This is a genomic window from Nocardioides sp. Kera G14 (genome assembly GCF_020715565.1).
Taxonomy (GTDB): Bacteria; Actinomycetota; Actinomycetes; order Propionibacteriales; family Nocardioidaceae; genus Nocardioides.
Genome location: NZ_CP085839.1, coordinates 2492222 through 2548078, shown reverse-complemented (window position 1 = coordinate 2548078; position 55857 = coordinate 2492222). Strand labels below are relative to the sequence as shown.

Annotated in this window: 57 protein-coding genes and 1 pseudogene (2 of these 58 only partly in view); 24 read left to right on the top strand and 34 right to left on the bottom strand. The window is 69.8% G+C overall.

The annotated features are described in order from the left end of the window. Nucleotides 1–432 carry the 5' portion of an exodeoxyribonuclease III gene (locus LH076_RS12520; RefSeq protein ID WP_227781064.1) on the bottom strand. The gene continues 351 nt to the left of window position 1, outside the view, so the window shows 432 of its 783 coding nt (coding positions 1–432); its start codon is at nt 430–432; its stop codon lies beyond the left edge, outside the window. Between the two features lie 43 nt (nt 433–475). Between LH076_RS12520 and LH076_RS12515 the strand changes: the two genes are divergently transcribed. From LH076_RS12515 to ychF, 6 genes are read left to right on the top strand one after another with little or no spacing between them, the layout of a single operon-like run. Further along, a complete protein-coding gene (locus tag LH076_RS12515) occupies nt 476–1294 on the top strand; it encodes an ABC transporter ATP-binding protein (protein ID WP_227781063.1) in 819 nt (272 codons plus the stop codon). Beyond that, nucleotides 1291–2073, top strand: a complete 783-nt coding sequence (locus tag LH076_RS12510; protein WP_227781062.1) for an ABC transporter permease — start codon at nt 1291–1293, stop codon at nt 2071–2073. The genes LH076_RS12515 and LH076_RS12510 overlap by 4 nt, the downstream gene beginning before the upstream one ends. Nucleotides 2074–2087: 14 nt before the next feature. Next, complete coding sequence (locus LH076_RS12505) at nt 2088–3212, top strand: ABC transporter substrate-binding protein (RefSeq protein ID WP_227781061.1); 1125 nt, start codon at nt 2088–2090, stop codon at nt 3210–3212. A gap of 12 nt (nt 3213–3224) precedes the next feature. After that, nucleotides 3225–4277, top strand: coding sequence for an LLM class flavin-dependent oxidoreductase (locus tag LH076_RS12500; protein ID WP_227781059.1), 1053 nt, complete (start codon nt 3225–3227; stop codon nt 4275–4277). Continuing rightward, nucleotides 4270–4668 (top strand): hypothetical protein, encoded by a 399-nt coding sequence (locus tag LH076_RS12495; protein WP_227781058.1) that lies wholly within the window; start codon nt 4270–4272, stop codon nt 4666–4668. Before LH076_RS12500 ends, LH076_RS12495 begins: the two co-directional genes overlap by 8 nt. 11 nt (nt 4669–4679) lie before the next feature. Further along, on the top strand, nt 4680–5753 hold the full coding sequence (ychF, locus tag LH076_RS12490) for a redox-regulated ATPase YchF (protein WP_227781057.1): 1074 nt from the start codon (nt 4680–4682) through the stop codon (nt 5751–5753). A 22-nt stretch (nt 5754–5775) separates the two neighbouring features. On the opposite strand, the gene LH076_RS12485 is transcribed toward ychF, so the two are convergent. Both LH076_RS12485 and LH076_RS12480 read right to left on the bottom strand, forming a co-directional pair. Next, nucleotides 5776–6423: a hypothetical protein gene (locus LH076_RS12485; RefSeq protein ID WP_227781056.1), complete on the bottom strand. Its 648-nt coding sequence runs from the start codon at nt 6421–6423 to the stop codon at nt 5776–5778. A 9-nt stretch (nt 6424–6432) separates the two neighbouring features. Then, on the bottom strand, nt 6433–6963 hold the full coding sequence (locus LH076_RS12480) for a hypothetical protein (protein ID WP_227781055.1): 531 nt from the start codon (nt 6961–6963) through the stop codon (nt 6433–6435). A 167-nt stretch (nt 6964–7130) separates the two neighbouring features. Between LH076_RS12480 and LH076_RS12475 the strand changes: the two genes are divergently transcribed. Beyond that, on the top strand, nt 7131–8510 hold the full coding sequence (locus LH076_RS12475; protein WP_227781054.1) for a hypothetical protein: 1380 nt from the start codon (nt 7131–7133) through the stop codon (nt 8508–8510). Between the two features lie 22 nt (nt 8511–8532). Here LH076_RS12475 and LH076_RS12470 read toward each other — a convergent pair whose 3' ends face one another. Beyond that, nucleotides 8533–9174, bottom strand: a complete 642-nt coding sequence (locus LH076_RS12470) for a dihydrofolate reductase family protein (protein ID WP_227781053.1) — start codon at nt 9172–9174, stop codon at nt 8533–8535. Here LH076_RS12470 and LH076_RS17020 point away from each other — a divergent pair. Then, a pseudogene (locus tag LH076_RS17020) lies at nt 9149–9613 on the top strand (MBL fold metallo-hydrolase); the annotation flags it as partial. The gene LH076_RS12470 and the pseudogene LH076_RS17020 overlap by 26 nt on opposite strands. 133 nt (nt 9614–9746) lie before the next feature. Beyond that, entirely contained in the window at nt 9747–10022 is a 276-nt protein-coding gene (locus tag LH076_RS12460) for a hypothetical protein (RefSeq protein WP_227783661.1), read from the top strand. A gap of 7 nt (nt 10023–10029) precedes the next feature. Here the strand turns inward: LH076_RS12460 and LH076_RS12455 are convergent, their stop codons facing one another. Both LH076_RS12455 and LH076_RS12450 read right to left on the bottom strand, forming a co-directional pair. Next, nucleotides 10030–10254, bottom strand: a complete 225-nt coding sequence (locus LH076_RS12455) for a PLD nuclease N-terminal domain-containing protein (RefSeq protein WP_227781052.1) — start codon at nt 10252–10254, stop codon at nt 10030–10032. A gap of 26 nt (nt 10255–10280) precedes the next feature. Next, entirely contained in the window at nt 10281–11750 is a 1470-nt protein-coding gene (locus LH076_RS12450) for a serine/threonine-protein kinase (protein WP_227781051.1), read from the bottom strand. A gap of 62 nt (nt 11751–11812) precedes the next feature. On the opposite strand from LH076_RS12450, the gene LH076_RS12445 reads away from it, so the two are divergent. Further along, entirely contained in the window at nt 11813–14563 is a 2751-nt protein-coding gene (locus LH076_RS12445) for a CocE/NonD family hydrolase (RefSeq protein WP_227781049.1), read from the top strand. Between the two features lie 6 nt (nt 14564–14569). Here the strand turns inward: LH076_RS12445 and LH076_RS12440 are convergent, their stop codons facing one another. Beyond that, complete coding sequence (locus LH076_RS12440; RefSeq protein WP_227781048.1) at nt 14570–15415, bottom strand: MOSC domain-containing protein; 846 nt, start codon at nt 15413–15415, stop codon at nt 14570–14572. A 23-nt stretch (nt 15416–15438) separates the two neighbouring features. After that, complete coding sequence (locus LH076_RS12435) at nt 15439–17664, bottom strand: methyl-accepting chemotaxis protein (protein WP_227781047.1); 2226 nt, start codon at nt 17662–17664, stop codon at nt 15439–15441. Nucleotides 17665–17761: 97 nt separating this feature from the next. Between LH076_RS12435 and LH076_RS12430 the strand changes: the two genes are divergently transcribed. The 5 genes from LH076_RS12430 to LH076_RS12410 all read left to right on the top strand — a co-directional run bounded on the left by LH076_RS12430 (nt 17762) and on the right by LH076_RS12410 (nt 21643). Then, a complete protein-coding gene (locus LH076_RS12430) occupies nt 17762–18175 on the top strand; it encodes a DUF1801 domain-containing protein (protein ID WP_227781046.1) in 414 nt (137 codons plus the stop codon). Nucleotides 18176–18250: 75 nt separating this feature from the next. Further along, nucleotides 18251–18922, top strand: coding sequence for a sugar transferase (locus LH076_RS12425; RefSeq protein WP_227781045.1), 672 nt, complete (start codon nt 18251–18253; stop codon nt 18920–18922). Between the two features lie 36 nt (nt 18923–18958). After that, the gene (locus LH076_RS12420) at nt 18959–19399 is read left to right on the top strand and encodes an SRPBCC family protein (RefSeq protein ID WP_227781044.1); all 441 of its coding nucleotides are present in this window, start codon (nt 18959–18961) and stop codon (nt 19397–19399) included. A 10-nt stretch (nt 19400–19409) separates the two neighbouring features. Beyond that, complete coding sequence (gene rnhA / locus LH076_RS12415) at nt 19410–19919, top strand: ribonuclease HI (RefSeq protein WP_227781043.1); 510 nt, start codon at nt 19410–19412, stop codon at nt 19917–19919. Between the two features lie 62 nt (nt 19920–19981). After that, nucleotides 19982–21643 carry an FAD-binding dehydrogenase gene (locus tag LH076_RS12410; protein WP_227781042.1) on the top strand — a complete coding sequence of 554 codons (1662 nt, stop codon included), beginning with the start codon at nt 19982–19984 and terminating at the stop codon, nt 21641–21643. On the opposite strand, the gene LH076_RS12405 is transcribed toward LH076_RS12410, so the two are convergent. Continuing rightward, nucleotides 21640–21969 (bottom strand): DMT family transporter, encoded by a 330-nt coding sequence (locus LH076_RS12405; protein ID WP_227781041.1) that lies wholly within the window; start codon nt 21967–21969, stop codon nt 21640–21642. The two genes, LH076_RS12410 and LH076_RS12405, sit on opposite strands and share 4 nt — an antisense overlap. Nucleotides 21970–22035: 66 nt before the next feature. Between LH076_RS12405 and LH076_RS12400 the strand changes: the two genes are divergently transcribed. Both LH076_RS12400 and LH076_RS12395 read left to right on the top strand, forming a co-directional pair. After that, the gene (locus tag LH076_RS12400) at nt 22036–22587 is read left to right on the top strand and encodes a TetR/AcrR family transcriptional regulator (protein WP_227781040.1); all 552 of its coding nucleotides are present in this window, start codon (nt 22036–22038) and stop codon (nt 22585–22587) included. Nucleotides 22588–22625: 38 nt separating this feature from the next. Beyond that, entirely contained in the window at nt 22626–23318 is a 693-nt protein-coding gene (locus LH076_RS12395; protein ID WP_227781038.1) for a DUF1275 family protein, read from the top strand. A gap of 68 nt (nt 23319–23386) precedes the next feature. Here the strand turns inward: LH076_RS12395 and LH076_RS12390 are convergent, their stop codons facing one another. The 14 genes from LH076_RS12390 to LH076_RS16945 are packed head-to-tail and all read right to left on the bottom strand — an operon-like array spanning nt 23387 to nt 39208. After that, on the bottom strand, nt 23387–26029 hold the full coding sequence (locus LH076_RS12390; RefSeq protein ID WP_227781037.1) for a molybdopterin-dependent oxidoreductase: 2643 nt from the start codon (nt 26027–26029) through the stop codon (nt 23387–23389). Further along, nucleotides 26026–26823, bottom strand: a complete 798-nt coding sequence (locus tag LH076_RS12385; protein WP_227781036.1) for an FAD binding domain-containing protein — start codon at nt 26821–26823, stop codon at nt 26026–26028. Before LH076_RS12385 ends, LH076_RS12390 begins: the two co-directional genes overlap by 4 nt. Nucleotides 26824–26831: 8 nt before the next feature. Then, nucleotides 26832–27647, bottom strand: coding sequence for a MurR/RpiR family transcriptional regulator (locus LH076_RS12380; RefSeq protein ID WP_227781035.1), 816 nt, complete (start codon nt 27645–27647; stop codon nt 26832–26834). Beyond that, nucleotides 27644–28879, bottom strand: coding sequence for an allantoate amidohydrolase (locus LH076_RS12375; protein ID WP_227781034.1), 1236 nt, complete (start codon nt 28877–28879; stop codon nt 27644–27646). Before LH076_RS12375 ends, LH076_RS12380 begins: the two co-directional genes overlap by 4 nt. Next, nucleotides 28876–30114, bottom strand: a complete 1239-nt coding sequence (locus LH076_RS12370) for a pyridoxal-phosphate-dependent aminotransferase family protein (RefSeq protein ID WP_227781033.1) — start codon at nt 30112–30114, stop codon at nt 28876–28878. The genes LH076_RS12375 and LH076_RS12370 overlap by 4 nt, the downstream gene beginning before the upstream one ends. After that, on the bottom strand, nt 30111–31466 hold the full coding sequence (gene allB / locus LH076_RS12365) for an allantoinase AllB (protein ID WP_227781032.1): 1356 nt from the start codon (nt 31464–31466) through the stop codon (nt 30111–30113). Before allB ends, LH076_RS12370 begins: the two co-directional genes overlap by 4 nt. An 11-nt stretch (nt 31467–31477) precedes the next feature. Next, nucleotides 31478–32410, bottom strand: coding sequence for a factor-independent urate hydroxylase (pucL, locus tag LH076_RS12360; RefSeq protein ID WP_227781031.1), 933 nt, complete (start codon nt 32408–32410; stop codon nt 31478–31480). Then, nucleotides 32407–32904: a 2-oxo-4-hydroxy-4-carboxy-5-ureidoimidazoline decarboxylase gene (gene uraD / locus LH076_RS12355; RefSeq protein WP_227781030.1), complete on the bottom strand. Its 498-nt coding sequence runs from the start codon at nt 32902–32904 to the stop codon at nt 32407–32409. The genes pucL and uraD overlap by 4 nt, the downstream gene beginning before the upstream one ends. A 45-nt stretch (nt 32905–32949) precedes the next feature. Further along, a complete protein-coding gene (locus LH076_RS12350; protein ID WP_227781029.1) occupies nt 32950–34488 on the bottom strand; it encodes an AtzH-like domain-containing protein in 1539 nt (512 codons plus the stop codon). Further along, on the bottom strand, nt 34485–35564 hold the full coding sequence (locus LH076_RS12345; protein WP_227781028.1) for an acetamidase/formamidase family protein: 1080 nt from the start codon (nt 35562–35564) through the stop codon (nt 34485–34487). The genes LH076_RS12350 and LH076_RS12345 overlap by 4 nt, the downstream gene beginning before the upstream one ends. Nucleotides 35565–35584: 20 nt before the next feature. After that, nucleotides 35585–36028 carry a response regulator gene (locus tag LH076_RS12340; RefSeq protein WP_227781027.1) on the bottom strand — a complete coding sequence of 148 codons (444 nt, stop codon included), beginning with the start codon at nt 36026–36028 and terminating at the stop codon, nt 35585–35587. Then, nucleotides 36025–37665: a sensor histidine kinase gene (locus LH076_RS12335; RefSeq protein WP_227781026.1), complete on the bottom strand. Its 1641-nt coding sequence runs from the start codon at nt 37663–37665 to the stop codon at nt 36025–36027. Before LH076_RS12335 ends, LH076_RS12340 begins: the two co-directional genes overlap by 4 nt. Next, on the bottom strand, nt 37662–38831 hold the full coding sequence (locus LH076_RS12330) for a PP2C family protein-serine/threonine phosphatase (RefSeq protein ID WP_227781025.1): 1170 nt from the start codon (nt 38829–38831) through the stop codon (nt 37662–37664). Before LH076_RS12330 ends, LH076_RS12335 begins: the two co-directional genes overlap by 4 nt. A gap of 8 nt (nt 38832–38839) precedes the next feature. After that, complete coding sequence (locus LH076_RS16945) at nt 38840–39208, bottom strand: YidH family protein (RefSeq protein WP_265333818.1); 369 nt, start codon at nt 39206–39208, stop codon at nt 38840–38842. A gap of 60 nt (nt 39209–39268) precedes the next feature. Here LH076_RS16945 and LH076_RS12320 point away from each other — a divergent pair, with 60 nt between their 5' ends. Next, entirely contained in the window at nt 39269–40078 is an 810-nt protein-coding gene (locus tag LH076_RS12320) for a thioesterase family protein (protein WP_227781024.1), read from the top strand. Nucleotides 40079–40082: 4 nt separating this feature from the next. Here LH076_RS12320 and LH076_RS12315 read toward each other — a convergent pair whose 3' ends face one another. Continuing rightward, the gene (locus tag LH076_RS12315) at nt 40083–41072 is read right to left on the bottom strand and encodes a hypothetical protein (RefSeq protein ID WP_227781023.1); all 990 of its coding nucleotides are present in this window, start codon (nt 41070–41072) and stop codon (nt 40083–40085) included. A gap of 19 nt (nt 41073–41091) precedes the next feature. On the opposite strand from LH076_RS12315, the gene LH076_RS12310 reads away from it, so the two are divergent. From LH076_RS12310 to LH076_RS12300, 3 genes are read left to right on the top strand one after another with little or no spacing between them, the layout of a single operon-like run. Then, the gene (locus LH076_RS12310) at nt 41092–41400 is read left to right on the top strand and encodes a hypothetical protein (RefSeq protein ID WP_227781022.1); all 309 of its coding nucleotides are present in this window, start codon (nt 41092–41094) and stop codon (nt 41398–41400) included. Then, a complete protein-coding gene (gene mshB / locus LH076_RS12305; RefSeq protein WP_227781021.1) occupies nt 41397–42308 on the top strand; it encodes an N-acetyl-1-D-myo-inositol-2-amino-2-deoxy-alpha-D-glucopyranoside deacetylase in 912 nt (303 codons plus the stop codon). The genes LH076_RS12310 and mshB overlap by 4 nt, the downstream gene beginning before the upstream one ends. Nucleotides 42309–42319: 11 nt before the next feature. Continuing rightward, the gene (locus LH076_RS12300; RefSeq protein ID WP_227781020.1) at nt 42320–44116 is read left to right on the top strand and encodes a VanW family protein; all 1797 of its coding nucleotides are present in this window, start codon (nt 42320–42322) and stop codon (nt 44114–44116) included. Here LH076_RS12300 and LH076_RS12295 read toward each other — a convergent pair whose 3' ends face one another. Further along, entirely contained in the window at nt 44117–44983 is an 867-nt protein-coding gene (locus LH076_RS12295; RefSeq protein WP_227781019.1) for a GNAT family N-acetyltransferase, read from the bottom strand. 68 nt (nt 44984–45051) lie between these two features. On the opposite strand from LH076_RS12295, the gene fdxA reads away from it, so the two are divergent. Next, nucleotides 45052–45378 carry a ferredoxin gene (gene fdxA / locus LH076_RS12290; protein ID WP_227781017.1) on the top strand — a complete coding sequence of 109 codons (327 nt, stop codon included), beginning with the start codon at nt 45052–45054 and terminating at the stop codon, nt 45376–45378. Between the two features lie 4 nt (nt 45379–45382). Then, nucleotides 45383–46501, top strand: a complete 1119-nt coding sequence (gene dapC, locus LH076_RS12285) for a succinyldiaminopimelate transaminase (protein WP_227781016.1) — start codon at nt 45383–45385, stop codon at nt 46499–46501. On the opposite strand, the gene LH076_RS12280 is transcribed toward dapC, so the two are convergent. From LH076_RS12280 to LH076_RS12270, 3 genes are read right to left on the bottom strand one after another with little or no spacing between them, the layout of a single operon-like run. Further along, nucleotides 46482–47321 (bottom strand): hypothetical protein, encoded by an 840-nt coding sequence (locus tag LH076_RS12280; RefSeq protein ID WP_227781015.1) that lies wholly within the window; start codon nt 47319–47321, stop codon nt 46482–46484. The two genes, dapC and LH076_RS12280, sit on opposite strands and share 20 nt — an antisense overlap. Beyond that, on the bottom strand, nt 47322–48278 hold the full coding sequence (gene dapD, locus LH076_RS12275; protein ID WP_227781014.1) for a 2,3,4,5-tetrahydropyridine-2,6-dicarboxylate N-succinyltransferase: 957 nt from the start codon (nt 48276–48278) through the stop codon (nt 47322–47324). It abuts the gene before it with no gap. Between the two features lie 22 nt (nt 48279–48300). Beyond that, nucleotides 48301–48783 carry a DinB family protein gene (locus LH076_RS12270; RefSeq protein ID WP_227781013.1) on the bottom strand — a complete coding sequence of 161 codons (483 nt, stop codon included), beginning with the start codon at nt 48781–48783 and terminating at the stop codon, nt 48301–48303. A 206-nt stretch (nt 48784–48989) separates the two neighbouring features. On the opposite strand from LH076_RS12270, the gene ileS reads away from it, so the two are divergent. Further along, nucleotides 48990–52247, top strand: a complete 3258-nt coding sequence (gene ileS / locus LH076_RS12265) for an isoleucine--tRNA ligase (protein WP_227781012.1) — start codon at nt 48990–48992, stop codon at nt 52245–52247. Between the two features lie 119 nt (nt 52248–52366). On the opposite strand, the gene LH076_RS12260 is transcribed toward ileS, so the two are convergent. From LH076_RS12260 to LH076_RS12235, 6 genes are all read right to left on the bottom strand, one after another. Beyond that, a complete protein-coding gene (locus LH076_RS12260) occupies nt 52367–53887 on the bottom strand; it encodes a leucyl aminopeptidase family protein (protein WP_227781010.1) in 1521 nt (506 codons plus the stop codon). Next, a complete protein-coding gene (locus LH076_RS12255; protein WP_227781008.1) occupies nt 53880–54047 on the bottom strand; it encodes a DUF3117 domain-containing protein in 168 nt (55 codons plus the stop codon). The genes LH076_RS12260 and LH076_RS12255 overlap by 8 nt, the downstream gene beginning before the upstream one ends. A gap of 69 nt (nt 54048–54116) precedes the next feature. After that, entirely contained in the window at nt 54117–54836 is a 720-nt protein-coding gene (locus tag LH076_RS12250; RefSeq protein ID WP_227781007.1) for a M14 family zinc carboxypeptidase, read from the bottom strand. A gap of 31 nt (nt 54837–54867) precedes the next feature. Continuing rightward, nucleotides 54868–55290, bottom strand: coding sequence for a hypothetical protein (locus tag LH076_RS12245; protein ID WP_227781006.1), 423 nt, complete (start codon nt 55288–55290; stop codon nt 54868–54870). Nucleotides 55291–55304: 14 nt separating this feature from the next. Then, entirely contained in the window at nt 55305–55616 is a 312-nt protein-coding gene (locus LH076_RS12240; protein WP_227781005.1) for a DivIVA domain-containing protein, read from the bottom strand. A 5-nt stretch (nt 55617–55621) separates the two neighbouring features. After that, a protein-coding gene (locus LH076_RS12235; RefSeq protein WP_227781004.1) for a TIGR00730 family Rossman fold protein crosses the window boundary here: on the bottom strand, nt 55622–55857 show its final stretch. Its footprint extends 487 nt past the window's final position; only the last 236 of its 723 coding nucleotides appear in the window; its start codon lies beyond the right edge, outside the window; the stop codon is at nt 55622–55624.

Here is a 55857-nt window from a genome sequence, read left to right as displayed (position 1 = left end):
CAGGGCGGTGGGCTGCTCCTTCCACGCCTCGGCCGCATCCCGCAGCCGTGCCAGCCAGTCGAGCTTGTAGGCGTAGTGCGGGTCGTCCGGCTTGCGGCCGTTCGGCACGTAGAGCGAGCCGATGCGTACGCCGCCACAGGTCGCGAAGATCGCGCGGGCCTCGTCGGCCTCCTTGAAGAGCGGCATCCCTTCGAAGCCCACCTGCACATCGGAGAGGCCGACGCGGCTGAGGATCGCAACGCCGTTCCACTGGTCGTAGCCCACCGCGGCCATCTCATAGCCGCGCGCCTCGAGCCCCATGGTCGGGATCTGGTCCACCCTGGCCTTGGTCTCCTGGAGGGCCAGCACGTCGATGTCATGCGTGTCGAGGAAGGCCTCGACCCGGTCGATACGGGTGCGGAGGGAGTTCACGTTCCAGGTAGCGATGCGCACGGCCACCAAGGTATCGGCCCTGCAGTATCGGTACTCTCGCACGGTGGACCGAGAGCAGGCAGCGATCGTGATCGACGGCGCCTGTCGCGCCTACGAGCTGCCCGATCTCTCCCGCCTCGTCGCGCTCCACGAGGTGGACCTCACCATCCCGACCGGCAGTTTCGTCAGCATCATCGGACCCAGTGGGTGCGGTAAGTCCACGCTCCTTCGACTGATCGGCGGCCTCGAGCAGCCCGACCGCGGCACCGTCACCGTCGACGGCATGACGCCCAAGCAGGCCGCTGCTGACAAGCGGCTCGGCCTCGTCCCCCAGGGCGCCGCGCTGCTGCCCTGGCTCAGCGTGCTCAAGAACGTCAGCCTCCCGGCCAAGGTCAACAGGCGCCACAACCGCACGCCGCTGCCCGACATGGAGGCTCTGCTCCGCCGTGCCGGCCTCGGCGACGCGATGTACAAGCTGCCGAGCGAGCTCAGCGGCGGCATGCAGCAGCGCGCAGCGATCGTCCGTGCCTTCGGTCTGCGGCCCGACGTGATGCTGATGGACGAGCCCTTCTCGGCACTCGATGAGTTCACCCGCGAGAGCCTGCAGGAGCAGCTCCTCGACCTGTGGGAGGAGACCCGCTCGACGGTCGTCTTCGTGACCCACTCGATCAGCGAGGCCGTCCGGCTCTCCGATCAGGTGATCGTGATGGCGCCCCGGCCCGGCCGCATCGTCGAGACGATCGACATCGACCTGCCGCGCCCGAGAACCCCTGAGCTCGTCGCCAGCCAGGAGTTCCACGCCTACGAGCTGCAGATCCGCGACCACCTCCGTTTCGCCTTCGACCATTCCGAGGTGGCCGCGTCCGAGGTGGGCGAGGCATGAGTACGTCGACCCGACTCTGGCGTCGCCGCCTCCACTTCCTCAGCCCGGTCTGGTGGGGTCCCGCCGCGGTCATGGTGGTCGTCCTCGGTGTGCTGTGGCAGTGGGCGGCCGGGAAGTGGCCCTACCTGCTGTCGCCTCTGGGCCAGATCGTCACGGTGCTCAAGGAGCAGCCGCACTACTTCCTCACCAGTGCGTGGATCACCCTGCGCGAGGCACTGATCGGGCTCGGCATCGGCTTCGTGGTGGCCTTCGTGCTGGCCATCATCATCAGCGAGCTGCCGGTCGCGCGGCGGGCGATCATGCCGGTGGCCGTCGTACTGAATGTGACACCGCTGGTGGCGATCGCACCGGCCCTCGTCATCGCGTTCGGTTTCGGGCCCGCACCCAAGCTGATCCTGACCAGCCTGATCTGCTTCTTCCCGATCCTGATCAACACCGCGGCCGGCCTGCGCACGGTGCCGAAACCGGTGCTGCAGGTCTACCAGTCGGTGGACGCATCGCGCTGGGAGCTGTTGCGGCACCTCAGGATCCCGAGCTCGCTGCCGTACGTCTTCGCCGCGCTGCAGATCGTCTTCCCGCTCTCCATCGTCGGCGCCTTCGTCGCCGAGCTCACGGCGGCGGGCTCCAGCGCCGGTCTGGGCACCACGATCCAGCAGGCGCAGTCGATGAATCACCTGTCCACGGTGTGGGCTGCGATCTTCGTCCTGGCCCTGATGGGGTCACTCTTGCTGTTGCTCGTCACCATCGTCGAGCGCAGGGTCCTCCGCTGGACCCACTGACAAGGAGAGAACGAATGAACATCCGCACCCGACTGCGCCACCCCGTGGCTGCCCTGGGAGCCGCTGTACTCGTTGCCTCGCTCGCTGCCTGTGGAGGTAGTGACGAGAAGAGTGCCGTGGCCACAGGAGATCCGTCTGCGATCTCGTCCTCACGCTGCGCCGCCAACAAGGCCGCCGGACAGATCACCTACATGTCCGGCTACTACTGGCAGGCCTCCGCCTCCATCCTCGAGATGATCGCGGCCGACCAGCTGGGCTACTACAAGGACCTCTGCCTCGACGTGAAGATGGAGCCCGGCCAGGGCGACACCTCGGTCAACGCCAAGCTCGTCCAGGCCGGACAGGTGCAGATCGGCCCGCTCTCCGAGCAGGACATCATCACCTCCAACCAGTCCACCCTGGAGAACGGCGGCGAGCCCAAGATCCTCGGGGTGTCGTCGTACTCCGACGCCGGCCTCGACATCCTGATGACCAACCCGGACATCACGGACCTCAAGCAGCTCGAGGGCAAGACGTTGGGCCAGAAGGGTTACGTCCCGCTGTCCGTCAGCGCGATGCTCGGCAAGGCGGGGGTCGACATGAAGAAGGTCAAGACCGTCAAGGTCGGCTACGACCCGACGATCCTGCCGCGCGGCCAGGTCGACGCCCTGACCGGCTTCATCTCCAACGAGCCCAACCTGCTCAAGGACGCGGGCGACAAGGTCACCGTCTGGGAGCCGACGAAGTACGGCGTCCCCGGCTCGGTCGGCTCGATCGCGGTCAACGCCGACTGGGCGAAGAAGAACCCCGGGACGGTGGAGGACTTCCTCCGCGCCACCTTCAAGGCCTTCCAGTACTGCGCCGAGGACGCCCACGTCGACGAGTGCATCGGCTACCAGCAGAAGCAGAACGCCGACCCGAGCGACGACAAGGACCACGAGAAGGACGTCTGGACGACCGAGGCCAAGCTCGTCGCCGACAACCCGCTGCCTACCGGCTGGGGCACGGTGGACCCGGACAACGTCACGGTGATGGTCGCCAACGTCAACAGCTACATGGGCGGCAACGTCGATCAGGCCACGGCGTCGACGTGGTTCACCAACGACTACGTCAAGGCCGTGGTCAGCAGTGACGGCAAGGTCGTCTGGCCCGCCAAGTGATCCACTGATCACATGACGGAGTACGGCGTCTTCCTGCCCATCGGCAACGGTGGCTGGATCGTCTCGTCCACCGCCCCGCATCCCGAGGCCACCTACGCCTACAACAGGAAGGTGGCCCTGGATGCGGAGGCGGTGGGCCTCGACTTCGTCATGTCGATGGCGAAGTGGAAGGGCTTCGGCGGCGTCACCGACCACTGGGGCGAGACCCTGGAGTCGATGACGATGATGGCCGGCCTCGCCGAGTGCACGTCGCGCGTGAAGATCTGGGCGACGATGCACGCCAACGTCCACCACCCCGTCGTCGCGGCGAAGATGTTCGCCACCCTCCAGCAGGTCTCCGGCGGCCGTGCGGGCATGAACATCGTCAACGGTGCCTATGCCGACGAGTTCGAGCAGATGGGCCTATGGCAGGACATGACCAAGGAGGACCGCTACCGCATGACGGCGGAGTGGACCGAGGCGGTCACCCGGCTCTGGACCGAGGACTCGGTGACGATGTCGTCGGAGTTCTTCACGCTGGACCGGGCGTCGTCGCGGCCCCATCCGTCACCTCTCCCGACGATCATCAACGCGGGCGCATCCCAACTGGGGATGGACTTCCAGGCTCGATGGGCTGATGGGGCGTTCCTCGGAGCGGACTCCTTCGAGCAGATGACCGAGAAGTCGGCGTACGTCCATCGGCGGGCCGCCGAGCTGGGGCGGGAGTGCCGGACGTACGCCATGCTGACGGTCGTCCTCGCGGCTTCCGATGCTGAGGCTGCCGGGCTCGTTGAGCGTTATGGCGAGGGTCTCGACCGCGAGGCGCTGCGCAACATCAGCATGGCCTGGGGCATCTCCGAGGACCGCGCCTATGCCTGGGCGGAGGCGGCCGCGGGGGAGAAGGCCTTCCAGGTGCCGTACGTCGCCGGATCCCCGGCCACCGTCACCGACTCCATTCTGAGGTTGGTCCGTGAGGCCGATCTCGACGGGCTGATGCTGGTCTTCCCCGACTTCCACGCGGATCTGCCCTACTTCGGGGCCGCAGTGCTGCCGGCGCTGCGCGCCGCGGAGCCTGCCGATGTCTGAGTGGGGACGCTACGGCGCGGACGCTCCCGAGCGGTTGGCACTCGTCGCGCTGTCCGCTCATCTGGGTGTCGAGCTTCGGCCACGTTCCTTGGAGATCGAGCGCGGAACCAACGTCGAGATCGAGGGCGTCGACCCTGCCGGGCGCTATCTGGTGCAGTGCGTGCTCAACCAGGGCGCCTACACGTCGCAGCAGCGGAACAAGACGCTCGCCGACCTCTTCAAGCTGCAGTGGCTGCGGGATCGAGCGTTCCCCGGGGCGGTGATCGGGCTGGTCCTCTCGCCGACGACGGTCGAGGCGTTCAAGCCGCGGTCGTGGACGTCGATCGCCGCGCGTGAGCTCGGCGTACGGCTCTTCCTCCTCGAATCGGGATCGATCACCCCGCTCAACTAGTCTTGCCCGACGTGGCACTCACCATCGGGATCGTCGGTCTCCCCAACGCTGGCAAGTCGACGCTCTTCAACGCGCTGACCAAGAACAACGTGCTCGCTGCGAACTACCCGTTCGCGACGATCGAGCCGAACGTCGGCGTGGTCGGTGTGCCGGACCCGCGGCTGGCGCAGCTCGCGACGATCTACGGCTCGGAGAAGCTGTTGCCCGCCACCGTGCAGTTCGTCGACATCGCCGGCATCGTCCGCGGTGCCTCGCAGGGTGAGGGCCTGGGCAACAAGTTCCTCGCGCACATCCGTGAGTCCGACGCGATCTGCCAGGTCACGCGGGTCTTCCGCGACGAGGACGTCACCCACGTCGACGGCGAGGTCAACCCCGCGTCGGACATCTCGACGATCCAGACCGAGCTGATCCTCGCCGACCTCGAGACTGTCGAGAAGGCGATCCCGCGGCTGGAGAAGGAGGCGCGGATCAAGAAGGAGACGGCGCCTCGCCTGGCTGCGGTGGTCGAGGCCAAGGCGGCTCTTGAGGCTGGCACGCCGATCTCCGCCACGAAGATTGACCGTGACCTGATCCGTGAGCTCACGCTGCTCACGGCCAAGCCGTTCATCTACGTCTTCAACTGCGACACCGATGAGCTCGCCGACGAGTCGCTCACGTCGAAGATGCGCGAGATCGTGGCTCCTGCGGAGGCGATCTTCCTCGACGCCAAGATCGAGTCCGAGCTGGTCGAGATGACCGACGAGGAGGCACTGGAGATGCTCAACGACCTCGGCATCGAGGAGTCCGGCATGAGCCAGCTCGCCCGCGTCGGCTTCGCCACCCTCGGCCTGCAGACGTACCTGACCGCTGGGCCGAAGGAGGTCCGTGCCTGGGAGATCCCTGTCGGTGCCACAGCGCCGGAGGCTGCCGGCGTGATCCACACGGACTTCCAGAAGGGCTTCATCAAGGCCGAGATCGTCTCGTACGACGACCTGATGGCTGCCGGCTCGGTCAACAAGGCCCGCGAGGTCGGCAAGGTCCGCATGGAGGGCAAGGACTACGTCATGCAGGACGGCGACGTCGTGGAGTTCCGCTTCAACGTCTGATTCTCACGCTGCGTTGCGTGGGCTAGGACTGCTTGCGCTCGGCCTTCATGGCGTCGGTGAGCTCCTCGAGGCGCTCGGCGTCCTGGCGGGCGTCGGCGGCGGCCTTCTGGTTGTCGCGAGCCTCGTCGAGCTCCCCCTTGGCCTCGCGCTCGGCTGCCTTCTCCTTGGCGGACGCGGCCTGGTCGGCGCGCGCCCGGCGCTGGTCGGCGACGGACCTCTTGGCGGTGGCCTCGCGGTCGGCTGCGGCCTTTTTCTCCGCGGAGGCCTTCCGCGCCGCAGTGCGGGCGTCACGCTTGGCCTGGGCTTCGACGGCCTCGGCCTCGCCAAGGCCGTCGGCCAGCTTCTCCTGGGCCGCCTCGCGCTGGCTGTCGGCCTTCTGCTTTCCGGCTGTCTGGGCCGTGCGGGCCTTATCGCGCTTCTCTGCGGCCTCACGCTCGAGGGTCGCAGCCTCGGCCAGACCCGCGGACCGCTCGAGGCGCTCGGCGCCGCGCTGCGCAATCCCTCTGTTGTGCAGCACGCTTCCGGCCAGTCGGTCGGCCGAGCCGATCGCCTTGTCGAGGTAGACGCGCGGGACTGCGTCCTCCCGTAGCCGTCCGGTGAATCCCTCACTGACGGCCACCAGCGGCCGGCGAACCAGCTCATAGGGCAGGGAGATGAGTGTGCTGATCATGGGCGCTCCTCAGTTCTCGTTCTCGGCGCGCAGCACCGCTGCGCGGGTGGCCGCTTCGGCAGCTTCGCGCTCGAGCCGGGCGCGCTCGGCATCGGCCTGCTGGTCGGTGACGTCGGCTGTTCGGTCCAGCCGGTCGGCCTCGTCGGCACGGCGAGCGGCGACGTCGTCACCCCGCTCTTCGGCGGCCTCAAGTCCATGGGCCTCGCGCTCCTGAGCCTCGCGCTCTGCGGAGACATGCTCGGCGGCGCGCCGGCGCTCGGCATCGGCTTCCTCGCGTTGCGCGATCGCGCCAGCTTCCTGCCGCTGCGCCGCAGTCTCCTTGCGGGTCTCCTTCAGCTCCTCGACGGCCTCTTCGCGCTTGGCGTCTGCGACGGCTGACTCGGCCACCGCGTCCCGGCGGTTACGGGCCTCGGCCTGCTGGAGTTGTCCCTCGGCGACGAGGTCATCCTTGCCTGCGACGGCTCCGGCGACCTCCTTGGCCTTGCCGGCCACTGTGTCGAGGAGCCCTTCGCGCGCTTCTGATGCGTGGTCGTTGGTCATTTGCTACGGGTGCCCCAGCCATGAGCGACCACACCCGGCGGCGATGTGATCTCCATCGCACAACCGATCGCAGTGCCCGTGGAACCGGCCTCGCACTGCTCTGAAAACGCGTTTCGGACCTGCGGAAACTCCTTGTTCTTCGAACTCCTGTTCGATAGAATGGAGGCATGTCGCTCGCCCTCTCGGAACTCACCGCAGCCGACGTGCTGTCGCGTGCCGAATGGGCCGTCCAGGACCGACGCTCCGTGGCCGTGGAGGAGTTCGACCTCGCCCTGCGGTGGGCCGACCTCCACTCCATCGAGCCGGAGGTCTCGGTGCCGGGCGGGGACCGCATGATCACACTCGGTGGTGCGGGGACGCCCCCGGTGCGGGACCTCTGCCTGGAGGAGCTCGCCGTCGCGCGGGGTGAGCACGTCTACGCCACCCGGTCGCTTCTGGCGGATGTGTTGGACCTGCGGCACCGGCTCCCCGGACTCTGGCTGGCGACGAAACTCCTCCAGGTCGAGCCGTGGGTCGCCCGGAAGATCGCCTCGATGTCCCGCAAGGTTGGGGTCATCTCGGTGGCGTACCTCGACGTCGTGCTCGCCCAAGCCGTCGACCTGCCGAACGGGAAGCTCCTGCAGCTCGCCGAAGCGGAGATCATCAAGGCCGACGAGGCTCTGCGCGCCCGGGAGCTGGAGGAGGCGAAGCAGACGAAGGGCGTCTGGCTCGCCCGTCGTGACGACGAGGCAGGTGCCGGGCTGCGGGAGATCTTCGCCCGCACTGAGGCCGCCGACGCGATCTGGTTCGACGCCACCTGCCAACGCGTCGCCGACCTCCTCAAAGCCGACCCCGACCTCCGGAAGCAGCATCACCCCGAACTCGGTGACGACCCGTCCATGGACGAACTCCGCGCCGCAGCCTTCGGCTGGCTCGCACGACCCTACGACCTCGCCGAGCTCCTCGGCCTCCTCGACGAGCAGGAGCAGGACACCGACGACCCAGACGAGGCTGAGGCCACGAAGCGTGCCGCCCGCCGCCACCGCGCGGTCCTCTTCCTCCACCTGCACCAGGCAGCGCTGGAAGGCGCCGGCGGTGTCGCCCGATCGGCCGGCCTCGGACCACTGCTCCTCCAGCAGGTCACCCAGCTCCTCGGCCACAGCGACGTGACCGTGAAGCCGGTCATCGACCTCAACACCGGCACCCACATCAGCGCCTACGAACACCCCGCGAAGGTCAAGGAGCGGACCATGCTCCGCACCACCGGCCCCGTCTTCCCCCACAACAGCGGATCCGAGGCGAGCGGGGTGGATCACGACCACGCCACCCCCTACGTCCCACCTGATGCGGGCGGTCCGCCCGGGCAGACCGGGGACCACAACGACGCACCCTTGAGTCGACATTCACACCGAGCCAAAACCCACCTGCCCTACACGGTGGAGCAGCTCGGGCCTGATGCCTACCTCTGGATCACCCCGAATGGCCTGATCCGCCTGGTCAACAACCGAGGCACCCACAAGATCACCGAAGAACACCTCGACCTCATCCGCCGCATCTACGGCGGCTGAGCGCGCCCGGCTGCCATAGCCGCTATCGCCGGAAGGTGAGGTGGACCGTCCCGCTCTCGGCGGTCTCGCTGGTGACCTCGTAGCCCGACTCGAGACCGCGCAGGTCGTCCCAGAGGCGGATGCCGCGGCCCAGGAGAATGGGCGCGATGGCGACGTGCAGGTGGTCCACGAGCCCCAGAGACAGGAAGTCGCGAACCACGCTGGGGCCACCGCCGACGCGGATGTCCTTGCCGCCCGCCACGTCCACAGCACGAGCCAGCACCTCGTGAGGGGTGGCGGTGAGGAAGTGGAAGACGGTGCCGTTCTCGAACTCCAGTGCCTGGCGGGCGGTGTGGGTGAGGACGAAGACCGGGATCCGGAACGGTGGTTCGTCGCCCCACCAGCCACGCCAGTCGGGGTCGTCGGGGAAGTCGTGCAGGCCGAACATCCCGGCGCCCATGATCTCCGCGCCGAGCTCGTCGAAGTACGCCTGCGCATACGAGTCATCGACGCCGGTCGTGCCTGCACCGGACGTGTCGCCCAGCACGCGCGAGCGGAAGGTCCGGGTCGCGGTGTAGGCGCCGACGAGCCGTGGCCAGTCATCGCCGAAGGGGTTCTCCGGCGTCTGGTCCGTCGTGGTCGCGAAGCCGTCGAGGGAGATGTTGAGGTCCACGCGTACTGCCATGCCCTCATCGTGCCGCACCGGCGACCCGCTTAGCCTGCCCAATTGCGGGTACCGGGCCCGCATGGAGACGTCGCTCGAGTTCATCGGCACAGCCACGACGCTGCTGCGGCTCGGCGATCACACCATCCTCACCGACCCCGACTTCCGGCGGGAGGGACGACGGGCCTACCTCGGCAACGGGCTCTTCTCTCGACGGCGCACTGAGCCCGCCCTGCAGCCGGCCGACCTTCCGTCCGTCGACGCGGTCCTCCTCTCGCACCTGCACGCGGACCACTTCGACGCCACCGCACGCCACGAGCTCGATCACGCGCTGCCGGTCCTGACGACTCCGGCGGCCAGCCGCAAGCTCCACCGTTGTGGCTTCGGCGATGCCTACGGCATGGGGACCTGGGAGGAGGTGCGTCTGGCGGACGACCTCACGGTCACCTCGGTCCCCGGTCAGCATGCGCCGGGCCTCGCCCGCGGACTACTGCCGCCGGTGATGGGCTCCGTGCTCGAGCTGGAGGGGGGGCACGGACGGCGCTCCTCCATTCAGGGTCTACGTCACGGGCGACACGCTGTACCGCCCATGGTTGCGCGAGGTCACCGACCGGCTGGGTCCGCTCGACGCGATGGTCATCCATCTCGGCGGCACCAGGGCGCTGGGCCTCCTCGTCACGATGGACGCCGACCAGGGCGCCGACCTGGTCGAGCTCATGGAGCCGGCGCTCACCGTTCCGGTTCACTACGACGACTACACGGTCTTCCGCTCTCCACTTGCAGACTTCGTGCGCGTGGCGGGCGACCGTCGGCTGCCGACGGTGGTGCGCACGGTGGGGCGCGGTGAGACGGTCCCGCTCCGGCCCTGAGTGCGACTCAGGCCTGGCCGGACCGGCGTCCCGCGGCGAGGTAGGCCAGCGGGCCGACCGGCTGCACCATCAGCGCCAGTGCCCAGAGCGCCTTCGGCCCACGCACGGAGGAGGGCGGGCGGCGGACGAGGTCGCGCCCGACGTACGTCGTGAGCACCAGCTCGGCGGCACCCGCGATCGCGATGGCGGCTCGCTGGGCAGGACTCAGGTCGGACCACGACTTCTTGGGCATGCGCCCATTGTGGCCGGTCGGCGCACTCAGTGCCCCTGGACCTCCGAGTTCGCACCAGCGATGAGGTAGCGACCGTTCTCGTGAACCAGGTCGAGCGTCACCGATTCGGTGACGTTCCCCTTCCCGCGCTGCGTGTAGCTGTAGGTGTACGCCGCCTCGAGCGGGTTCAGCGTGACGTCGATCGGGCTGACGGACTTGATGCCGGTGACGTCGCCCCAGAAGGACTCGTAGCCCGAGAGCCCGCCGCTCTGCTCCTGGTACTCCGGCGTCAGCATCGCGAAACCGTCCTTCGGCGACGTCGGCGCGGTCGCGAGATAGTCCTGCACGAAGGTGCGTACGCCGGCCTCCGTCGGCGCCTCGCCGGACGGGCTGGTCGACGCGGTCGGCGATGGGGTTCCGGACTGTGACGAAGCCGTGTCCGGACTGTCGCTCGAGGGACGCAGGGCCAGGACGAGGGTGACGATCACCAGTACGGCGAGGAGGCCGAGCGCCGCGACCAGCCATCCAGCGAACCGGCGAGGCTGACGAGGCTGGCGGCGGCGTTCTGGAGGCGCAGGTGCGACCGGCCCGCGGGTCGGACCCGGTGGTGTCGGCCTGACGGCGGTGAGCAGTGACGTCTGTTGTACGTCGTCGACCGGCTTGTCGGCGTACGGCGGGCTCGCGGTGGGGGAGGGCAGGGCTCCGGGGTGGTCGAGGAAGTGGGCGACCTGGTCGAGCGTCCAGCGGTGCGCAGGATCGCGGGTCATGGTCCCGGCGAGGAACGGGGCGAGCCATCCCGCGCGGTCGGTGTGCGGGACCGGCTCGTGGACGATGCGATAGAGGATCGCGACGACGTTGTGGTCGGGATCGGTGTAGGGCGGCGACCCCGTGAGCGCATGGAAGACGGTGGCACCCAGCGACCAGACGTCACTCTGTGCCGTGGCCCCCTGGCCGGTCGCGACCTCGGGTGCGAGGTAGGCGGGGGAGCCGTGCACGGTGCCCGTCGCGGTGAGGGTGGTGGTCGCGCTCTGGTCGGACATCAGGGCGATACCGAAGTCGGCGAGCTTCGCCTCGCCGTGCGGACCGAGCAGGATGTTGGACGGCTTCACGTCGCGGTGGACGATGCCCTGACCGTGGGCATGGCGAAGACCGGCCACGATGTCAGTGGCGATGCGGGCTGCCTCCTCGACCGTGAGGGGGCCCTTGTCGGCCACCAGGCTGGCAAGGGTCTGGCCGGCGACGTACTCCATGACGAGCCAGAGGTCGCCGTCATCCTCGGCGAGGTCGTAGAGGCTGACGAGGCTCGGGTGCTGCAGTCGTGCCGCGACCCGCGCCTCCCGCCAGACCCTCGCCTCCTCGCGCGCTGGACCGACCTGTCGCTTCATCGCCACCTCGCGGCCGAGTGTCTCGTCGCGTGCGAGCCAGACGGCGCCGGAGCCGCCGCGCCCGAGCTCACGGAGAAGGGTGTACCTGCCTGCGACGACCGTCGTGGCGTGCGTCGTGGGCTCCGAGGACATGAGACGAGGCTACGCGGCGTGGGCGAATGTAACCTGCGTCACATCGTCTCGTTTCCTTGGATGTGAGTCCTCGCCTCCGCAGGGGAGCCATCCCCGCCACACTCGCCCTTCTGGCCGGCCTGCTGGTCACCTCGATCTCGGTCGAGGCGGCGCACGCCGACTCCTCGTTCTCCGCGCGCGGAAGCGTGGAGCAGGTGTACGTCACCGGCCTGGCGCCGGGCGCCACCGTGACTCTGCTCGACAGCGCCTCACACGTGGTGAAGACACGCGCGGCCAACCAGCTCGGCGGTGCCCTCTTCCGTGACGTGGCGGCCGGATCCGGCTATCGCGTCACGTCAGGCGGTACGACGTCAGCGGCTCTCACGGTCGATTCCGATCCGATCGCCTCCACCTTGGCGCCGTCGCAGATCGACGCCGCGCCGGCCGACACGAGCATCTACGACCAGACGATCAACTCCGACGGATACCAGTACCTCACCACCCGCGACGGCACGCAGCTCGCGCTGACCGTGCACCCGCCGAACCAGCCCGCCGGCATCCTCGACCTTCCCGGCTCGACCGGCCTTCCCGTCCTGCCGGCGGACCTCCCGGTCTCGTGGGTGCCGCCCTACCCCACGTTGATCGAGTACTCCGGCTACGGCACCGCCGCACCGGACGCGCCGGTGAACGGCATCGCCGCAGTGGCCAACGCGATGGGCTTCGCCGTCGTCGACGTGAGCATGCGTGGCACCGGCTGCTCCGGTGGCGCCTACGACTTCTTCGAGCCGCTCCAGAGCCTCGACGGGTACGACGTCATCGAAACGATCGCCCGACAGCCGTGGGTCCGCGGCCACAAGGTCGGCATGCTCGGCATCTCGTACGGCGGCATCAGCCAGCTCTTCACGGCGCAGACCCGGCCCCCGAGCCTGGCAGCGATCAGCCCGCTCTCGACGATCGACTCCGTGCCCACGACGCTCTACCCCGGCGGCATCCGCAACGACGGCTTCGCCGTCTGGTGGGCCAACGAGCGACAGGAGGAGGCACAGCCGGCAGGGCAGGGACTCGAGGGCACACAGCCGTACGCCGAGGAGCAGATCGCCAGCGGCGACCAGACCTGTCTCGCCAACCAGGCGCTGCACCCCGAGGCCAACGACCTCATGGCCAAGATCGACGCCAACAGCACCTACAAGCCCGAGACTGCCGACCCGCTCGACCCCGTCTCGTTCGTCGACAGGATCGATGTGCCCGTCTTCATGGCCTGTCAGTGGCAGGACGAGCAGACCGGCGGGCACTGCCCGTCGCTCGCAGCTCGGATGACCGGCACCGACAAGAAGTGGTTCACCTACACCAACGGCGCCCACATCGACTCGCTCGACCCGGCGACCCTCACCCGGCTCTACGACTTCCTGATGATCTACGTCGCGCGGCAGGCGCCTGTGGTCAACGCGACGGTGCTGCAGGCGCTCGCGCCGATGATCTACCAGACCGCACTGGGTGTGCAGAGCGACGTGATGACGCTGCCGCCGGACCCGATCCAGCTGCAGCCGACGCTGGCAGGCGCTCAGTCCGCCTTCGAGGCGCTGCCGTCGGTGCGGGTGCTCTTCGACAACGGCGCCGGATCACCGCTGGTCCCGTTGGCGGCCAAGGGGACGCCGTACGCCGGCTTCGAGACCAGCTTCGCCAGCTTCCCCGTGCCCGGTACGACCGCGCGCTCCTGGTATCTCGGACCCAACGACGCACTGCTGGACAACCCCACCTCCACCGCAGGGGCGAACCGGTACACCTCCGACCCGAAGGCCGTGCCCGGCGTCGACTTCACGGGCAACACCGGCTCAGGTGGGCTCTGGGGCGACCGGACCCAGTGGTCGTGGAACTGGAAGGCCCACCCGCAGGGCAATGCGGTCTCCTACGTGAGCCAGCCGCTGAGCCAGGACACCGTCGTCGTCGGGGCCGGTGCCGTCGAGGTGTGGGCCAAGTCCTCCACGCCCGATGTCGACTTCCAGGCGACGGTCAGCGAGATCAATGCTGACGGCAACGAGACCTTCGTCCAGAACGGCTGGATGCGGGGCAGCCTCCGTGCGCTCTCGACCGATGCCGACAACGTCTTCAAGACGCCGAGCACCGTGCTCAACCCGATCCCGTCGCTACGCGAGGCCGACGCACGACCGATGCCGAGCGACAGCTACACCAAGGTGACGATCCCGCTCTACTACGAAGGCCACCCCTACCGCGCCGGGACGCGGATCAAGGTGACGATCTCGGCACCCAACGGCAGCCAGCCGACCTGGGAGTTCGACCACACCGAGCCCTCGACCGGCACGTCGGACGTCACCGTCGCCTTCTCGCCCGACATGCCCTCACGGCTGGTCCTCCCGGTCGTCCCCGGCGTCGCCGTGCCGACCGGGCAGCCGGAGTGCGGCATCCTGCGCAACGAGCCGTGCCGGACCTACGCGCACGTCGCCAACGCGGTGGCGACGGTGGGCGACGTGCCGGCAGGGGACGACTCCGGCAGCAGCACCGGCGGCACCGGCACTACAGGTGGCACGGGCAACACCGGCAACGCCGGTGGTGCTGGCCACGTCGGCGCTCAGTCGTCCTCCAAGGCCACCTGTCGCGGCCTGCGCGCCACGATCGTGGGTACGTCGGGCGCTGATGTCCTGGTCGGCACCTCGCGCCGCGACGTGATCGTGGGTGGCGCCGGCAACGACGTCATCCGCGGCCGCGGCGGCAACGACGTGATCTGTGGCGGCCGGGGCAAGGACCGAATCTCGGGCGGCCGTGGCCGGGACCGGCTCTACGGCGGTCCGGGGCGTGACCGGATCCGTCAGGCGTAGGCCGGCTCAGCGGGGCGGGCCGTCGGAGTTCTCGGTCTCGAGGATCTCGACCTCGTCGCCCACGCGGATGGTGGCGCCGGGGTTGTCGGGGATGAGGTTCATCCCGAACCACGTGGCTCCGTCGAAGCGGCGGTGGCGCGCCAGCGTCGTGATCGGCTCCTTGCCGCGCGCGGCGGTGTCGGGGTCGGTGGTGGTCATCACGCAGCGGTCACAACCCTTCGGTGAGCGGAAGAGTGCGTCACCGATCCGCACCTTCCGCCACGAGTCCTCGCTGAACGCCGGCGCGCCGGACACGACGACGTTGGGCCGGAAGCGGGTCATCGTCATCGGCCCCTCCTCAGACCGCGGCCCGTCGGCGATCCAGGCGTTGAGCTGCTCCAGTGACTCCAGGGTCGTCACGAGGATCGGGTAGGCGTCGTTGAACGCCGCCGAGTCGTCGGGCCGGGCGAAGCGTGGGTTGAGGGACCGGCGGGTCGGGTCGTCGGCATAGGCCAGGCGCACCGGCGTGCCGACGTACGCCGACAGCCACTCCTCCGCCGCCGGGCCACCGTCGGAGGCGAGGAACGGCTCTCGACCGTGCACGCTGACGAGCATGTCGGCCTCGGCCGGCACCGGCACGAAGAGCGAGTCGACGCCCGGGCCGTGCAGCCAGAGCCCGCCGTCGGCGAGCGACGGAGTCAGCAGCAGGAGCGCAGGATGCTCCCGCGCCGTGACGCACTCGCCCGCGGTGTCGACGATCATCCAGCGCCGGTCGCCGGTCAGCCCCCACGGCTCGACCACTGCGGAGGAGGCAGGGACGCCGCGCATCGACTTCACCGGGTAGGTGTGGAGCTCGGTGAGCCGGATCGTCATGCGGAGCAGAGTAGTGGCGCCGATCAGTAGGTGTACTGACCGAGCAGGGCGTCGAGCTCGGTCGCCATGCCGGCGAGGGAACCGGCAGCGATCGTGGTGTCCGCTGCGCCCTGGCGCGTGGCCCCGGCGGCCGAGGCGACCTGGGTGACGTCCTTCGCGATGCCTGTGGCGCCGGTGGCGACCTCGGTGACGGAGCGGGCGATCTCGTTGGTCGTCGCGGTCTGCTCCTCGACGGCCGCGGCGATGGTGCCCTGGATCTGGCTGATCTGGTCGATCACTGAGCTGATCTGCGCGATCGCCTCGACCGCGGAGCCGGTGTCGCCCTGGATCGTCGTGATCAAGGCGGCGATCTCGACAGTCGCCCTCGAGGTCTGCTCGGCGAGCTCCTTGACCTCGTTGGCCACGACGGCGAAGCCCTTGCCGGCGTCGCCCGCCCGTGCGGCCTCGATGGTGGCGTTGAGGGCGAGCAGGTTGGTCTGCTGCGCGATCGCGGTGATCACCTTGATGACCGCACCGATCTCGGCGCTCGAGTCACCCAGGGCCGTGACCGTCCGGCGGGCGGTGTCGGCGACCTGCACCGCGTTAGAGGCCACGGAGGTGGCGTTGGTGGCGTTGCGGGCGATCTCGCGGATCGACGCCGTCATCTCCTCCGTCGCCGAGGCGACGGTCGCGATGTTGGCACTGACCTGCTCGGCCGCCGCGGACACGTTGCCGGCGAGGTCGGCGCTGCTGCCCGCCGTACCTGCCATGCCGTTGGCGACGACGTTGAGCTGCTCGGAGGAGGAGGCGACGGCGTTGGCCGTCTGCCCGATCATCGCGAGGCTCGACCGCAACGTCGACGCCAGGCCACGCAGCGCGTCGGCGATCTGGCCGACCTCGTCGTCCGACCGCAGGTCGAGCGTCGCGGTGAAGTCACCGTCGCTGAGCTGCGCGGCGTAGGCGAGGAGCACCTCGACACGACGCTTCAGGTCGGCTGCCTCCTCGGCGGCCTGGCGCTGGCGCTCGGCCTCCGCGGCCAGGGCGGCACGCTCACGCTCCGCCTCCGCCTCCGCGGCGGCGCGCTCGCGGTCCCGCTCGGCCTCGACCCGAGCACGCTCCTCCTCGGCACGGGCTTCGGCGGCCTCACGCTCGAGTCGCTCGCGCTCGGCCTGCGCCTCACGGGCGGCGGCCTCAGCGGCGCGCTCGGCCTCGGCGAGGGTCTCGGCGGCCGCACGCTCACGGCGCTCCTCGGCCGCCTGGCGCTCACGCTCCGCCTCCTCCGCAGCACGCGCAGCCTCGAGACGCTCCATCTCGAGCTGGGCCTCGCGCTCGGCAGTGGCCTTCTCCTGCTCGAGGCGCGCCACGCGGGCGGCCTCGGCGTCGCGGGCCGCGCGCTCGCCGGCGATGAGCTCGTCGACGACGACGTCCACCGCCGAGGCGATCTGGCCGATCTCGTCGCGGTTGTCGTGCTCGACGCGGGCCGACTCGTCGCGCGCACCGCCCGAGATGGCGCGCAGGGCGTCGACGACCTTGCCGAGCGGACGGGTGATCGAGCGGATGATCATGAAGGCGATGGCGATGAAGAGCAGCGAGCCGAGGACGGCGACCGCGGCAAGAGTGGTGCGCAGCGAGCTGAGGTCGCTGCGGATCCCCGCCGAGCGGGTGGCGCTGTTCTTGGCGGCGAGCTTCGTCAGTCCGGTGTAGCCCTGGTCGACCGCGTCGTAGGGGTCGTAGCCGTCCACGATCGCCTTGGCGGCCGCGTCCTGGACCTTGCCCTGCTTGAAGAGCTCGATGGCGGGCAGTTCGATGGTGTCGCGGTAACCGGCGACCTTCGTCTTGAGCTGGGTCAGCGCCGTCCGAGCCGCCGGCGCGCTGGTCAGCGCGATCGCCTTGTCGAGCTCGTCGAGCGCCGTCTTGTTGTAGTCGGTGCACAGGTCGATCAGGTCCTGCATCAGGCCCGGCTGGTCGTGGGAGAGCGCCTTGGCGCTGGCGATCGACTGCACGACGTCGTCACTGCTGATCCAGGCGGCGTACGAGGCGTTGGTGGCGGCGATGGACTTCGCGGAGACCGCGTTCGTGTCGTTCGCGTCGATTGCCGGCCCCACCCGCAGGACCCCGATCGTCGTCATCGCGATGAAGACCACGACGGCGATCGCCGCCATCGCCCAGAGCTTCTGGCGGATGCTCACCCGTCGCCACAGCGGAAGGGTCGGCTGGGCCAGGGAGGCCTCGGTGGCGGGGGAGGGCGAACCGGGTGTCGGAGCAAGCACGGGATACCCAATCCGCACGCAGGGGCCCTGACCTGAGGGGTCGGTAAAGAACCGGGACCGCGGTCCCAAGGCGTCCCGGTCTCGCTAACCTGTGGCCATGCCCGCTCCCAAGGTCGCCAGTGTCGAGGAGTTCTTCGAGCGCCTCGAGCCGCACCAGCTCCCGCACCTCACCCAGCTGCGCGAGCTCAGCCTCGCCGGCTGCGAGGGCACCGAGCTCCACGAGGCACTGAAGTACAACTTCCCGGCGTACGCCGGCGCGACGATGGCCTGGACCCTGCAGTCCTTCAAGAACCACTGTGCGATCCGTTTCCCCGTGCTCTTCTTCGCGCAGTGGAAGGAGAAGGCGGCGGCCACCGGACTCGAGGCGATCGAGGGCTCGCTGAAGTTCCGCTGGGACCAGGAGATCCCTGAGGCGCTCGTCGCGGAGATGATCGCTGCCCGCGTCGCGGACTATCAGGCCGGCAACACGGCCTGGTCCGTTCCGGGCCAGTACGACGGCAAGAAGAAATGACCCTTGTGAGCTGAGTAACATCGAACGCCCTGCGTCGTTGGGTCGGTGAGGACCGACCGGACACCAGGAGAAACGGTGCTACGAAGCGCTCGCGATGACCGCCGCCGCGGCTTCGCCCACATCGTGGGGCCAGCCGCCCGCGCGCGCTGGGCCATCAAGCGGACGATGGACGTCGTCGCCGCCACAGCTGCCCTCGTCGTACTCGCTCCGCTGCTCGTCGTCCTGGCGATCGCCGTCCGGGTCGACAGCCCGGGGCCGATCCTCTTCCGGCAGCATCGGGTGGGTCGTCACGGCAGGCTCTTCTGGTGCCTCAAGTTCCGGACGATGGTCACCGGGGCCGAGGCGCTCCTGCCCGTCGTCGCGGCGCCCGGCGAGGACGACGGCAACGGGGTCCTCTTCAAGCTCAAGGACGACCCGCGGGTGACGCGCGTCGGCCGGGTGCTCCGGCGCTGGTCGCTGGACGAGCTCCCGCAGCTGTTCAACGTGCTCCGCGGTGACATGAGCCTCGTCGGCCCCCGTCCTGCGCTGCCCAGCGAGGTGGCGCTCTACTGCCGCGACATGGTCGGCCGCCACCAGGTGCGCCCCGGCCTCACCGGCCCGTGGCAGGTCTCGGGTCGCAGCGAGCTCGACTACGACCAGAGCAAGCTCCTCGACCTCGGGTACGTGACGGCATGGACTCTCCGACGGGACTTCCTGCTCCTTGCCCGGACCGTCGCGGCCGTCATCTCGGGCCGCGGTGCTTATTGAGCCGACCGCTCACCGCCCCTCTGTGATCCTGTGCAGGTGAGGCGCGCCTTCATCCTGACCCGGAGCTGTGCCGTCCCCGCCCCCGTCGACGAGGTCGCGGCGGTCCTCACCGACCTGGAGCACTATCCCGAGTGGTGGCCGCAGGTCGTCGCGGTCGCGAAGATCGACGACGACAACGCCCGCGTCCTCTGCCGCTCCTCGTTGCCCTACCTGCTCGACCTCGTGCTGACCGCGGTCTCGCGTGTCCCTCCGGTGGTGGAGGTGGCGCTGGCGGGCGACCTGGCCGGTTTCGCGCGCTTCTCACTCGCCTCGACGCCTGACGGGACGCGGCTCGACTTCCACCAGGAGGTCTCCGTCTCCGGGCTGCTCGCGCTGGCGGCGTACGTCGGGAGGCCGGTGCTGCTGTGGAACCACGAGCGGATGATGGCCGGGTGTGAGGCCGGCCTCCGGGCTCGTCTCGCCGAGCGGGTGTCCTAGGCTGCGAGCCATGTCGGATCGGGTGGAGAAGTCGGACCAGGTCGTCGTCGTCCACACCGACGGCGGCTGCACGCCGAACCCCGGGCCGGGTGGCTGGGGCGCGGTGCTCCGTTACGGCGAGCACGTGCGTGAGATGTTCGGTGGCTCACCGGAGCCCACCACCAACAACCGGATGGAGCTGACCGCGCCGATCATGGCGCTCGAGGCGCTCACCCGGCCCTCGCGGGTGCAGATCCACACCGACTCGCAGTACGTGCGCGGCGGGATCACGTCGTGGATGAAGAACTGGAAGAAGAACGGTTGGAAGACCTCGGCCAAGCAGCCGGTCAAGAACGCCGACCTCTGGGAGCGACTCGATGCGGCGTGCGCCCGGCACGAGGTCGAGTGGTTCTGGGTGAAGGGTCACGCGGGGGTCCCCGACAACGAGCTCGCCGACCAGCTCGCCACGCGCGGCATGAGAGAGGCGATGGAGCGAGGTCAAGCCCGCGACGAAGTCGTGGGGCTTGCGCCGAGCGACTGAGCCATGAGGCGCGAAGCGCCGATCGGCGATGGGCCTGCCCGCCGCTGGCTAGAGTCCCACCCATGAGTGACGTTGCGGACATCGTCGTCGTGGGTCATGGCCTTGCCGGCCTCGTCGCAGCGGCCGAGGCCGCTGACGCCGGGCGCTCGGTCGTGCTCGTCGACCAGGAGCCCGAGCAGTCCCTGGGCGGGCAGGCATTCTGGTCGCTGGGCGGCCTCTTCTTCGTCGACTCTCCCGAGCAGCGGCGGATGGGCATCAAGGACTCCGTCGAGCTCGCGATGCAGGACTGGATGGGCTCGGCGCAGTTCGACCGCGACGACGACCTCTGGCCGCGCCGCTGGGCCGAGGCCTACGTCAACTGGGCCGCGGGTGAGAAGCGCGCGTGGCTGCGCGAGATGGGCCACCGTGTCTTCCCGATCGTCGGCTGGGCCGAGCGGGGCGACGGTCGTGCGGACGGCCACGGCAACTCGGTGCCGCGCTTCCACCTGACGTGGGGCACCGGCCCCGGCGTGGTCGATCCGTTCGAGCGACGCGTGCGGCTGCACGTCGAGTCCGGGCGGATCCGCTTCGCCCACAGGCACCGCGTGGACGAGATCATCGTCGAGGGCGGAGTTTCTGTCGGCGTACGGGGGAAGCTGCTGGAGGCCTCTGGCATCAAGCGGGGCGAAGGGTCCTCCCGCGTCGAGATCGGTGACTTCGAGCTGCGCGGCTCCGCCGTCATCGTGACCAGCGGTGGCATCGGGGGCAACCATGATCTCGTACGTCGTGCCTGGCCCTCCCGGCTCGGGGAGCCGCCGAAGACCATGGTCGCCGGCGTGCCCGCACACGTCGACGGCCGGATGCTCACGATCACCAGCGAGACCGGTGCGCGGATCATCAACGAGGACCGGATGTGGCACTACGTCGAGGGCATCCGGAACTGGGACCCGATCTGGGCCAACCACGGCATCCGGATCCTGCCGGGACCGTCGTCGCTCTGGCTCTCGGCCACGGGTGAGCGGCTGCCGGCGCCGAACTTCCCGGGCTTCGACACCCTGGGGACGCTCAAGCATCTGCGGTCGACGGGTTATGACTACTCGTGGTTCGTGCTGACGAAGTCGATCATCAACAAGGAGTTCGCGCTGTCGGGTTCCGAGCAGAACCCGGACATGACCGGCAAGTCGATCCGCGGCGTCATCGACCGCGCGCGCAAGGGGCCGGGGCCGGTGCACGCGTTCATGGAGCACGGCGAGGACTTCGTCGTCGCCTCGTCGTTGTCCGAGCTGGTGGCGGGGATGAACCGGCTGGCCTCGGTCGAGCCGGTCGGGCCGTCGATCGACGAGGCTGCGCTGCGCACGATCATCGAGCGGCGCGACCGGGAGATCGCGAACCCCTTCACCAAGGACGCCCAGCTGACTGCCGTCTACTCCGCGCGCCACTACCGCGGCGACAAGATCTCGCGTGTGGCCAAGCCGCACCGCCTGCTCGACCCCGAGCACGGGCCGCTGATCGCCGTGAAGCTGCACATCCTGTCGCGCAAGTCGCTCGGTGGTCTCGAGACGGATCTCTCGGGCCGCTGCCTGACGTCCGCCGGCGTGCCGCTGCCCGGGCTCTACGCGGCCGGTGAGGTCAGCGGCTTCGGCGGCGGCGGGATGATGGGCTACAACGCGCTCGAGGGCACCTTCCTGGGCGGCTGCCTCTTCTCCGGCCGCGCCGCCGGCAGGGCCGCAGCTGCAGATATCTAGGCGTGGGTCGTGCCGGACAGGTTCAGGCCGATGACTCCCGCGATGATCACGCCGAGCCAGAAGGCCTTGGTCCACGTCATCGTGTCGCCGAGGAAGACCGTCGCGAGGATCGCGGTGGCGGCGGTGCCGACGCCGGACCAGATGGCGTACGTCGTCGACACCTGGATCTCACGGAGCGCGAGCGTCAGCAGCCAGAAGGAGACGCCGTAGCCGACCAGGACCGTGGCGGTCCACGGGAGGTCGTGGAACTCGCGGGTCTTGGGCAGGGACAGGGTCGAGGCGATCTCGAACGCGATCGCACCGAACAGCGCCAGGAACGCGGCCATGGAAACTCCAAGAATCAACAAATGTAGCGACTGCTACGGACTGTAGCACTCGCTACACTTCTGGTCATGTCGCGGCGAGACGAGCTCTTGGACCAGGTCACCGACCATGTCCTCGCCCACGGACTGATCGGCCTGACCCTCCGTCCCCTCGCCGCCGCGATCGGCACGAGCGACCGCATGCTCATCTACCACTTCGGCAGCCGCGACCAGCTCGTGACCGACGTGGTCACGCGCTCGTGCGAGCGGGCCCGGGCGATGATCGACGGGCTGCCGGTCGCTGACGGTGTGGGTGCCGCGGTCAACCGGCTGTGGCTGGCCTACCAACGCGAGCCGCTCTTCGGCTGTCTGCACGTCTACGTCCAGGCAGCGGCCACCGGCCTGATCGGCGAGGAGCCCTACCGCGCCGCCGTGCGCGCCAGCAACGAGATCTGGGTGGAGACCCTGCGTGCCTACCTCGTCCGCAGCGGGGCACAGGAGGACCGTGCGCCGCGGATCGTCAGGATGGTCGACTCGGCCCTCTACGGCTTCCTACTCGACCTGACCACCGACCGTCCCGAGGAGCTTGCCCAAGGTGTCCAGGACCTCGCGACGGCGGCCGAGACGCTCGCGGCCTCCTGATCGTCCGGGCGACCGGCCCAGCCCCTACCATTCGCGATGTGACTGACCGCCTGCGCGCCGTACCCGCTCCGACGATGCACCTGTGGCTGATGCTGGTGCTGACCTTCACCACCGGGATCAACGACGCGGTCGGCTACCTCGGCCTGGACAAGGTCTTCACCGGCAACATGACCGGCAACGTCGTGGTGCTCGGCATGGCCGTCGTGGGCGGCAGCGGCCTGCCGGTGCTCGGTCCCTCTCTGGCACTGCTCGGCTTCCTGCTCGGCGCCGCGATCGGCGGCCGCTCCCTGCGACGCGTCACGGGCGCCTGGACGGCCGTGACCACGGTGCTCTTCGCGGCGGTCGCGGCGGTGATGGTCGCGCTCGCGGTCGTGCTCTTCGTCGCCGGCGACGACCCGGAGCACGGGATCATGGTCACCGTCACGACGATCGGCGCTGTCGCCATGGGCATCCAGGCGGCGGCGGCGCGACACATCGCGATCAAGGACGTCACCACCGTCGTGGTCACGTCGACACTCACGGGGCTGGCTGCCGACTCGGTCTTCGGCTCCGGCAAGGGGGGCGGCTCCGGTCGGCGTTTCGCCGCCGTCCTGCTCATCCTGCTCGGCGCCGCGGCGGGTGCCGCGCTGCTCAAGGTCCACCTGGGCTGGGGGCTCCTGCTGGCGGGCGTGCTGATCGCCGCCGCGACCGGGGTGGGCGAGTGGCACCGCCGTGCCGCGGTCACGGCCTGATCACGTCAAGGTCACGGAACAATAACGGCCGCTCTCGCTGATGCGAGGCGGCCGACGTAGTGCCCTGATCACACACCATCGGACGCGCTCTGCGCAAGCCGCCACACCCGGTCACGAGTCATCGGAAGCTCATGCGGGCGGACGCCAAGCGCATCCCGGATCGCGTTGGCGAGTGCCGGGGCAACGGGGTTGTACGGCGCCTCGCTCATCGACTTCGCGCCGCGGGGTCCCTTGGAGTCGGACGTGTCGGCGAAGAGGACCCGCAACGGCGGGATGTGGCCCATCTGTGGCAGCCGGTAGTTGCGGAACGTCCGCGTGATCACCTCGCCGTCCCGGACGACCACCTCCTCCTGGAGTGCGCTTCCGATCGCCTGCGCGACACCGCCCTCGACCTGGCCGCGGAGCTGCTCGGGGTTGATCACGCGGCCGGCGTCGACGGTCTGCAGGTTGTCGAGGATCTCGACCTCGCCGGTGCTCGGGTCGACGGCCACGCGGACGGCATGGACGTTGAAGGCGAGCGACCGGTTCGAGCCGTCATGCGTGGCGGTGGCGGTGATCGACTCGGTGAGGGCACGCAGGCCGCCGAGCGCGTCGAGCCGCGCGCGTAGCTCGTGGGCCGCCTTCTGCACCGCGAGCCCTGCGACCACGGAGCCTGCCGACCCGAAGGCGCCGGTGTCGTAGCCGCTGGTGCCGGTGTCGCCGGTGACGAGACGCACGGCTGAGGGAGATATGCCGAGCTCCTCGGCCGCGAGCTGGGTGTGGACGGTCGCGGTGCCGTTCCCGAACTCCGCCGTGCCGACAACGACGTCGGCCGTGCCGTCCGGATGGAGCGTCACGCGAGCGGTCGAATGGTGGCCTCGTGGCGGCAGGGTGGCGATCATCGCGACGGCCATGCCCTCGCCTATCCTCCAGCCGGGCCTGGGCTTCTGGCTCGCGTCGGCGCTCGTCGAGGCGAGCCCCTGCTCGGCCAGATCGAGGCACTGGTCGAGCCCGTAGCTGCCGAAGGAGAGGTCGGTGTCCGGCTGCTCGATCACGACCAGGTCGTCACCGGGCCGGACCACGTTCCGCCTCCGGATCTCGTACGCCGACAGGCCGACCTTGCGAGCAAGCTCGTCCATCGCCGACTCGAGGCCGAACATCACCTGGCCCAGCCCGTAGCCGCGGAAGGCTCCACTCGGCGGGTTGTGCGTGTAGACGGCCTCCGCGTTCAGCCGCTTGTTGTCGCAGCGGTAGACGGCGATGGACTCGTGACAGCCGTGGAACAGGACGCCGATGGCGTGGTTGCCGTAGGCACCGGTGTCGGAGAGGACGTCGATCCGCATCGCGGTGAGGCGCCCGTCCTCGTCCGCGCCGAGCTCGACGGAGACCCGCATCGGGTGCCGGACCGGGATGGCGGCGAACTGCTCCTCGCGCGTCATCTCGAGCTGCACCGGCCGGCCGGTCCTCAGGGCAGCGACGGCCACGATGTCCTCGACGAGCTTCTCCTGCTTGCCACCGAAGCCGCCACCGACCCGCGGGGCGATCACCCGGACGGACTCGACGGGTCGGTCGAGGATGTGGGCGAGCTCCGCACGGACCAGGAAGGGCACCTGGGTGCTCGTCCGGACCGTGAGGGTCCCGTCGTCCTCGACCCACGCGCGGGCTCCGTGGGTCTCCAGGCTGGCGTGCGTGACGCGTGCGGTCTGCCAGGTGCCGCTGACCCGGTGGACCGCCTCCTCGAAGCCCTTGGTCACGTCGCCGTGGTCGCCATGCGCCTGGGCGACGACGTTGCGGCCCGGCTCGCTGATCCGTGCCTCCACGGCGTCCTTGTCGCCGTGGACGAGCGGCGCACCGGGCTGCCGCGCGAGCTCGGGGTCGAAGACGGCCGGGAGGACGTCGTACTCCACCTCGACGAGGGCGACGGCGCGCTCCGCGATCGCGACGGACTCGGCGATGACCACCGCGACCCGCTGGCCGCGGAAGCGCACGACGGTGTCGAGGAAGCGGGTGTCGTCGGGGTCGTCGAGCCGGCTGTCGTGACGGCCGGTCGAGTAGGCGTAGGGCAGGTCGTCGTCCGGTGTCAGGACCAGTACGACGCCGGGCAGAGCTTCCGCCGCAGAGGTGTCGATCGAGACGATCCGGGCATGCGCGTGCGGGCTGCGGACCAGCTTCGCGTGCAGCACGCCCTCGTCGGGGAGGTCCAGCGCGTAGGGCTCACGACCGGTGACGATCCTCGGCCCCGCCGGCGCGGCGACGGACGTGCCGAAACCGCCGGCCTCGACGTTGCAGGTGCCTGCGAGGGAGTCCTTGATCGACCGGTAACCGGTGCACCGGCAGAGGTTCCCCTTGAACAACCGGGCCTCATCGCCGAATGGGCCCTCGCCCGCCCCTGAAAGGGCGGTTCGTTCCGCGAGGGCGGTGGCGGTGACGACGTAGCCGGCGGTGCAGAAGCCGCACTGGAAGCCGGCGCCCTCGACGAAGCAGCGCTGCACGTCCGACAGGTCCTCCGGGCTGCCGAGGCCGGACGCCGTGGTCACGTCGGAGTCGAGTGCGCGCATCGCCGGGGTGATGCAGGAGTGCACGGCGTCGCCGTCGAGGAGCACCGTGCAGGCGCCGCAGTCGCCGGCATCGCAGCCCTTCTTGGGGGCGAAGTCGCCCTGTTCCCGGATGAAGGTGCGTAGGCACTGGCCGGGGGCGGGAGTCGCCTGGACGTCGTGACCGTTGAGCCTCATGAGTCCAATTCCGTCAGGGCGTCCAGCGCCAGGCGCAGCGTCTGGGCCGCCCGCCAGTCCTGCGCCCCGTGGACGTCGTCATGCCACGTCTCGATGGTGCCGATCGCGGCCGTCACCTCGGCGGGCGTGGGGGAGTGGGTGAGCTCGAGCACGACCGGGGCGGGGGTGGCTGCGGTGACGACCAGACGGTCGCCGGTCGGCGTACGGCGTGCGATGACGACGGCGGCGGAGCGGCCGTGCTCGGTGAGCGAGATCCGGCGGAACGCATAGCGGTCGCCGAGCGCGTCGGGCCCCGCTTCGATCGCTCGCACGATCTCGCCGGGCTTCAGCGACGTGTCGCCGACGCCGCGCACGAAGTCGACGACTCGCTCGCGGCGCTCACCGCCGTCGGGCGTCCAGATCACCATCTCGCCGTCGAGGGCGGCAAGGAACGAGATCATCGCCCCTGCCGGAAGGGCGAGGCAGAGGTTGCCGCCGACGGTGGCGGCCTGCTGGACCTTCCACGACATCAGGAGCGCATCGGCGCACGACCGCACCACGGCGCCGATCGACGCGGGCCAGTGCGCGGACTGCAGGGTCTGGATGGTGCAGGTCGCCGCGATCGAGACGCCGCCGTCGATCAGGGGTGAGAGCGATGCCCAGGCGAGTTCGGTCAGGTCGACGAGGCCGGTCACCGAGGGCTGCGGCTCGGAGAAGAGCCACGTGCCACCGGCCACCACGCTCTCGCCGGGCGCCAGCACGAGCTCCTCGCGGGAGCGCGGTCGGCGCCAGGTCTCCACCCATGCCAGATCCATGACGGTTGCTACTCGACCTCGCCGATCTCCTGGTACGCCCCGGCGATCCGGGAGACCCGGTCGTGGGCGGCGGAGCCGAGCGTGGAGAGGACGCCGTCGGCGATGACGCTGGTGAGCGTCGACGGGGCGGAGTAGGAGTCGAAGGCCAGCGTCGTCTCGACCTGGCACTCGAGCCACAGGTCGACGAGCGGGACATGTGGCAGCGCGGTGGGGTCGGCGATGAGGATGATCTTGGCGCCCGTCGAGGCGGCCCGCTCCAGCAGCGCGCCGAAGGTGCGCGGCCGGCGTCGGAAGCCGTAGAGGACGAGGACGTCGCCGGGCCGCAGCGAGGCGATCTCCTCGCCGACCGCCTGCCCGGGGAAGGGCCCGAGGGTGACGTGGTTGCGCGCCTGCACCAGCTGATGGCGCATCTGCAGCGCGACCGAGAAGCTTCCGCGCCAGCCGAGGATCAGCACGCGCTCGGCCTTGGCCAGCCACTCGATGGCCTCGCCGATCCGGGGCTGCGAGACGGCGGCGGCGACGTGTGCCGCCTCGTTGGCCGCGATCGCCTCCATGTCGGGGGTGCCGTCGACACGCTGCGGCAGGCCGGCGGACCTCAGCGTGCGGAGGTGGTCCCGGACCTCGTCGAAGCCCGCGAACCCCAGCGAGCGGAAGAGTCGCGACATGGTCGCCTTGGAGACGCCGGCCAGGTCGGCGAGCTCCGCGGCCCGGTACGTCGCCAGGTCGTCCAGATGCGCGAGGAGCGTGTCCGCCGCCCTCCGCTCCTGGGGAGACAGCTCGGACCGATGCCGGGCGATCCGCTCGTCGAGACGCATATCCGTCATTGCGATCGCCCGGGCCAGGTGACCGCCACGCGCCGCACGGCCTCTTCGAACGCGTCGAGCCCACGCTCGACGTCGACCTCGCGCACGGACTCGCCGGGGTGGTGACTGATGCCGTCGAAGCAGCGCAGGAAGAGCATGCCGATGTCGGCGATCTCCGCGATCGCCATCGCGTCGTGACCGGCGCGGCTCCAGATCCCCATCGGTTCCTGGTCTCCGGTCCTCCTGATGCCGTCGATCACGGCCTGCTGCAGCCAGGGAGCACACGGTGCCGAGGCGGCGGAGTGGTTCTCCTGCGACTCGAAGCGCAGCCAGCGCTTCTCGCAGAGCTCGTCGATCGTCTCGACGATCACGTCGAGCATGCCGTCGCGTTCGTCGTCCGTCGCGGCCCGCAGATCGAGGCTGAAGTCGGCCCGCCCAGGGATGACGTTGACCGCCCCCGGTCGCACCTCGATCCGGCCGACCGTCGCGATGCAGTCGCTCGCCTTCGCGAGTCGCTCGATGGCGATGATCGCCTCGCTGGCCCCGACGAGGGCATCCCTGCGCCGTGGGTACGGCGTCCCGCCCGCGTGACGCGCCTCGCCGATCACGCTCAGCTTGAAGCGGCGGGCGCCGGCGATCGTCGTGACATAGCCGAGCGACCGGTCCGCGGCCTCGAGCTCGGGGCCCTGCTCGATGTGCGCCTCGAGGTAGGCGACGACACTCTCCGGGTCCCTCGCTGCGTCACCGACGTGACGCGGGTCGAGGCCGAAGTCGAGGAAGGCCTGGTGCAGCGTGACGCCGTTGCGGTCGCGAAGCTCCCACCAGTCGGGGTCCCACTGCCCGGCGACGGACTGGGAGCCCAGCAGGGCCTTGCCGAACCGGGTGCCCTCCTCGTCGGAGAAGCCCACGACCTCGAGGGCGAAGGGCAGCTCCGTGCCCTTGAGACGTTCGGCGACGGCGATGGCCATGACGACGCCGAGCATCCCGTCGAAGGAGCCGGCGTCGGGCACCGTGTCGAGGTGGCTGCCGAGGATGAGGGCGGGGGCGTCGGGCGTCGGTCCTTCGCGGCGTCCCCACTGGTTGCCGGCGGCATCGACCCACGTCGTGAGCCCTGCCTGCTCCATCCAGATCGCCGCCTGCTTGTTGGCTGCGGCGTGCTCGGGCGTGAGGTAGCTGCGCTCGAGGAAGGTCGAGTGCGCGGAGAAGCGGTCGAGCTCACTGCAGCGGAGCAGGACCTCTGCTGCTGTGGTCACCGGTAGACCTCCTGCGCAGCGCCCACGCCGCCGCCGGCGGTGACACCGACGCCTTCGGCGCGGAGCACCTGCTCGAGGGCGGCGAGCGTGGTCAGCACGGCGTCCTTGCGGGCGTTGTAGCCCATCGTGCCGATCCGCCAGACCTTCCCGTGCAGCGGTCCGAAGGAGGTGCCGATCTCGATGCCGAAGTCGTCGAGCAGCGCTGTCCGGACGCGGTCGCCTCCGACGGCGCCCAGACTCTCGGGAATGTGGACCGCGACGACGTTCGTCATCTTGTTGCTGAGGTCCCCGAAGAGCGAGAGCCCCAGTCCCACCAGGCCTTCCAGCATCGCGGTGCCGTGCAGGCGGTGCCGCGCGACTGCGTTGTCGATGCCCTCGTCGACGAGCAGCTGGGCAGCGGCGCGGGAGGCGTAGAGCATCGACGTCGCCTCGGTGTGGTGGTTGAGGCGGCGCGGGCCCCAGTAGTCCATGATCTGCGCGAGGTCGAGGTAGTTGCTGGCGATCCGCGTTCCGGGGCCCTCGTCGGTCTCCGCACTGCCAGAGGGGTCGAGAAGCCCCGCCTCGACATGCTTGCGCGCGCTGATCACCTCGACCGCGCGCGGACCGATCGTGATCGGCGCACTTCCCGACGGTCCGCCGAGGCACTTCTGCAGTCCGGCGGTCACGACGTCGACGCCCCAGGAGTCGGTGAGGAAGTCGTTGCCGCCGATGCTGGCCGTCGCGTCGACGTACGTCAGGACGCCGTGCTCGGTGGCGATCCGTGCGATGTCGGCAAGCGGCTGGCACATCGTCGTGGACGTGTCGCCCTGCACGATCGCGAGCAGCTTCGGCCGGATGCGCTCGATCGCCGTCTCGACGGCCTCGGGGGTGAAGACCTCGCCCCACGGCACCTCGATCGTGTGGACCTCCGCCCCGCAACGGGACGCGATCTCGACCAGGAGATGCCCGAAGCGGCCGAAGACCGGCACGAGGACGCGGTCCCCGGGCGTGATGAGCGAGACCAGTGCGGCCTCGATGCCCGCACGCGACGTGCCGTCGACCAGGAACGTCTGCTCGTTCTCCGTCACGAAGACCTGGCGGTAGAGCGCCATCGTCTCGTTCATCGTGCTGGTCATGAAGGGGTCGAACTGCCCGACGAGCTGGGCGCTCATCGCCTGCAGCACGCGCGGGTCGACCGTGATCGGGCCGGGGCCCATCAGCAGGCGGGGTGGGACAGTGAGTGACACGTGCGTCATCCCTTCGCTCCGGGCCGGGTGAGCTGCCGGCCCCAGTTCCAGTCCGGGTGCTCGACGTCGATCGCGTTGCCCCGCACGATCGAGCGGGTCACCCGCCCGCCGAAGCGGAGCCCGTCGTACGCCGAGATCGGGTTCTTGTGCGCGAGGCGGGTCGCCTCGATCCGGAACTCCACCCCGGTGTCATAGATCGCGAGATCCGCGTCCGCGCCCACCGAGATCCGGCCTTTCGCCGTGAGCCCGACGAAGTCGGCGGTGTTGCGGCTCATCCACCGGCTCACCTGGGCGAGCGGGATGTTGCGCCGGCGGGCCTCGAACGCGACGGCGCTGAAGCCCACCTGCAGGCCGGAGACTCCGCCCCAGGCCTGCTGCAGGTCGCCGCCGCCCTTGGTCTTCTCCTCCTCGGTGGCTGGGGAGTGGTCGGAGACGATGGTGTCGATGATCCCGTCGCGCAGCGCCTGCCAGAGCGCCTCGCGGGTGCCGCTGTCGCGGATCGGCGGGCAGCACTTGAACTGCGCGCTGGCGTCGGGGATCGTCTCGGCCGCGAAGGTCAGGTAGTGCGGGCACGTCTCGACGGTGAGCCGCAGGCCCTCGTCCTTGGCCGCCTGGATCATGTCGAGGGCGCGGGCCGAGGCCAGGTGGAGGATGTGCAGCTGCGCACCGCTCTCACGGGCCGCGTCGATCACCGTGCGGATCGCCGCGAGCTCCGCGTCATCGGGGCGTGAGGCCAGGAAGTCGGCGTACGCACGTGACGGTGGAGCAGGCGAGGCGTCCAGCACGGACGGATCCTCGGCGTGCACGATCATCCGGCCACCGAACCGCGCAATCTCCTTGCTGGCTTGGTGAAACTCCTCCGTCGACAGCGGCGGGAACTCGTCCACGCCGCTGGGGGAGAGGAAGCACTTGAAGCCGAAGACGCCGGCGTCCCAGAGCGGTTCGAGGTCGGCGAGGTTGCCCGGGATCGCGCCACCCCAGAAGCCGACGTCGACCATCAGCTCGGTGGCGGCGGCCTTCTGCTTGATCCGCAGGTGGTCGACGGTGGTCGTCGGCGGGATCGAGTTCAGCGGCATGTCGATCAGCGTGGTGGCGCCCCCGAGGGCCGCCGCCTCTGTCGCGGAGAGGAAGCCCTCCCAGTGGGTGCGGCCGGGCTCGTTGATGTGCACGTGGGTGTCGACGATCCCCGGCAGGACGTACGCCGTGTCCGGCACGTGCAGCACGAGGCCCTCGTGTGGCGAGCTCTCGCCGGCTCCGACGGGCTCGATGGAGGCGATACGGCCCTGACGGAGGCGCAGCGTTGCGGGCACGAAGGCGCCGTCGACCAGCACCCGCTGGGCGGACACGGCATCGATCCTCATCGGTCAGCTCCTCACGCGAAGCTCGGGATCCCGGCCCACGCCCTCGGCTCGGGCGTGTGCTCGTCGTTGACGACGGTGGTCTGGATCAGGCCGTAGTAGCGGTCGGACGCGTGGAAGACCTCGCCCGGGTTGTCGAGGCCGAAGCCCGAGAGGTCGACCACGAAGTGGTGCTTGTTGGGACAGGAGATCTTGAACTCCGCGACCTCCGGCACCTGTTCGAGCACGGCCCTGCCCATCTCGAAGATGGTCTGCTGCAGCGCGAAGGAGTGCACCCCGGCGAACGTGTCGAGCAGGAGCGCCTTGATCCGGTCGTAGAGGCCGTCCCAGTCCGTCGCCGGATCCTCCACCGCGGCAGGGGTGAAGCGCCACCATGCGGTGACCGAGGTCGCCATGATCCGGTCGTCGGTCTCGCCGAGTGCGGTGTACTGGTCGCGCGGGAAGCCGTGGAATTCGCTGCCGGTGGACTTCATCACGATGAGGTCCTGGAGCCCGCCGACGACGAAGCGCTCGCTGCCGTAGGTCTGGACGACGGCCGTGCGCGTCTCCTGCCCCACGCGGGCGAAGGAATGGCCCTCACCGAGGGTCCCGGCGCCGATCCGCTCCCAAGTGAACTCCTCGGCCTTGAACCAGGTCGAGTCGACGTGCGGCTGCTCGTTCCAGTAGGACGCGAGCTGGAGCAGGAACGACTCGGCCGACGTGACGCCCCATTCCCGCGCCTTGGCGTAGACGGTGTTCTTCTGCGTGTCCGTCGCGTGCACGTGGCTGTTGTCGCCCTCGGTGAAGGCACTGTCGAAGTCACCGCGCAGCTGCGTCGTCACGTTGAGGTCGTGGACGGTGTGGACCTGCCCGGCCTCGTCGGCACTCGGATAGCCGGCCGGTCGGTCGACCTTGACCAGGCGCACCTCGGCCTTGCCGTACTGGTTCTCGCCCACGCGAATGCTCATTGGAACAGTCCCTCCAGTCGGAGCAGGGCGATCTCGCCCAGCTGCTGCTTCGTGACGGCCAGCTCCGTGGCCGGGTCGTTGGTGAGGCGCTCGTCGAGGATCTCGAGGAGCTCCTCGGCGCTGCGTCCCGCCGCGCGCACGAGATAGATCCGGCCGAACCTCTCCTCGTACGCCGCGTTGCCGGCCGCAAGGCGCGCGGCGATGTCGTCGTCGCCGGAGTCGACGCCCGCCTGCTCGGCACTGCTCAACGCCGCGCTCGCGCCGCTGCCCGAGTGCCGCTGCCCGATACGCGGGTGGTCCGCGAGAGCGGTCATCACGTCGTCGTCGCTCCAGGACTCGGTGAGCTCGCGGGCCGCGGCGAGAAGCGCAGGCAGGTCGACGTACGGGCGGCCGTCGGCGAGCGCTTCGGCGAACGACGGGATCGCGACGCACGGCGCGACGAGCGTCACCGCCTCCTCACGCGTGGCGGCGTCGAACGCCTCGATGGTCGTCACACGTGCAGCATAAGAAACGGATGTTTCAGAAACGTGTCGTTCGTTTCAGCGGTGCTTCGCGGCGGCGATACGGAGCGCGAGGGCGAGCAGGTCGCGGTCGCGCCCGGGCGCTGCGACGAGGCAGACGCCGCACGGCAGGCCGTCGGCGGTGGTGAGCGGGATCGAGACCGCAGGCAGGCCTCCGAGGCCCGCGATGGAGGTGAGCCGCATGGTCGCGTCCCGCGTGGCCTGGACGTCGTCCGTCGGGAACGGAGCGACCGAGCTCGTGCTCGGCAGGACGAGGACACGGTCGCCGACGAAGCTCCGGATCGCGTCGCGGGCCTGGTCCGCGGCTTCCGCGGCGTGCTCGGCCTGGTCGTCGGTGATCCTGCTCGCGGCCTCGAAGCGGCCACGTACGTCGTCGCCGAGTGTGTCGAGCCGGGTCTCGAGCCACGCCCGGTGCACGTCCCACGCCTGGTGGGCCTGGAAGGTCACGTAGGTCTGCCGCCACGACTCGACGTCGGCAGTCCAGGACTCCTCGCTCGTCGGGACCGTGACGACGGCGAGCCAGGTGCGGATGGCGTCGGCGACCCGCGGCTCGGCCAGCTCCAGCAGCTCCGGTACGACGACGAGCCGCCGGATCGCCGTGGGCTCCTCCCTCGGGGGACGCGGGGGCAGCAGTGCCTCGCCCACACTCGCCAGGAGCTCGGGTGTGCGTGTCATCCAGCCGACCGTGTCGAAGGTCGGGGCGAGCGGAAGCAGCCCGTCGACCGGCACGGCGCCGTGCGTGGTGCGGATGCCGTAGAGGCCCTGGTAGGCGGACGGCACGCGGATCGAGCCGCCGGTGTCGGTGCCGAGGCCGATGGTCGCGTGGCCGAGGCTGACGGCCGACGCGGAGCCCGAGGACGAGCCTCCGCTGATCCGGAAGGGCGCCTTGGGGTTGGGCGGCGTGCCGTAGTGGGCGTTCTGCCCGGCGAGGGAGTAGGCGAACTCGTCGGTGCGCGCGATGCCGCGGATGCTCGCGCCCTCATCGAGGATGCGCTGCACGGCCCAGGCATGGCCCGTCTCGGGAGAGGCGTGGTGCAGCCACTCGGGGTTGCCGGCGCCGACGAGCTGACCGGCGACGGCGAAGAGGTCCTTGACCGCGACGGTCTCACCGGCGAGGTCTCCCTCGGGGTCACCGGGGACCAGGGGATCACCCACGAGGCGCCAGACCCGCGTGTCGAGGGCGGGTGCCGGCACTGACACGTGGGCCGCGGTGACCTTCCACTCCTTGCCGGCATCGCCCTCGACCTTCGCCCACAGCTGGGTCTGCTGCCCGCGTCCGCCCGAGGCGAGCTCGGTGATGGCCACGATCAGGGCGTGGTCGGCGTCGATCGCCTGCACATGGGTCTGCACGATCCTGCGCCATGGCGCGCCGCCGGTCGGGACGGAGCGACCGCTGCGGAAGGCGCTGATCGCGTCGTGGCCGACGAGCAGGCCGTTCGCATCACCACGCAGGGTCGCCGGGCCGGGCGCGAAGAGCCGGTCGAGCTCGGCCACGTCGTTGGCCATGAGCGCCTTCTCGTAGGCCCAGAACGCCTGGGTGAGGTTCTGTTCGGTCACTCGAAGTCACTCTTCCTGATCGTGGCGTGCACGCCCTTCACCACGTCGACGACCTGGCTGATCCGGAAGTCGGTCGCGGCCGAGAGGTAGGCGTAGGCGAGGCGCTGGTCCATCCCGAAGCGTGCCTGGATGAGGGCGATCGCGGCACGGACGGCGTTGCGCATCGCCTCGTCGAGGTCCTCGTCGAGCCCGGTCGGGACGAGGAACTCGCTGGTCTCGGCGAGCGGACCGGTGACCTCCCCGAACCGGGCCAGTGCGTCTTCGCGGGGGACCACGTCGAGAGTGATGGTGGCCCTCAGCGACGCCTCCATCGCGGTCAGGCTGACCTCGCCGTCACCCTGCGCGAAGTGCGGATCGCCCACGTAGGCAAGGGCGTTCGGCACCTGCACGGGTAGGTAGAGGGTCGACCCGGTGGTGAGCAGCCGGATGTCGATGTTGCCGCCGTGCGGCCCCGGAGGCACCGAGTGCGGCCGGTCGCTGCCCGGCACGGCGACGCCCATGATTCCGAGGAACGGCGCGAGCTCGAACTTCACGAACGACTCCTCGACGCTCGTCTGGTCGAGGTTGCGGGGGAGGAGTCCGTGCACACCGTCCACGCTCACGGTGGCGAAGGCGCTGAAGACCTGGGCGCCGTCGAGTGGGTAGGTGTCGGGGAGGGCACCGCGTCCGTGGCGGTTGGAGATGACGCCGTACGGCACCCGCGGCTGCGTGTCGTCGACAGTGATCGCCAGGAGGTCGCCCACCCGCGCACCGGAGACGGCGATCGGGCGGCTGACGACGTGGGGCCCATCGACTCCGAAGGTCCGCGGGTAGTCGCTGCGGGCCAGCTCGATCGCGTCGGTCAGCACTTCGGTCGCACCGTGGCCGCCGAAGAACGCCTCGGGGTCACGTCCCTGGTCCTCGAGGATCCCCTCGTGGCTGAGCGTGTCGACGGTGACCTGCGTGCCCGGATCCACGGTGAGGACAGGGGCGTCGGCCTCGCACGGCAGCCGTCCCCACAGGCTCGTCTCGAGTCCCGACGGGAGGTACGTCGACGCCGTGATCGGCCCCGTTCCCGGCTGCAGCGCTGCGCTCATGCGCAGAGCCTAGGGGTGTCTCAGAGTCGGTTGGGCAGGCGCACCACGGTGACGAAGAACTCGTCGATCTGCCGCACGGCGGCGATGAACTGCTCCAGGTCGACCGGCTTGGTGACGTAGGCGTTCGCGTGGAGCTTGTAGCTGCGCAGGATGTCCTCCTCCGAGGACGAGGTGGTGAGGACCACGACGGGGATGGAGGAGAGCTCGGGGTCGGACTTGATCACCTGCAGCACCTCGCGCCCGTCGTACTTGGGCAGGTTCAGGTCGAGCAGGACCAGGTCGGGGCGGGGCGCGTCGGTGTGCTCACCACGGCGGTAGAGGAAGTCGAGTGCCTCCTCGCCGTCCCGGGCGACGTTGAGGGTGTTGCCGATCTTGTTGTCCTCGAAGGCCTCACGGGTCATCAGCTCGTCCCCCGGGTCGTCCTCGACGAGCAGGACCTCGATGGGGGCACCGGCGGCGCTCATGCGTCGCCTCCTTCCGCTGTGATGACAGGTGGTTGCTCATGGAAGTGTGCAGGAAGGGTGAAACACATACGGGTGCCGCCCGCGTATTCGGTGTCGACCCAGATCCGTCCGCCGTGGTGATCGACGATCTTGCGGCACAGCGCGAGGCCGATTCCGGTGCCGGCGTAGGCCTCGCGGCTGTGCAGTCGCTGGAAGATCACGAAGACCTTGTCGGCGAACTCCGGTGGGATGCCGATGCCGTTGTCCGTGACGGAGAACTGCCAACCGCCCTCGGGTTCGGCCTCGGGGTCGGGCTCGCAGGTCACGGTGATCACCGGCGCGGTGGCGGGTGCGGCGAACTTGATCGCGTTGCCGATGAGGTTCTGCCACAACATGATCATCAACGTCGGGTCCCCGGGGAGGTGGGGCAGTTCCGCGGGCCGCTCGATCCGGGCGCCGGACTCCTCGACGAGGGAGTCGAGGTTCTCCAGCGCCTTGTCGAGCTGGACGTCCAGGGAGATGTCGCGCTTGTGCTCGGTCGTGCGTCCGACGCGGGAGAAGGTGAGCAGGTCGGTGATGAGCACCTGCATCCGCTTGGCGCCGTCGACCACGAAGTCGATGTACTGCTTGCCGCGCTCGTCGAGGTTGTCGGAGTACCTCTTCTCGAGGAGCTGGCAGAACGAGGCGATCTTCCGCAGCGGCTCCTGCAGGTCGTGCGAGGCGACATAGGCGAACTGCTCGAGCTCGGCGTTCGAACGACGCAGCTCCAGCGCCTGGGCATCCAGGCTGGCCGCCTGCTCGGCCAGGTGCCGCTCGGCCTCCCGGGCCGCGGTCAGTTCGGCCACGATCCGGCGCCGCATCGCCTCGACGTCGTCCGCCATCGCGCGGATGTCCACCGGTCCCGTCCCGGAGATCTGGTGGTCGAAGTCCCCGTCCGCGATCCGACGCGACGAGTTCCGTACCTGGTCCAGCGGACGCACCACGAGGGCCCGCATCAGGAGCGTCACGACCAGGCCGACGGCGAAGAGCGCGGCGATCAGCGCGATCAGCACCCACTGACGCTTCTCGCGCGTGTCGTGGACCGAGTCGAGCGCAACCTTCTGGCTGGCGACGAGATCCGAGCTCTGCTTGGCGAAGAGTGAGCGGATGTTGTCGAAGGCATTGCGCGCCTCGAGGGCCGAGCGTCGGTCCACCGGCCGGGGATTGCCGGGGAGGACGGAGCCGACAAGCGGTTCCGCGTAGGTGACGCGCCAGGAGTCCGCGGCCTTCTCGATGGCGGAGAGGTCCGCGAGGACCTTCTCCTCGTGCGGCAGCAGTCGCCTGATCTCGGCGGCGGCGCTCGCCTCGCTCTTCTTGCCGTCCGTGTAGGGCTGGAGGAACTGGGGATCCGCCGTCATCGCGTAGCCCCGGAGACCGGTCTCCTGGTTGATCAGGGCGGCCTGGAGTTTGAGGGCGTCGAGCTGTGCCGGCTGGACCTTCTCGATGACGCGGTCCGACGAGCGGTTGGTCTGCGCGAGCAGCGTCGCGGCGAGGACGGCGCCGATCACGACGATCGCCGCGAGCAGCCCGAGGACGAGCAGGAGGGTGCCCTGGACGGTCAGTCCGCGGCGCCCGCTGCGCGCCAGCACCGGACGAGCGGCGTCGGTGGTGGACGTCATCGATCCCGCCAGGTCAGGTGGACGACGGCGAGGTCGTCGTCCAGGCCGCCGTACGGCTCCGAGAGCTCCTGGGTCCGGGCGATCAGCGCGTCGACGAACTCCTCAGGATCCGCTCCTTCGAGCTCGCGAGCGACCGTCAGGAGGCCCTCCTCGCCCAGTCGCTCTCCGTTGTCGTCACTGATCCGGCCCTCGAGCAGGCCGTCGGTGACGAGGAGGAGCTCGCCGTCCTCAGGGAGGGTCAGCTCGTGGACCGGCCAGGTCGCGTCGTGGAGCACGCCGAGCGCCGGGCCGCCCGGCACCTCGATCAGTTCGACGGACCGGCCGGTGCGGACGAAGAGCCCCGGGTGGCCGGCGCGCAACACCCGGACCCGCCGGCGGTCGGCCAGCAGTGAGACGTGGGTCAGCGTGGCGAAGATGTGCTCCTGGGCGCGCTCGGCGGCGAGGATCTGCTCGAGCTGCCGGAGGGTCTCGACGCCCTCGACGCCGCTGAGGATCAGGGTGCGCCAAGCGATCCGGAGGGCCACGCCGAGCGCGGCCTCGTCCGGCCCGTGGCCCGAGACATCACCGATGAGTGCCTCGATGGTGCCGTCGGGCCGCTCGACGACGTCGTAGAAGTCGCCGCCCAGCAGGGCCTGGGCGCGACCGGGGCGGTAGCGGCTCGTGACGCTCATCGCGCTGCCCTCGGCCAACAGCGGCGTGGGCAACAGCCCGCGCTCGAGGCGGGCGTTCTCCCGGGCCTGGAGCTCGCTGGCGCGCAGGGCGACCGTCGCCAGCTCGCTCTGCTTGCGCTGGGTCGCATAGCGGACTGCTCGACCGAGGGACTCGGGATCGACGCGTCCCTTGACCAGGTAGTCCTGGGCGCCGGCGGCGACCGCGGCGAACCCGGTCGACTCCTCGGCGAGCCCGGTGAGGACCACCACGGGGACACCGTGGGCGAGGACCTGGATCCGTGCCAGCGCGCCCATACCGGACGAGTCGGACAGATGGAGGTCGAGCAGGATGCAGTCGGGTCGTCGGGACGCCACGGCCTTCTCGGCGTCCGCCATGGACCGGGCCCAGGCGAGGCTCATCGAGGGGCGGCAGTCGGCCACCAGTTCCTCGACCAGCAGGGCGTCACCGGGGTCGTCCTCGATGAGAAGGACGAACGGCTCCTCCTCGATCCACATGGGGAGATTCATAGCAGGACGAAGGCTAATGCCAGCACCATGGCGAGAACGGCCACGCCCACGGCGATCACCCGGGTCTCACCGAAGCCGGGGAGCGGTAGGCCGAGGCGCATGGCCCGTTCGGTCGCTGCCCACCGTCGCGCCGCGTTGAGCGCCGCGGCGCCGCCGGCCGCCAGTACGAGGACGACGAGGACCTTCCGGACCCAGGCGGTGTCGGGCACCTTGAGGGAGTGCAGCGCCACCGCGCCGGCGATCAGGCCGAGGCTGGTCCGGATCCACGCGAGGAAGGTCCGCTCGTTGGCGAGGCTGAAGCGCGGGTCCGGCTCGCGACCATGTCCGTAGACCGACTCCGGTCTGCGCTCCTCGGGTGCACCCATGGCAGCAGTGTGGCGGATCCGGCTACGGCGGGCATGTTACCGATGAGTAGGTTAGGGCCCATGGCGCAGTACGACGACGACATCGCAGTCACTCCCACGAACGACCCGACGCGACTCGCAGCGACGCTCGACGAGCGCTGGACCGTCGGCGGCGGCCTCAACGGCGGCTACCTGTTGGGCGTCGTCGGCAGCGCGATCCGGACCGTCGTGCCGGCCAAGCCCGACCCGATCACCGTCAGCGCCTTCTACCTGGGCCCGGGCACGCCCGGCCCCGCCGAGGTCCACACCGAGATCAAGCGCGACGGCGGCTCGCTGGCCGTCGTCGCGGCCGACCTCGTCCAGGAGGGCCGGACGCGGCTGTCCGCGCTGGCGACGTACGCCGACCTCGGCTCCTTCGAGGGGTCGGTCCGCACCACGGCGATCGAACCGGAGCTTCCGCCCGTCGAGGAGTGCGTGTCGACGCTCGACCTCGGGGAGCAGATGCGGAAGCGAGCGCCGATGTACCAGAAGTTCGAGATGCGCTTCCCCAAGGACGGCCTGGGCTGGGCGATGGGCCAGCCCAGCGGGCGCGGCGAGATCGCCGGCTGGTTCCGCTTCCGGGACGGCCGCGAGCCGGACGCCTTCAGCCTGATCACGATCTGCGACCTGCTCCCGCCGGTCGCCTTCGACCTCGGCCTGCCGGGCTGGTCGCCCACGCTCGAGCTGACCGTGCACGTCCGGGCCGTGCCCGCGCCGGGGTGGCTCAAGCTGCGTCACGCCTCGCGCAACCTCGCCGGCGGGATGTTCGAGGAGGACTGCGAGATCTGGGACTCGGCCGGGCGTCTCGTCGCGCAGAGCCGGCAGCTCGCCCGCACTCCGCGCGGCGTCTGAGGGCTCAGCGGAACCAGCGGCGCTTCATCGCGTAGACCCAGCGCCTGCCCGGGTGCTCGGTGACCGACCAGAACCGGCCCGTGGGCGGGTGGTAGGTGAGGTCCTCCGGCCCGGGCGGGGTGGACCAGCGCAGCGACTTCCAGCCGCCGCCCGGATGTCCGACGACCACCTCGCCGGGAGTGCGCCTCCCGTGCGAGACGGTCGCGTAGTAGACGCCGTCGACGACGACCGCACCCTGCATCTGCGGCACGCCCTCGCCGACCTCGATCGCCTGCGCCTGCCCGTCAGGCCCGAGCACCAACAGGCCGGTCTGCTCGTCGAGGGCGAAGCGCGCGATCCGCGTGGACTTCCCGAGCCGGCCGTACTCGCCGACGACCAGGGCGGGCACACGGTCGGTGCGATCGAGGGAGAGGAAGGAGTAGCGCAGCATCTCGTCGTGCTCGCCCGCCGTCGCCTGGTGGATCGTGCGCAGCGGCAGCACGTAGGCGTAGCCGAGCTCCTCGGTCGGGTCGTGCATCAGGTCGTCGACCCGGAAGGTCAGGAAGCCCTGACGGGTGGCGGCGACATGGAGCCAGCGTCCGTGCCACACCAGGCCGCCGGCGTGGACCATCACCGGGCGCATCCGGCCGCGGGAGGTCGCATCGACCAGCAGGACGTGGCGGTAGCGCCCGGTCCTGAGATCGAGGAACGTGACACGTGAGCCCTCGCCCTTGTTCGAGTACCAGGAGACGACGAGCACGTTGTCGGCGTAGCCGGTGTGCCAGGAGTGCGCGACGCCCTGCGGGAACCAGGTCGGGTCGCTGCGGTCGTGCTTGTCCCAGACGAAGGCTCGCCGGACGGCCAGCCCGGGCGCGAGTGTGCGGCGTGCCTTCTGACCGAGATCACTGAGCACGCCGGCGACGCCCACCCGCCCGCCGCCGAGCGACTCGAGGTGCGAGGCGAGCGCCGCGACCTCGTCGGCTCGCTCGTCGCCACGACTCAGGTGCAGTGCCACGTCGCTAATCTCACCACCTATGGAACCTGCTTCTCAGCCCCGCGCGGTCTTCTTCGACGAGGACGACGCCCGGGCTGTCCTGGCGCGGCTGCGCCGAGACGGCTGGGACGCGTCCCTCGCGCGCGAGCGGTTCCAGGGTGAGGACGACGACGAGGGCCACCCGTGGATCGTGACCTCCGAGGCGCCGCTGCTCCTCCTCGAGCTCCTCGTCGACGAGTACGACGGCTGGCTGGACGAGCCCGCCCCGCCGGCCAGCTCGCTGCCGCCGCTCACGCTTCCCGCGGCACCCAAGCGGATCAAGCGGCCCGACCTACACTCTGACGAGTGACCGTCCCCGATCAGCGACTGCTCCTCATGCACGCCCACCCCGACGACGAGTCGATCGGGAACGGCGCCACGATGGCGAAATACGTCGCTGAGGGCCGTGGCGTGACGCTCGTGATCAGCAACGCCGGTGAGCGCGGCGAGGTGTTGGTGCCCGAGCTCGAGCACCTCGCGTGGGACCGCGACGACACGCTCGGTGAGCACCGGCGGGGCGAGCTCGAAGAGGCCATGAAAGCCCTCGGCGTCACCGACCACCGCTTCCTCGGCGGCTTCGGCACCTACAGCGACTCAGGCATGGAGTGGCACCCGGACGGCCACGCCATCGCCGGCTCGGACTCACCCGACAACGCCTTCTCGAAGGCCGACCTCACCGAGGCCGCCGACAAGCTCGTCGAGATCATCCGGGAGGTCAGGCCGCAGGTGCTCGTCACCTACGACCAGTTCGGCGGGTACGGCCACCCCGACCACATCCAGGCCCACCGCGTGGCGATGTACGCCTCGCAGCTGGCCGGCGTGCCGTCCTACAAGCTCGATCTCGGTGAGCCGTGGGTGATCTCCAAGATCTACTGGTCCGCGATGTCCTGGTCGGCGATGCGCGAGGGCATGAGGCTCATGCGGGAGGCCGGTCACGAGTCGCCCTTCGGCGACATCGACCTCGACGGCCCGCCGCCCTTCTTCGCGGTCGAGGACGACGCGATCGCGGCCCAGATCGACGGCACCGACTACTTCGACCAGAAGATCGCCGCCCTGCACGCCCACGCGACCCAGATCGCCGCCGACGGGCCGTTCTTCTCCATGGCGAACGCCCAGGGCGGCTCGGCCTTCGCGATCGAGAGCTACCGGCTCGCCGTCGGGACGAAGGGCCCGGTCGGCCCCGGCGGGTTCGAGGAGGATCTCTTCGCTGGTCTGTAAAGTCCCCGGGCGTGGGGGACCTCTTCTCAGACGACACGGCGGAGCGGCCGGCGATCACCGATGACGGCGAGAAGCCCCGGCGGCAGCGGTCGGGTTTCGGAGCGTTCCTCGCCATCCTCGTGGGGCTGGCCGTCATCGTGGGTGGCGCTTGGGTGGCCGCGTATGCCTTCGCCGGTGACAGGATACCGCGCAACACGACGGTCGCGGGCGTCAACATCGGCAACCTGTCGCCGGAGTCGGCCAGGCAGAAGTTGACGAAGCAGATCGGCGCCCGCGAGAAGGACGCGATCCCGGTCACCGTCGGGGACCAGACCGTCCAGGTCACGCCCTCCAAGGCCGGCATGGCCCTCGACATCGACGCCACGGTGGACAAGGCGACGACCAGCAACAGCTGGAACCCCCGCGACCTCTGGAACCACTACACCGGCGGCTACGACGTGGATCCCGTCGTCACCGTCGACGACGCGAAGTTCGCCAAGACCGTCGCGCAGGTCAACGCCAAGGTCGGCACGCCGAAGAAGGACGGGGCCGTCAGCTTCGGCAAGGACGGTGTGCAGGTCACGGACGCAGTCATGGGGAAGGGCGTCGAGGCCGAGGCGCTGCGCTCGGGGCTCGAGACCGCCCTCACCTCGCCGGCCGACGCCGACGTGAAGACGGAGCTGCCGCTGGTCGACGACGTGCCCGACATCGACTCCACGGATGTCCAGCAGGCCGTCACGACGTTCGCCAACCCCGCGATGGCCGCGCCCGTGACCCTGATGTTCGGCAAGTCGCCCGTGCAGCTCTCGCCGTCGCAGTACGCCGGCGCCCTCTCACTCAAGCCCTCCGGCGGCAGTCTCGTCCCGGCGGTCGACAAGGCCGCGGTCGCCGCGCTGATCAACGCCGGCACCGCGAGCCGCAAGGACGCCCCGCAGGACGCCACCGTCACGATCAGGAACGGCAAACCCGTCGTCGTACCTGCGAAGCCGGGTGTCAGCTTCGACCCGACCCAGGCCGCGCAGATCTTCGAGAGCCTCCTCACCAAGCCGGACGGTCAGCGCACCGGCACGATCACGTCCAAGGTGGCGGAGCCGAAGATCTCGACCGCCGAGGCCACGTCGTGGGGGATCAAGGAGAAGATCTCGACCTTCACGACCTATTTCCCGTACGCCGAGTACCGCAACATCAACATCGGCCGGGCCGCGGAGCTCGTCAACGGCACGGTGCTCAAGCCGGGTGACACCTTCAGCCTCAACGGCATCGTGGGCGAGCGCACCAAGGCCAACGGCTTCACCGAGGGCTGGACGATCCAGGACGGCGTCTTCAAGTCCGACCTCGGGGGAGGTGTCTCGCAGATGGCGACGACGACCTTCAACGCGATGTTCTTCGCCGGCCTCCAGGACGTCGAACACAAGCCGCACTCGCTCTACATCTCGCGCTACCCGATCGGCCGCGAGGCCACGGTGGCCTGGGGATCGGTCGACCTGAGGTTCAAGAACAACACCAAATACGGCGTCCTCGTCCGTGCCGCCGTGAAGCCGTCGACCCCGTCGAGCCAGGGCGTCGTCACCGTGTCGATGTGGTCCACGAAGATCTGGGACATCACCACCTCGACCGGCCCGCGCTACGCATCGACCCCGTTCAAGAAGATCACCGACACGAGCGGAAACTGCGAGACGACCAGCGGAGCCAACGGGTTCCAGATCGACGTGAAGCGCTACTTCCACCACGTCGGCAGCGCGGCCGTGGTGAAGACCGAGAACTTCCACACGACGTACAACCCGCAGAACCAGGTGACCTGCAAGGGCCCCGTCTCCGCCCCGGACTGATCAGCCGCCGGGCGCCAGGTAGCGGCAGGTGTGGTGCGTGACGAAGCCCAGTCGCGCGTAGAGCGTGAGGGCCGCTGCGTTGTCGGTCTCGACGTGGAGCCACGCGGTGAGGGCGCCCTGCTCGGCGCCCCAGTCGACCAGCTCGCGGAGGACGCGCCGGGCGAGTCCCTGGCGGCGGGCCGTCTCGTCGACGTGGAGGCCGTGCAGGCCTAGCCAGTCACCGTCAATCGTGGCCCTGCCGCCGGCGTGGGGGAGCTCGACGGTCACAGTGGCGTCGGCAACCTCGAACCTCGGTGACTCAGAGTCACCTGGTGACTCTGAGTCACCGAGGTTCAGGGTCCGCCTCAGTCGGGAGAGGGCGATGAGCTGGAAGTGCGCCTCGCCGCGCTCGAGCTCCGTCCACCCTTCGTCCCGGAGCGCGGACTCGATGGACGAGTCGGCCTCGACCTGGGCCATGACGGGTCGCTCACGGGACGCGTAGAACTCACGCAACCCCTCGAGTGCCTCGTCGAACGGCACGCCCGGATCCCCCATCGCGAGGACCGAGTTGGCGCGCTTGATCAGCCGGCCGACGGGATGTGGGTCCGAGCGCAGTTCCCAGTCACCCAGGGCCACCCGCTCGACGCCCGGCCAGATCGCCTCCGAATGGCTCTCCGCCTCGCGGGCCGAGACGCGCAGCCTCATCGAGGGGCGCGGCGGGACCGGCTTGCCGGAGACGATCAGCTCGATCGGGATCTCCACCGCCGTGCCCGAAGAGGGCTGCACGACGCAGACGCCGTCACTCCACGACGTACAGACTCCGAGGACGTCGGTGAAGGCCGGGCCACCTGTCGGGCCGGTCTCCCCGGGGACGATCCGGCGCACCACCACGCGGGTCCCTACGACATGTGGACCTAGGGCGGAGGAGGGCACCGCGACAGACTAGGCTGAGGCCCATGACCTACGTCATTGCCCAGCCCTGTGTGGACGTCAAGGACCGTGCCTGCGTCGACGAGTGCCCCGTCGACTGCATCTACGAGGGCAAGCGGATGCTCTACATCCACCCCGACGAGTGCGTCGACTGTGGCGCCTGCGAGCCGGTCTGCCCGGTCGAGGCGATCTACTACGAGGACGACACCCCGTCGGAGTGGAAGGAGTACTACGACGCGAACGTGAAGTTCTTCGACGACCTCGGCTCGCCCGGTGGCGCCACCAAGATGGGTGTCATCGACAAGGACCAGGAGTTCATCGCGGCCCTCCCGCCGCAGAACACCGACCACTGATCTCGTGTACGAGGTCTCCCGTCAGCTGCCCGACTTCCCGTGGGACAAGCTGACGTCGTACGCCGACACCGCCCGCTCCCACGAGGGCGGCATCGTCGACCTCTCGGTCGGGACGCCCGTCGACCCGACTCCGACGGTCGTGCAGGCCGCCCTGATCGAGGCTGCTGACTCGCCCGGCTATCCCCTGACGATCGGCACGCGCGAGGTCCGGCAGGCGGCGATCGACTGGCTCGCGCGCAACCATGGCGTCACGTCGCTGACGCTCGATGCCGTGCTGCCGGTGATCGGCTCCAAGGAGTTGATCGCCTCGCTGCCGCTGCACCTCGGCGTCGGTCCGGGTGACCTGGTGGTCTACCCCGAGTTCGCATACCCGACCTACGAGGTGTCCGCCGCACTCGTCGGCGCCCGCGGCATGGCGAGTGACTCGCTCACCGCTCTGGGGCCGGCCGTGCCGAAGATTCTCTGGATCAACAGCCCCTCCAACCCGACCGGCAAGGTGCTCCCGCCCGAGCACCTCAAGAAGGTCGTGGAGTGGTGCCGCGAGCGCGGCACGCTGCTCGTCTCCGACGAGTGCTACATCGAGTGCGCCTGGGACGCGTCTCCCGTCTCGGTGCTCCACCCCGACATCTGCGGGGACTCCTACGACGGCGTCCTGGCCGTCCACTCGCTCTCGAAGCGCTCCAACCTCGCCGGCTACCGCTGCGCCTTCGTCGCCGGCGATCCGCGCGTGATCGGCGAGCTGCTCGCTGTCCGCAAGAACCTCGGCCTCCAGATGCCGATGCCGCAGCAGGTCGCCATGGTGGCGGCGCTCAACGACGACGAGCACGCGGCCGCCCAGGCGGAGGTCTACGCCGCCCGCCGGCTCAAGCTCCGGGCGGCGTTCGAGGCTGCCGGCTTCACGATCGACCACTCCGAGGCCTCGCTCTATCTCTGGGCGACGCGCGGCGAGAACTGCTGGGACACCGTCGCCTGGCTCGCCGAGCGCGGCATCCTCGCCGCCCCGGGCGACTTCTACGGCGTCGCCGGAGCGAACCACGTCCGCGTGGCCTTCACCGCCACCGACGAGCGCGTCGAGGCGGCCGTGGCCCGCCTCGCGGTTGAGGTCACTTCTCCGACTGCTTGACGGTCACCACGAGCTGGTCGCCGGCCGTGGAGGAGGACTTCCAGCCCTCGTCGCCGCTCCAGCGATGGCCGTCGTAGGCGACTGAGGCGACACCGAGACGGTTGGCGTAGGCGACCGCCCATTGCGCGATCGCCCATCCCGTGGTGCTCTTTCCGGGGCTCACAGTGATCGCGTGGCCGGTGATGACCGGCGTGCCGGCCGCGGCGCCGAAGGCGCTGACGATCCGGTCACGGACCGTTCCGACGGTGCCCACCTTGATCGACCCGAAGCGGCATGAGAAGGCCGCAGCACTCTGGCCGGTGAGCGAGGACGCCAGCGCCCGCGCACCGGGCTCGTGGTCGGCGTACGCATCGGGGAAGGCGCTGCGCTGCACCTTCTGGGCGGCGACCGTGATCTCCATCGTCTCGTAGCCGTCGATCTTGATGAGCGCGTCGTAGAACGCGTTCGTGGCGTACGTCGTGTTGAGCAGCTGCGTGCGTGAGCCCCAGCCCTGCGAGGGGCGCTGTTGGAAGAGACCGACGGAGTCGCGGTCGCCGTAGTCGATGTTGTAGAGCTTCGACTCCTGGTAGGCCGTGGCGAGCGCGATCGTGGCGGCCCGGGCCGGCAGGCCGCGCTTGATCGAGATCGAGGCGATGAGCGCCGCGTTGCGCGCCTGCTCCGGATTGACCCGCGCCTTGAGGTCGTTGGTGCCGTTGTCGACCTGGGCCAGGCACTCGTCGGGCAGCAGCTTGGCGGCCTGATCGCCGAACTCCCGCCACGCCACCGTCGCCGCGGCCGCCAGGAAGGCGACCACGACGACGGAGATGAGGAAGCGCTTCACCTAGTTGGCGTGGAGGGCCTCATTGAGGACGATGCCCTCGCCCTGCCACGGAACGGCCTCGATGGCGCCGGTGACCGAGTTGCGACGGAAGAGGATGTTGGAGGCGCCGGAGAGCTCTAGCGCCTTCTTCGTCGTCCCGTCCTGCATGGTCACCTTCGTGCCGGCGGTGATGTACGTGCCCGCCTCGACCACCGCGTCGTTGCCGAGGCTGATGCCGAGGCCGCTGTTGGCGCCCAGCAGGCAACGCTCGCCGATGGAGATCGTCTGCTTGCCGCCGCCGGACAGGGTGCCCATGATCGAGGCACCGCCGCCGACGTCGGAGCCGTTGCCGACCACGACGCCGGCGCTGATCCGGCCCTCGACCATGGATGCGCCGAGGGTGCCGGCATTGAAGTTCACGAAGCCCTCGTGCATCACCGTGGTGCCCTCGGCGAGGTGCGCACCGAGGCGCACACGGTCGGCGTCGGCGATGCGTACGCCGGCGGGGAGGACGTAGTCCACCATGCGCGGGAACTTGTCGACGCCGTAGACCGCCACCGTCCGCCCGGCGCCACGGAGCCGGGCGCGGGTCAGCTCGAAGCCCTCGATGGCGCACGGGCCCTCGGAGGTCCACGCGACGTTGGCGAGGAGACCGAAGATCCCGTCGAGATTGAGGGTGTGCGGCGCGGCCAGCCGCGTCGACAGCAGGTGGAGGCGGAGCCAGACGTCCTGCGTCGTCGTCGGCGCGACGTCGAGGTCGATGCTGACCAGTTCGACCTGCTTCTCGACCCGGCGCAGCTGGTCGGTGCCGGCCAGCGCGGCCAGCTCAGGGGCAGGCTTGGCGCCGTCCGGAGCCTCTCCGAGGGCCGGCGAGGGGAACCAGGCGTCGAGGACCTGCCTCTCGGACGAGGAGGTGTCGGCGACGTACGTCACGAGGGCGAAGCCCCAGGCGCTGCGTGGATTAACTGCGTGAGTCACGTGGCCCGACCTTATCGGAGTGTCAGAGGCCGGTCGCGCCGTCGATCACTTCGCGGAGGAGATCGGCGTGGCCACAGTGGCGGGCGTACTCCTCGACCATGTGGACGAGGACGTCGCGGAGGGGGGAGGACTCGCCGTGGCGATCGGTCCTCCGCTCACCCAAGGTCGCGTCGGTGAGGCCATCGAGCACGCCGTCGGCGTACTGGATCCACGCGCGCCAGCGCGCGAAGGCCTCCTCGACCGACTCCTGCCTCGGCGCGATGCGGTGGAAGCCACCCGTCGGGTCGTCATCGTCGAGGCGCTCCTCGTCGAGGTGCTCGTCGATGACCATCCGGAACCAGTAGTGCTCGACCCGCGCCATGTGGCGGACCAGACCGAGCAGGCTGAGGTCACTCGGCGGCACGGAGCAGGTGGCGAGCTGGTCCGGGGTGAGACCCGCGCACTGACGCTCGAGCGTCGAGCGGAAGTGGTCGAGGTATTCCCGATAGGTGGCCAGCTCGCTCATGGCCTAGACTTTTCCACAGCAGCGTTCGAGCCGTCATCAGCGGCGAGCTCCGGGAAGAAAGCCTCGGAAGGTCGAGGCAAGTAGAACCCGGCGGGTAAGCCCGTCACAGCAGTCAACGAGTGGGCTTCGAGGAGCCAACTGGGGTGGTACCGCGGCAGACGTCGTCCCCGGAGACGACGTACCGACCACCGCAGGAGACCCAGCCCATGGCCGAAGGCCGCTACCCCAAGGTCACCACCGACCCGACGAGCGCCGTTCCGGCGAGTCCGAAGTTCCCCGAGATCGAGGAGCGCGTGCTGGCCTACTGGAAGGACGACGACACCTTCCAGGCGTCCATCGATGCACGCGAGGCGGGGGAGAACGGCGCCAACGAGTTCGTCTTCTACGACGGCCCGCCGTTCGCCAACGGCCTGCCGCACTACGGCCACCTCCTGACCGGTTACGTCAAGGACATCGTCCCGCGCTACCAGACGATGAAGGGCCGCCGGGTCGAGCGCCGCTTCGGCTGGGACACCCACGGCCTGCCCGCCGAGCTCGAGGCGATGAAGCAGCTCGGCATCACCACCACCGACGAGATCCAGGCGATGGGCATCGACGTCTTCAACGACGCCTGCCGCGCCTCGGTGATGAAGTACGCCGACGTCTGGGAGGACTACGTCACCCGCCAGGCGCGCTGGGTCGACTTCGAGCACGACTACAAGACCCTCAACCCGGAGTACATGGAGTCGGTGATCTGGGCCTTCAAGTCGCTCTTCGACAAGGGCCTGATCTACGAGGGCTTCCGCGTCCTGCCCTACTGCTGGAACGACGAGACGCCGCTCTCCAACCACGAGCTGCGCATGGACGACGACGTCTACAAGATGCGCCAGGACCCGGCCGTCACCGTCGGCCTCTCAATCACGACGCCGGGCTCGTTCGAGGGGGTCAAGGCGGTCATCTGGACGACGACGCCGTGGACCCTGCCGGCCAACCTCGCGATCATGGTCGGCGAGGAGATCGAGTACGTCGTCGTCGAGTCCGACGTTCCGACCGGGTCGCCGGAGCGGTATCTCTTCGCTGCTGCACGGCTGTCGGCGTACAAGCGCGAGCTCTTCCCCGAGGCGGACGAGGCCACGATCACGTGGCGGGGCAAGGGATCCGACCTCGTCGGTCTCGTCTACGAGCCGCCGTTCTCCTACTACGAGGGCCATGCCAACGCCTTCCGGATCGTCGCCGCCAGCGACGCTGTGACGACCGACTCCGGTTCCGGCCTGGTCCACTCCGCCGGCGCCTTCGGTGAGATCGACAAGGAGGTCGTCGACCGTGAGGGCATCGAGGCCGTCATGCCGGTCGGCAAGGACGGGAAGTTCACCGCGCCGGTCGAGGCCTACAAGGGCCTGCTGGTCTTCGAGGCCAACAAGCCGATCATCCAGGACCTGAAGAACGTCTCGGGTCCTGTCACCGCCGGCACGGTTCTGGTGCGCCAGGAGTCCTACGAGCACTCCTACCCGCACTGCTGGCGCTGCCGCCAGCCGCTCATCTACAAGGGCGTGAGTTCGTGGTTCGTCGAGGTCACCGCGTTCAAGGAGCGGATGCTCGAGCTCAACCAGCAGATCCGGTGGACGCCCGAGCACATCAAGGACGGCCAGTTCGGCAAGTGGCTCGAGAACGCCCGTGACTGGTCGATCACCCGCAACCGCTTCTGGGGCTCGCCGGTTCCGGTGTGGAAGTCCGACAACGAGGACTATCCGCGGATCGACGTCTACGGCTCCTTCGAGGAGATCGAGCGCGACTTCGGCCGGCTTCCACTCAATGCGGCTGGGGAGCCTGACCTGCACCGTCCCTGGGTGGATGACCTGACCCGACCGAACCCCGATGACCCCACGGGCCAGTCGACGATGCGCCGTGTCGCCGACGTGCTCGACGTGTGGTTCGACTCCGGCTCGATGTCGTTCGCGCAGAACCACTACCCATTCGAGAACGCGGAGTGGTTCCACGGGACACTTGATGCCGGCGGCGTTCGCCGCGGCGGGCACTTCCCGGCCGACTTCATCGTCGAGTACATCGGCCAGACCCGCGGCTGGTTCTACATGCTGCACATCCTGGCGACGTCGCTCTTCGACAAGCCGGCCTTCCAGTCCTGCATCAGCCACGGCATCGTGCTCGGCTCCGATGGCCAGAAGATGTCCAAGTCGCTGCGCAACTACCCCGACGTCTCGGAGGTCTTCGACCGCGACGGCGCCGACGCGATGCGCTGGTTCCTGATGGCCTCGCCGATCCTGCGGGGCGGCAACCTGGTCGTCACCGAGCAGGGGATCCGCGACTCAGTGCGCCAGGTGATGATCCCGCTGTGGAACAGCTGGTACTTCTTCAGCCTCTACGCCAACGCCGCCTCGATCGACGCCGAGTGGTCGACCGACTCGGCCGACCCGCTTGACCGCTACATCCTCGCCAAGGCGCGTGAGTTCGTCGGTGCCTACACGACCGCGATGGACGGCTACGCGATCGCCGAGGCGTGCGAGGTCACCGGCGACTTCATCGACGTGCTGACCAACTGGTACATCCGCCGCTCCCGTGACCGGTTCTGGTCCGAGGACCGCGACGCATTCAACACGCTCTACACCGTGCTCGAGGTGACGACGCGGACGATCTCGCCGCTGCTCCCGTTGGTCTCCGAGGAGATCTGGCGAGGCCTCACCGGCGAGCGCTCGGTCCACCTTGCGGACCTGCCGACCGTCGACGAGCTCCCGGCCGACGATGCGCTGGTCGCCGCGATGGACGCGGTCCGCGACGTCTGCTCGACCACGTCGGCGCTGCGCAAGGCGCGCCGCCTGCGCAACCGCCTTCCTCTCGGCGGCCTGACGGTGGTCGGTCCGGAGCTCGCGGGCTTCGAGGAGCTTGTCGCCGACGAGGTCAACGTGAAGTCGGTCCGCGTCCTCACGGCCGACGCGCCGGAGGCCGCGGCCTACAGCGTGGAGCAGAAGCTCACCGTCAACGCCCGTGCGGCCGGGCCGCGCCTGGGCAAGGACGTCCAGCTGGCGATCAAGGGCTCGAAGTCCGGCGACTGGTCGGTCTCACCCTCAGGCGAGGTCGTCGCCGGTGGCCTCGCGCTGGTCGAGGGGGAGTACACCCTTGAGACGGTCGCGGGTGCGGAGTCCGACGAGTCCGCGGTGGCGATGCTGCCCGGCGGTGGCTTCGTCGTGCTCGACACGGTCGTGACGCCCGAGCTCGCCTCCGAGGGTCTCGCCCGCGACCTCATCCGCGCCGTGCAGAACGCCCGCAAGGAGGCCGGCCTCGACGTCAGCGACCGGATCAGCCTCGTCGTCGCTGGCGGTGGCGCGGTCCGCGAGGCGGCCACCACGCACGGCGAGCTGATCGCGCGCGAGACCCTCGCGACGTCGTACGACGTCACCGACCCGGCCGAGGGTGAGGCCGTCATGGTCGGCGACGGCGAGAGTGCCACCGTTTCCGTCACCAGGGCCTGACGCAACGGTCACCGTGACCCTTCGCAAAGGGTCACGGTGACCTTCTGCGCCACGGGTGACGCTTTGAAAGATCACTCTCCCCGCAAAGGGTCACGGTGACCCTTTGCTGCAGGCTCAGGTCAGGCAGACGGGGCGCCGGAGGCGAGCCAGGTGAGCAGCGTGCGGGCGCCGAAGCCGGTGGGGCCCTGCGTCCACTCCTCGCGGTCCGCCGGCGCGTCGCCGGTCGAGGCGATGTCGAGGTGCGCCCAGGGCAGGCCCCCCGTGAAGTGCTGCAGGAAGAGCGCAGCCGTGATCGAGCCGGGGCCACCGGCGCTGTTGTCGAGGTCGGCGACCTTGGAGGAGAGCTTCTCCTCGTAGAGGTCCGACAGCGGGAGTCGCCACCAGGCCTCGCCGGTCGCGGCACCGGCCTCACGCAGCCCCGCAGCGAGCGCATCAGCAGTCGCGTAGAGGCCACCGACCTGCTGACCGAGCGCCACCTTGACCGCACCGGTGAGGGTGGCGATATCGACCAGCACGTCGGGCTTGATCTCGCGGACGGCGTACGACAGGCCGTCGGCCAGGACGAGCCGGCCCTCAGCGTCGGTGTTGTTGATCTCCGACGTGAGCGCGGAGTCGTCGCCGGGGTAGTGCCGCAGCACGTCGCCGGGTCGCATCGCGCTGCCGGAGACCATGTTCTCGGCGAGGCAGAGGAGGCCGGTGACCTTGACCGGCACGTCGAGGTCGCGGAGCGCGCCCATCACGGAGAGCACGACGCCGGCGCCGGTCATGTCGCGCTTCATCGTGGACATGCCCTCGCCGGGCTTGAGGTTGTAGCCGCCGGAGTCGAAGGTGATGCCCTTGCCCACGAGGACGATCTGCGGGGTGCGACGGGTCGTCTTCGCCGGCGTGTAGTCGAGTCGGACGAACCGCGGTGGGTTCGCTGAGCCCTTGCCCACGCCCAGGATCCCGCCGAAGCCCTCGCGGGTCAGCGCCTTCTCGTCCCAGACCTTGATCTCGAGGCCCGAGGCCTTGGCCACCGCCTTCGCCTGCTCGGCGAGCCAGCGCGGGGACTTCAGGTTGGAGGGCACCGTCGCCAAGAAGCGGGCCTGCCATCCGGCGGCGGCGATCGCCACGGCACGATCCCGCAGGTCGGCGTACGTCGGCCCCAACTCGGCCAGGACGATGCTGCCCACCGGGGCGGTCGCAGGGCCGGCCGCGCGCCAGTCGAACGAGAACGACGCGAGCACCGCGCCGACGATGAACGGCTCGAGGCCGACGGTCGGGTCGACCGACGGGATGGTCGTGGCGACGCTCTCCCGGTCCCGCACCGCCCGGGCGAGAGCGGCGCCGGCACGACGGAAGTCGTCGCCCGACCCGGAGCCGAGACCCACGAGCAGCACGCGGCGCAACGCCGGGTTCAGCTCGGTCCCGCCCGGCACCGGCAGCACGACGACCTCCCCGGCCCTGCCGGTGGCCCGCTCCGACTCGAGCAGGCCGAGCAGGTCGATCTCGTCAGCCAGCGACGCGGAGCCGGGGCCGAGGATCAGGGAGTCGTCCTCGACCAACACGGGGAGAGCGACGACCTCCGCACCGGCGAGGTGCGGGTCACGCCCGTCGAGGGTGACGGTCGGGGGAGAGACCTGGGCGGGCAGGTCAGCCAAGGACAGCCTTGAGCGCATCGCCGAGGGTGTTGACCTCGTCGGCGTTGAGCTCGACCACGAGCCGGCCGCCGCCCTCAAGAGGGATACGCATGACGTATCCGCGGCCTTCCTTGGTGACTTCCATGTCACCGTCACCGGTGCGGGGCTTCATCGCCGCCATTGCGACCTCTTCCTCGACTCGTGGAACACGTTCTTCGGACTGCAATGATCCCACATGCCGGAAGCTGGGTCAGCGACGGGCGCCGAAGACACCCAGCAGTGCGCGGGGCGCGACCTTCGTCAGGTAGCGCGTCGTCGGGTGCGCGCCGAGCTCGACCGTGACGGCTGTGCCGGGGAACGACGCGTTGAACCACTGCGTGAGGTTGCCGTGACAGCCGCCGTGGCAGCTGAACGTCTTCCGCTTGAGTCCGAGCGCTCGGGCCAGGCGCTTGGCGAGTGCCTGGGACTTGGTGAGCCGGTCGACCCCGTCCAGCGGCTGGTGGAAGCTCACGACGGCGTCGGGACGCACCCGCCGCAGGAAGGCCATCATCGCCTGCGTCTCCGGCTCCGATCCTGCGCGCGAGCCCGAGTTGTAACGCCCCGTCATCCGACGCCACGACGCCGGGTAGTTGCGGTTGAGGTCGACGCCGTGGGCGTTCCAGCGCCGATGCCTCGCACGGCCGTCCGGGTTGAGGGTCGGGACGATCCAGACGTCGGCACCGGTGATCGCCCCGCCCCTGCGCAAGGAGGCCAGGATCCGCGTCGGAGCCGTCTCGTCGCCGTGCATGGCCGCCACCAGCACGACGGTCGGACCGGAGCCGGGCGAGCCGCCCAGATGGATCGCGCGGAGGGGCCGGCCCTCGACCGAGTGGCCGATCACCTCGACCTGCGCGGTCGTGGCCTGCGCAGGCGCGACGCCCGGCACGACGAGCAGTCCGAGGAGCAACAGTGCGATCCCGAGTGACCTCATGGAACCGATCCTGCCCGATGCGTGGAGGTCGTCAGACCTGGCTGGTCACATAGGCGAAGGTGAACCACGCGACGCCGAGGAAGAGGCCGACGTGGCCCCACAGCGAGAGCCACGGTGTCCTGGACCAGCTGTCCGCGGCCGTCGCCACCCGTGCAGCGCGCTTGCCGCGGGCGCGACTCGGCTTCCATCGCACGAGGATCACCAGGCCGCAGATCGCCACCACCCACCAGCAGCCGAGCCCGAGGACACCGACCAGCGAGCGCCAGTCAGCGTCCGTGTCGGAGAGCAGGAAGAGGAGCCACAGCACCAGGCCGACGCCTCCGAGCAGCGTGTGCAGCGCCAGCGTGAGGCCCGGGTGGCTCGCCCGCAGCCGGAGTCGGGTCAGCACCACGACCACGCCTGCGAGGAGGCTGAGGACGAGGGTGACGGTCAGGGCAACGGTGAGGTCGGGCACAACGGGGGGAGATGCTAGTCGGCGGTCGACCCGGTCGCCTCATCCGCAGGCGCCGGCGACGGCGCAGCGGCGTCAGGTCTCTGGCGCGCATCCAGCTCGTCGGCCAGCCGGGCGATCAGCGCGTCGACCTCCGAGGCCCGGTAGCCGACCAGCCCGACGGTGAACCGGATGCGTCGCAGATCCCGTGCCTCGAGGCGTCGGTCGGTCGGAACGAGGACGTCCCGCCGGTCGTCGTACGTCGGCGACAAGCCCTCTCCGCGGCCGGCTGCCACCACGGCGACTCCACCCATGATCAGCACCACGACGATGGCGAAGACCCACATCATCGCGATCAGTCCTCGCTGTCGCGGGCGGCGACCATGAGCGAAACCATCTCGTCGACGTCGTCGGTGAGGACGATCCGGTCGAGGTCGCTCTGGTTGATCCGGCCGTCGGCCAGCATGGACTCACGCATCCAGTCGATCAGGCCCTGCCACGCCGAGACGCCCATGAGCACGACGGGGAAGCTGGTGATCTTCTGCGTCTGGGCGAGCGTCAACGCCTCGAAGAGCTCGTCGAGGGTGCCGA

Excerpts from the sequence above, each read along its gene's own strand:
- LH076_RS12345 (WP_227781028.1), bottom strand. The coding sequence starts at position 35,564 with ATGAGCGCAGCGCTGCAGCCGGGAACGGGGCCGATCACGGCGTCGACG.
- LH076_RS12500 (WP_227781059.1), top strand. The coding sequence starts at position 3,225 with ATGACGGAGTACGGCGTCTTCCTGCCCATCGGCAACGGTGGCTGGATC.
- LH076_RS16945 (WP_265333818.1), bottom strand. The coding sequence starts at position 39,208 with ATGGGTGCACCCGAGGAGCGCAGACCGGAGTCGGTCTACGGACATGGT.
- LH076_RS12430 (WP_227781046.1), top strand. The coding sequence starts at position 17,762 with ATGCCCGCTCCCAAGGTCGCCAGTGTCGAGGAGTTCTTCGAGCGCCTC.
- LH076_RS12470 (WP_227781053.1), bottom strand. The coding sequence starts at position 9,174 with ATGGCAGTACGCGTGGACCTCAACATCTCCCTCGACGGCTTCGCGACC.
- LH076_RS12310 (WP_227781022.1), top strand. The coding sequence starts at position 41,092 with ATGGAACCTGCTTCTCAGCCCCGCGCGGTCTTCTTCGACGAGGACGAC.
- LH076_RS12255 (WP_227781008.1), bottom strand. The coding sequence starts at position 54,047 with ATGGCGGCGATGAAGCCCCGCACCGGTGACGGTGACATGGAAGTCACC.
- LH076_RS12385 (WP_227781036.1), bottom strand. The coding sequence starts at position 26,823 with ATGGATCTGGCATGGGTGGAGACCTGGCGCCGACCGCGCTCCCGCGAG.
- rnhA (WP_227781043.1), top strand. The coding sequence starts at position 19,410 with ATGTCGGATCGGGTGGAGAAGTCGGACCAGGTCGTCGTCGTCCACACC.
- LH076_RS12440 (WP_227781048.1), bottom strand. The coding sequence starts at position 15,415 with ATGACGATCCGGCTCACCGAGCTCCACACCTACCCGGTGAAGTCGATG.
- LH076_RS12400 (WP_227781040.1), top strand. The coding sequence starts at position 22,036 with ATGTCGCGGCGAGACGAGCTCTTGGACCAGGTCACCGACCATGTCCTC.
- LH076_RS12510 (WP_227781062.1), top strand. The coding sequence starts at position 1,291 with ATGAGTACGTCGACCCGACTCTGGCGTCGCCGCCTCCACTTCCTCAGC.
- LH076_RS12340 (WP_227781027.1), bottom strand. The coding sequence starts at position 36,028 with ATGAGCGCCGCCGGTGCCCCCATCGAGGTCCTGCTCGTCGAGGACGAC.
- LH076_RS12240 (WP_227781005.1), bottom strand. The coding sequence starts at position 55,616 with ATGATGTGGGTCTTCGCCATCGTCGTGGTGCTGATCATGGGTGGAGTC.
- LH076_RS12455 (WP_227781052.1), bottom strand. The coding sequence starts at position 10,254 with ATGCCCAAGAAGTCGTGGTCCGACCTGAGTCCTGCCCAGCGAGCCGCC.
- LH076_RS12370 (WP_227781033.1), bottom strand. The coding sequence starts at position 30,114 with ATGACGCACGTGTCACTCACTGTCCCACCCCGCCTGCTGATGGGCCCC.
- LH076_RS12450 (WP_227781051.1), bottom strand. The coding sequence starts at position 11,750 with ATGTCCTCGGAGCCCACGACGCACGCCACGACGGTCGTCGCAGGCAGG.
- LH076_RS12505 (WP_227781061.1), top strand. The coding sequence starts at position 2,088 with ATGAACATCCGCACCCGACTGCGCCACCCCGTGGCTGCCCTGGGAGCC.
- LH076_RS12390 (WP_227781037.1), bottom strand. The coding sequence starts at position 26,029 with ATGAGGCTCAACGGTCACGACGTCCAGGCGACTCCCGCCCCCGGCCAG.
- LH076_RS12485 (WP_227781056.1), bottom strand. The coding sequence starts at position 6,423 with ATGATCAGCACACTCATCTCCCTGCCCTATGAGCTGGTTCGCCGGCCG.
- LH076_RS12380 (WP_227781035.1), bottom strand. The coding sequence starts at position 27,647 with ATGACGGATATGCGTCTCGACGAGCGGATCGCCCGGCATCGGTCCGAG.
- LH076_RS12410 (WP_227781042.1), top strand. The coding sequence starts at position 19,982 with ATGAGTGACGTTGCGGACATCGTCGTCGTGGGTCATGGCCTTGCCGGC.
- LH076_RS12330 (WP_227781025.1), bottom strand. The coding sequence starts at position 38,831 with ATGTGGATCGAGGAGGAGCCGTTCGTCCTTCTCATCGAGGACGACCCC.
- pucL (WP_227781031.1), bottom strand. The coding sequence starts at position 32,410 with ATGAGCATTCGCGTGGGCGAGAACCAGTACGGCAAGGCCGAGGTGCGC.
- LH076_RS12480 (WP_227781055.1), bottom strand. The coding sequence starts at position 6,963 with ATGACCAACGACCACGCATCAGAAGCGCGCGAAGGGCTCCTCGACACA.
- LH076_RS12320 (WP_227781024.1), top strand. The coding sequence starts at position 39,269 with ATGGCGCAGTACGACGACGACATCGCAGTCACTCCCACGAACGACCCG.
- LH076_RS12495 (WP_227781058.1), top strand. The coding sequence starts at position 4,270 with ATGTCTGAGTGGGGACGCTACGGCGCGGACGCTCCCGAGCGGTTGGCA.
- ileS (WP_227781012.1), top strand. The coding sequence starts at position 48,990 with ATGGCCGAAGGCCGCTACCCCAAGGTCACCACCGACCCGACGAGCGCC.
- fdxA (WP_227781017.1), top strand. The coding sequence starts at position 45,052 with ATGACCTACGTCATTGCCCAGCCCTGTGTGGACGTCAAGGACCGTGCC.
- LH076_RS12335 (WP_227781026.1), bottom strand. The coding sequence starts at position 37,665 with ATGACGTCCACCACCGACGCCGCTCGTCCGGTGCTGGCGCGCAGCGGG.
- LH076_RS12250 (WP_227781007.1), bottom strand. The coding sequence starts at position 54,836 with ATGAGGTCACTCGGGATCGCACTGTTGCTCCTCGGACTGCTCGTCGTG.
- LH076_RS12270 (WP_227781013.1), bottom strand. The coding sequence starts at position 48,783 with ATGAGCGAGCTGGCCACCTATCGGGAATACCTCGACCACTTCCGCTCG.
- LH076_RS12405 (WP_227781041.1), bottom strand. The coding sequence starts at position 21,969 with ATGGCCGCGTTCCTGGCGCTGTTCGGTGCGATCGCGTTCGAGATCGCC.
- LH076_RS12475 (WP_227781054.1), top strand. The coding sequence starts at position 7,131 with ATGTCGCTCGCCCTCTCGGAACTCACCGCAGCCGACGTGCTGTCGCGT.
- allB (WP_227781032.1), bottom strand. The coding sequence starts at position 31,466 with ATGAGGATCGATGCCGTGTCCGCCCAGCGGGTGCTGGTCGACGGCGCC.